This is a genomic window from Klebsiella planticola ATCC 33531 (assembly GCF_000735435.1).
In the GTDB taxonomy this organism is placed as follows: domain Bacteria; phylum Pseudomonadota; class Gammaproteobacteria; order Enterobacterales; family Enterobacteriaceae; genus Klebsiella; species Klebsiella planticola.
Window position 1 is genome coordinate 1 of the sequence record NZ_JMPP01000042.1, and the last position, 54163, is coordinate 54163.

A 54163-nucleotide genomic window follows, 5' to 3' on the forward strand; every position below is an offset into this window, starting at 1 on the left:
AAACCGGCAGCCCTCTGCCGGTTTTTTTACGTCCGCTAGCCAGCGGATATCTAACGTTTCACGTACCGCTGCTTCCGCCAGATGGCGCTCCACGATGGTTTCCATCTCGGCCAGATCGTCGGTTTCCGTGGCGCTCAACGTAACCTGCAACAGGTTATCCTGCACATCCAGCCGGACCTCACCGATGCTCAGTCGAAACTGCCCGCTGTGCTCATCGCTGACAACCGGCGTGCGATGTTGGAAATGGCTGCACAGGCGGCGCATAAATCGCGAAGCATTGGGCGTACTGATGCAGGCGATACTGGTGTGCACGCCCTCTGCCGGAGCCGGCGTGGTCAGCAGATGTTCAATGCGTTCGGCGGCGAGATGAATCGCCTGCGCCAGGCTAACGACCATACCGGCAGGCAGCGGTTCATATTTCAGCCGCAGGCTCAGCGCCCGCTTCAGGTGGTCCATTGCTTCTACCAGCACCGCCGGCGATTCCCGGTTAGCCTGCGGCGCGACCCGCGACTTGAGCATATCCATGACCGCCTGATTAGCCGTCAGCCATGCCCGGCCCTCTTCGGTAATGCTGTAGCGCTTGCGGCCGCCCTTTTCCAGATCGATAACCGCATAGTTGCGGTCATACAGCCAGGTCAGGGTCGGATAGATTACCCCCGGGCTGGGCTTATACAACCCGCCAAAACGTTCTTTAATGTCATGAATGAGTTCGTACCCATGGCTCGGCTGTTCAGACAGCATCGCCAGGAGCAGCACGCGTAGCTCACCGTAATCGAATACCCGCCCACGACGCCCGGACTGACCCGCATTCTGCGGGACAGCCGTCGCGTTGTCGTTACCGGCGGATTTTTTTCCGGAGCGTTGTGTTTGTTCCATCGTCGACTCCTTTATCATCCACTGCAACATAACTAAACTTTAAATATATCTTAAAGAGATGGCGCAGGCCTGAATTTTGTTCGCCAACGGAATAAGCGCGGGAAAGCGGAGAAACGATCGCGAAAAGTGGGTTAAAGGACGGCGATAAAATCACACTGTATGCGAATATTGCCGCTCAGTTTGGCATCGATGGCGTACCTGGCCGGACGCGATGCCGGATCAGGGAAATAGCGGATCCAGTGGCGGTTCACCGTTTCGCGTTCGTTTCTGTCCGCCATCAACAGCGTCAGTCGGGCAATGTTGTCCAGCGTCCCGCCGGCGTCCTCAATCAGCGTTTTGATATGGGCAAACATCAGCGCGCACTGGCCATCAAGATCGTCCGGTACCTGCCGGGTCTGCGGATCGCGGCCATAAATCACACCGGAAAAGACCATATTGCCAATCCGACAGGCGGCAGGCACGGGATTGGCGTGAACAAAGGCCTCGCTGTAAATACTTTTTCTGTTACTCATATTTGTCTCCAGTCAGGATCTACCGCCGGCAGACCCTGATACTCATAAAATGACAATATCGTCACGATTAATATTCACTGTCCGGCATCATCGCGCCGAATTTATAAACCAGGCGTAGACGTTCCGCATGATAATCACCGGTTACCGGTGACGGCGAGTCAATATAGTCAAATTCAAATTCAGCATGTAATCGCGGGGTCAGGTTATAACCCAATATCATAAATCCGGCATTAATATCCTTAGCGGCAATCGGATAATAAATCCCGCTGGAGTCTTTTAAATTCAGACGAGTATAGCCTAATACCGCCAGCGCGTTTTGATTATGATAAACATAGCGCAACGCCAGCGCGTCGCCGGGCTGATTGCTGGTGATCATCGATGCCAGCGGTTGCCCGGCCTCAATCGGCGTGGTGTCATAAATACCGAAATTATATGGCGCGAAATAGGCGCCATTTAAAAACGCCCCGTCCTTGCTGGGAACATGAGTGGCAATCACCGAGAAACTATGATTACGTGAGCGCACACCCACTCGCGCAGAATAAAGATCGGTGTCGATATTTTTATACGGCCAGGACTGATCCGATGTATCCCATTCATGCAAATACTGTGCGCCGAAAAATGGCGTCCAGTGTCCCACGCTTAGCCCATGTACCGGCAGTTCGCCGCCGACAAAAGCCATCTGCGCACGTTTATCAAAGTGATAATACCAGGACTCGGCCTGGGCATCGTACAGCTGGCCATAGCGCAGACCGAAGGTGGAGAAACCATCGCTGTCGACCGAGGGAATCGTCGTATCATCGACCTCGGGCGCCCCGGTATCTCCCTTACCAAAGGTATCAGAGCTGAAGGGTTTGAAACGATAGATTCGGTAGCCATACAGCTTTAACGGCTGCTTATCCAGCAAAGAGTAATCGCCGCCAAACCCCTCATATAAGGCAGGAATCATGGTACGACCTTCGCCGCCGTTGGCGAAAGGCGTATCGAGCGCAATTCGTCCCCCCTGCAAATTAAATCCATAGCCACGATAGCGCAGATAAGCCTTGCCTAGGACATTGATATTATCCGCCGGCAGATAAATTTCCGTCTTTTCACTGTTATCGGGATTGAGGCCTAAATTCCACGAAGCATAATCTGCGACACCAAAACTAAAACCATAAAGTTCCGGGCTGACGTATTGAATATCACCGCCAAAGGCGTGCGTTTGTTTATCCGCGACGGTACCGTTAAATTCTTTAAAAAAATGCATAGTTTTGACTTCGCCGTAAATATTCCCTTGCGAAAGCCAGTCGTTGAATGAATCAGAGTCGCCACCCGTGGATACCGTATTTGCGTAACAACTGCCGCACATCAACGCCAGCGGAAATAACGCCAGCGTTGAGACTCTGAATGAACAGTTTAATTCCATTGCCAGATAACCTCATTGTAGGAGACAGAGATATTTTTTTATTTACCGCCCGGAGCCTGTTCAGGCAGGCTCATAGAGAATGGCGCGTCAATGCGCCCACCCGCGCTACGCCCCAGGGTTCGCGACGGGTGATATCAACAGAAATTAAAACCAACTGATTTATTTGCGCGTTTGCGCCAATAAGGCCTTGCCGTAATCATTGCCATTCGGAATCCGCGTAATCGTGTGAATATGAAAACGCGCCGGCTGCTCATTGGTCAGCCACATGCCGCTATGGTGATCGAACTCCAGCATCACCACCGGACTTTGAATACGGTAATAAAAGACATCGTCATCGCCGCAGCCGCCAATCCAACACCACCAGGTTTCCTCAAGATGCTGTTCAATGCACGCCAGCCGGCGCTGTCGCGGAGCATCGGGCAAAAAATCGAGGAAGCAGGCAATCGTCGCCATTAACATCTTGCGCTGCGCCGGACTGAACTCCGCCACACAAATTCCCTCATAAGGAATCATGCGGTTATCCTGAAACGCCCCGCCCAGGTGGCGCTGATCGGCAAAGTTAAAGCGCTCTGGCGGCATGGCCGGATCTTCCATCTGCTGGAAAATCGTTGCTCGTTTTTGCTGACGCGGAGTCAACGCCTGCATTAACGCCAGACCGCAGCGCTCTTCGTCGCTAAACAACGTCGCGTCACTGTCATCGCCGCGATCGATAACGTTTGGCTCCACGCCCATAAACGTGGGGGCGATAGTCAACTGACGTCCGACGATAAAGCAGCAAAACGCGACATGATGGCCGTAGATACTCCACCCCCAGGGCCGATCCGCAGAAGGCTCGCCGAACAGCATAAAATGGAAGCTCCAGCGGTTCATGATGTTATTCAGGTCATACAGCTCACCAAGGAAATGGTTGGCATCCATCAGGCGCGACACTTTGCGAAATCCCTGCTCGCTGGTGCAGGCCCTCAGTAACCCGAGAAACGCGTCGCGCGTCGCCGGAGAGGTCGCTTCAAGGCGCACGCCGTAGTCATTGAACGGAATTTCCGGGTTATACCAGGCTCGCCACTGCGGCGCATCTATCGGCTGGCAGACGCGCTGGTGCTGCGACGGCTCCAGCGTCAGCAGCAGCGCCCTGGCGACGGCGACCGCCTCGTCGACGGCAAACCCTTCATCGGCTAACGCGAAAAGCCCATCGCGTACCCTGCCGTCAGTGGTGATCCCGCGAAACGTTTCATCCAGGCTGGCCTGCCACTGGGCCTGTAGGTCACGCGCCTTTTCCGTCGCCAGCATCCGGGCGCCATAGGTGGCGACATCCACGTTGCGCGCGGCCAGAATACGTGGCGCGTCGGCGGGCAGAAGATAATCACGAAAAGAGTTACTGCTCATCACGCCTCCCACGCTATAGCGTCGTCTTCTGCCACCACGCGATGTTCTATCGCCCCGAGGCCGTCGATGGTCAGATGCAGCAGATCGCCCGGTTGCAGGAAGCGCCCGGTCGGCGCGCCAATCCCGGACGGTGTTCCGGTAGCGAGCACGTCGCCCGGCTCCAGGGTCATCACCGATGAGAGGTACTCAATCTGTTGATATATGTTGTAAATCATATCGCCGGTAGAGGCGTGCTGACGTTGTTCACCGTTCACCGTTAGCGTCATCTGTAGCGCCAACGGGTCGGCAATTTCATCGCAGGTCGTCAGCCACGGTCCCAGCGGCCCGTGCGTATCGAATGATTTACCGAGCGTAAAGGTCGGCGATTTTTTCAGCCAGTCGCGCGCGGAGAGATCGTTGACGATCAGATAGCCGGCAATCACCGCGGGGGCATCGCCGGCACAGACGTGGCGACAGCGGCGACCGATAACCACACCGAGCTCGATTTCATAATCCATCTGCTCGCTGATGCGCGGCTTAACAACCGGATCAAAGGGCCCGCTGATGCAGGAAACCTGCTTGTTAAACCACATTTGCGATGACGGGATCGCGATCCCCGCCCGGCGTGCCTCCTCGGCATGCTGGCGATAGTTCATACCAATGCCGAGAAACTTCTGCGGGTCGTGAATCGGGGCCTCCAGGCGGACCTCCTCTAGCGCAATGGCCGGCCCGGCGACCCGCTCAAGTCGTTCGCGAAGCGCCGGCAGAGCGTTGAGCAACTGGCGCATGGAGTGGTCGATGCCGGTGATTTCTGATAAATCAATGACCGTAGAATCAACCACTTTGCCAAGCCGGGTACGTCCGTGGTGGGTGTAGCGCACGAGCTTCATAGCACTCCTTCTACGCCCCAAAGGGCGTCATTTGTGACAATATAATTTGCCAGCCCTGTGGGGAACGACGCAGAACCAGCGTGGAAAAACCGTGGCGAACCCTTTCGGCGCCATCGTGCAGTGAACGGACCACGTTGCGCGTTTCGCCGCTGATGAGGGCAATATCGCCCAGCAGACGAATGTCAGGCGTTGGCCGTTCGATAGCCACAAAGCCGCCCATTTTCACCACGTGTTCGAGAAACCCGGCTTTACCCTGTACCATTCCGGTGCTGTGAATATGAACAAGATCGTCGGCCAGGAGCGCCGCCAGACGCACGCTATCACCGGCCACCAGTGCCTGCTGACGCTGCGTCTCAAGCGTCAATAGCGCCAGGACATCCGCATTCATAGCAGCCCCTCATAGGAACCGCCGTCGAGCTGCAGGTTTTGTCCGGAAATATAGGAAGCCTGCTGGCTACAGAGAAAGGCGCAGGCCGCAGCGAACTCCTCCGGGCGGCCAAAGCGCCCGGCGGCGATTGTCGCCTCATTGCGTCGGCGCGCCTCTTGCAGACTGATACCCTCTTTATCCATCAGCCGCTGCAGCATAAATGCCTGGCGTGGCGTATCGATCCGCTCCGGAAGCAGATTGTTGATGGTCACATTGTCGGCCACCACCTCACGGCCAATTGCTTTGCTGATGGCCGTCAGCGCCGTCCGCGCCGAGGTGGATAGCCCCATCATGTAGTGCGGCGCTTTGACCATGGCCGAAGTGATATTGACGATCCGCCCGAAGCGCTGCTGCTGCATCGCCGGCAGCCAGGCGCGAATCAGCTGTACCGCTGGAATAAAATTGGCCGCCATCGCTCCCAGCAGCGCCTCCTCGTGCCAGTCGGCAAGTACGCCGGGCTGAGGCCCGGCGTTATTCGTCACCAGAATGTCGATTTTCGGCCAGGCTGCCAGGATCGCCGCGCGCCCCGCCGGCTGCGTCAGATCGGCAGTGACGGTCGTGACGGCAACCTGAGGAAAGCGCTGACGCAGCGCCGATGCCGCCTGCGCCAGCTTCTGTTCATAACGCCCGTTTAGCGTGACGTTCACGCCTTCTGCCGCCAGTGCCGTCGCACAGGCCAGACCGAGCCCTTGCGATGATGCGCAGACGAAAGCCTGTTTTCCGCCAATCCCCAGATCCATTCTCCGCTCCTGAATGTTAATTATTGGTAAAATAATGTACATATATTGATATATCTCAAATTACGATATGTCTAGATATCAACCAGAGGATTAGATGAAAGTCGGAGATGGCTCACGAAAGCGGCCGCTGTCGGCGGGAACCAGAAATCGACGTGCGGGCGCCGCCCTGTATCAGGTAGCGAGGGGGGAGATGGCCGGAGCACGCGCGCCCACAAGGCGCGACGCAGGATCAGCGGGACGAAAGTGCGCTAGCTAAGCTGCGCCAGCTGCTGTTGAATCTCATCGAGGAACAGCGGTAACGCGCTGGGCTGATAGTCGCGCGATAAATAGATGCCGTACACGCTGAGCGCTTTCGGCGTCCAGCCCGGCAACACCAGCTTCAACGCCCCACTGTTGAGCGCGCGCTGCGCTTCCAGTTCCGGCAGCATCGCGATACCGCATCCGGCTACCGCCGCTTCCAGCAGTAATGAGGAGATCCCGGCGCTGAGGTTGCCGGAGACCGCCACGGAGACGGCTTCGCCCTGCGGATCGCTGAACTGCCAGGTCGGCGTGGCGAAATGGCTGTAGTGCAGACAGTTATGTGCGCTGAGCTCCGCCGGCGTCTGCGGCTGGCCATGTAACTGTAGCCAGCGCGGCGATGCGCACAGCACCGAACGGCAGACCCCCAGCCGACGGGCAATCGCTCCTGGCTCCGGGTTATCGGTGATACGAATCGCCACGTCAATACGCTCGCCGATCAGGCTCACCGGATGGTTATTGATATCCAGTTCCAGACGCAGCTGGGGATAACGGGCGAGAAAATCGGGTAACAGCGGCGAAATCAGCTGCATGGCCGTAAAGTGAGCGCAGGCGACGCGTAGCGTGCCGCTGGGCACCGCCCGCTCGGTCTGCCCGGCAATTTCATCCGACAGTTGCGTCAGGCTGCGGGTTTTTTGCAGCACCTTCTCCCCGGCGGCGGTTAAGGTTAATTTACGCGTCGAACGGTGAATCAGGCGGGTACCCGCCCAGTGTTCCATCTGTTCCAGATAGCGACTGACCATCGGGCGCGACATCCCCAGCGCGCGGGCCGCTGCGCTCAGGCTCCCCAGTTCGCAGATCCGCATGTAGACCTGCGCGGCAATAATTCTGTCCATCTTTCACTTCCATCTGCACGTTTTATGAAACTCAGCATCTCTTTTTTCAGGAATTTTCGCAAATCAGGAAATCCGTAAAATAGCGTTATTGATCAGACACAGAGAAAACCACCATGAAATTATCCGCCCTTGCCGTTGCCACCGCACTGTTCAGCTCCGCTGCCTTTGCCGCACCTTTAACATTGCAGACCTATAACCCGCAGGATAAAGGTATCTTCGCCGTCAACTCGACGCTGGCCTCCGGTCCGCATGAGGCGGTGCTGTTTGACGCGCAATTTAGCGTTAAAGACGGCGAGAAGCTGGTGGAGATGATCCGTAAAAGCGGCAAAAAGCTGACCCGCATCGTCATCACCTCCGGCGACCCGGACTTTTACTTTGGCCTTGAGCCGCTGGTGAAGGCCTTCCCGCAGGCAAAAATCGTGGCGACCTCGGAGGTGGTTAAGCATATTGAGGCGACCAAATCGGCAAAACTGGCCTTCTGGGGCCCGCAGATGAAAGACGGCGCGCCAAAGCAGCTTTATACGCCGCAGGTCATTGAAGCTAACACCTTTACTATCGACGGCGAGAAAGTCCGCATCCTCCAGCCGCAGCACTACGCGGCATTCGTGTGGATCCCGGCGAATAAAGCGATCCTCGGCGGCACCGGCGTGGCCTGGGGCATGCACGTGTGGACCGCCGACACCCAGAGCGCGGAAAGTCGTCAGCAGTGGCGCACCACGCTCGACGATATGGCCGCCCTGCACCCGCAGCAGGTGATTCCGGGTCACTATCTCGGGACGCCGCCGGCCGGCGATCGCGCGATTACCTTCACCCGCGACTATCTGCAGCAGTTTGAGCAGGCGCTGAAAGCCCATAAAGATTCCGCCGGAGTGATTGCCGAAATGAAGCAGCGCTGGCCAAATCTGGCGGAAGAGAGTTCTCTCGAGCTCAGCGCGAAAGTGAATACCGGCGAGATGAAGTGGTAACAAGCGTCGCCTGCAACTGAACCGGGGCCTGACGATGTTCAGGCCCCGGGTTGAGGCACGGGGTTACTGAATTTTCACGTTTCGGGCGTTAATCACCTTAATACCGCGATCGTCGTCGTGAAAATGTCCTTCCGTGGGTTCCGTATTCCAGGTCTCCAGCAGCCGTTCTTCAGGCGCCAGCGCATAGCTAAAGTTTCGGATGCTCACATTGTCGATCGGCGCTTCCGGTAGCCCGACAATAAACGCGGCGCTGGAGAGCACGTTGGTCGCCAGCACATTCTCAATCAGGATATCGCGGATGTGCGGCGTCATTGCGCTCAGCGGCTGCGGCTGTTCGGAAAGCGTTACGTCGCGTTCATGCGCCAGCACGCCAGGGGCAAAATATTGACCGATCACAATCGGACACCAGCAGCCATCCATCGTCAAATCGCGCAAAGTGATGTTTTTAATCGTACCGCCCCGCCCACGCCGCGATTTCAGGCGAATCGCCCGCTGGGTGCCTTCGAAAACGCAATCGCTCACCGACACATTTTCAATGCCCCCTGCCGTTTCCGAACCAATGGCGATGCCGCCATGGCTGGCGAGGATACGACAGCGGCGCGCCGTGACGTTGCGGGTGGGTCTGTTGATGCGCAGGCCGTCCGCCCCCGAGCCGGATTTTAAGGTAATCGCATCGTCACCCACATCAAACAGACAATCCTCGATAGTAATATTCTCGGAAGAATCCAGATCGATGGCATCGGTATTGATGGCATCGGCCGGATTGAGGATTGTCACTCCGCTGATGACGATGTCACGGGAATAGACGGTATGCAGGGTCCAGAACGGTGAGTTCTGCAAGGTGATCCCCTGCAGGTGAATCGCCGAGCATTTCCAGAACTGAACCAGCGGCGGGCGCAGGAACTGGGTCTGAGGACGCCCGCCGCCGCCGGGGCGAGAACGATAATCCGGATTCAGCGCCGCCAGCTGCCGCTCCCAGCTTTCCCGCGGCGCCTGACGGTCCTCCTCTTCAATCTGACGGAACGTATCCCACCACCACTGGCCCGCCCCCTCAATCACCCCCGCCCCGCGAAGGGTAATGTTGCAGGCATCCGCGGCGTACAAAAGCGGGTGCAGCGCATAGCATTCAATCCCCTCCCAGCGTGTCCAGACCGGCGGGTAGAGCTGCGGGTCGGCAATAAAGCGGATCGTTGCCCCTTCTTCCAGGGTCAGCGTCATATGGCTGTACAGAGTCAACGGCCCCGTCAACCAGGTGCCCGGCGGAAAGATAATCTCTGCGCAATGTTCCTCGCTGGCCGTACGGGCAGCCTCGTTAATCAGGGTCTGCAGGTCGGTATTGTCGCTGGCAATATAGGTGGTCATTTTTTTACATCCCAAATTTCATCATAAGCGTAGCCGGTGAGATCCTCGACGATGGCCCGGGTTTTCGGGTCCACATCCTCTTTGGCGCCCCCCTGCTGCAGGCGGTCCATCTCGGCCTTAACGACCTTGTGGGTTTGCGGGTTCAAATTGAAGGTGCGAATCAGATACAGGGAGTAAATCAGGCAAATGAGCGGAATAAAAATAAATGCGATCATGATAGCGATTTGTGCCGCAGGTATTTGTACCGCCAGCGATTTATCAAATCCGCCGAAGGCAAGAATCCAGCCAATAATCGCCGAGCCAATCGCGCCGGTTAATTTTCTGGTAAAGGTCTGGCAGGCGGAAAAGGTTCCTGCCCGCAGTTTGGTGGAAACCAGAGTATCGACATCCGGCACCAGCGGAATTACGTTCCACACCGTATATTCCATCGTCTGGCGGCCAATCTGGAATAAGGCTGACAATATCAGAATGGTCACAAATGCCGCGCTATCGGAGAGCTGAATATGAAAGACATATAACCCCAGATAATAAATGAGGACGGCGATCATCAGTGAAAATGCCATTGACCACAGCCATTTCGGCCCAAATTTAAACATAAAAAAGGTGGCGATCGGCACCACGATCAATCCAATAATAGAGAGCGACGAAGCGGTCTGCGCCATCCCCTGCGACAGACCCAGGATAAATACGACGTAGAAGAAAAAGGCGGTATTGAAACAGTCCTTCGCGAAGTAGGAGACAAAATAGATAACACAGGTTCGGCGGCAGGCTTTTGTTCTCATCACATGAAGATATTCATTGATAGAGTAAATAATATTTTTCGGCCGCTGCTCTTTAGCGCTGTTCTCAAACGCGTCAACATATCCTGGGGAAAACTCCCAGGTTGTCAGCCACGTAATGATGGTACCGGCAAACAGCACAATGCCAAACACAATCCCGGAAATGGTATAGGCCTGGGGGCTATCGCTGCCCAGCATCACCAGCAGCAGCGCCGGCAAACCGGTGACGGCGAAGGTCCCGAAGGCGGAGACGAACATCCGCACGGAGCTCAGCTTCACCCGCTCGTGCGCTTTATCGGTCATTTCCGTGGCAAGCGTTTCATAGGCAATATTATTAAACGACTGGGCGGTATCAAGCAGGAACAGCACCACGAAATACCACAGCCAGGAACCGACATGGACCGTAAACAGCAGCGGGAAACAGATTAAGGTGAGCGTCGCGCCGATCAAAAATAAAATATGTCGCCGCCCTAATCTGCGCCCAATTGCCGTGCGGAAGAGTTGATCGGAAACGCCGCCAATCACGCCACAGACGATCATATCCAGTATTTTCAGCGCGAATAACATGGTACCCACCACCCCGGCATTTAACCCCGCCCAGGTGCTGAGGAATATCATCAGGTAAGAGCCGACCAACGTTCCCCATGCCGACCCGTTGAGATCGTTCATGGCATAACCTAAGGAACGCAGCAGCGTAATCGGTCTTTTTCTATATACGCGCAACTCCTCATAATTAATTTTTTTCAATTTATTGTCCTTTTTATTATATTCCCCATTAAATAGCGCCCGGCAAGCGCGCTCGATGCAACACTCATCAAGGTAATATTTATGCGCATTATCACAATTACGTAATTTCACTAACTGGTTGTGAAAATTAATAATTGTGCGGGAGATAACAAAAAGCCGGAGCGGAGAATGGTGATAAATTTCGTCGGGTTAAGGGCTGCCGCGGGCCTTATTTCTCGCTCGATAATGGCGGTCCCGGCATAATATTTTGCCGCATAAGGTTGCCATTGGCGGAAAAATAGACCACGATAGATAGCACGGTCGCGCTAGCGCGCCGTTCTTAGGGTTACATTTCGTCCGGCCACGCCGGGCTTGTCCTTGAAACAGAACTGGATTAAGGAGTAAGAATGAAATCGAACCACCAGGCACGTCATCTTCTCGGTCTGAACTATAAACTGTCGCAGCAGAAAAAAGTGGTGCTGGACGGCGATGTGGAAACGACAATTAACCACGCTCATGCCACCGGCCGTAAGCGCCGCGCGGGTTAATTTCTCAGCTGAATGATGATAAAAACACCGTCCTTTCGTCAGGATGGTGTTTTTTTAATACAATTTCCCCTCTTTGATAACATCTGCTCTATACTGCTCCCGCTGCATTCCCTGCCAGCCCGCACGCTTATCGCCGCGCACGGTCTGAAGTGAACATCAAGGAGTTAGTGCGATGCAATTCACCCATAAGAAAAACCGTTCCCTGTATATCCCCTACGCTGGCCCCGTTCTGCTCGAATTTCCCCTTCTCAACAAAGGTAGCGCCTTCAGCATGGAAGAGCGCAGCAGCTTTAACCTGCTCGGCCTGCTGCCAGAAGTTGTTGAAACAATTGAGGAACAAGCTGAACGTGCATGGATCCAGTACCAGGGGTTTAAAACTGAGATCGACAAACATATTTACCTGCGCAACATTCAGGACACCAACGAAACCCTCTTTTATCGCCTGATTGGCAACCATCTCGATGAGATGATGCCGGTCATCTATACGCCGACCGTTGGCGCCGCCTGCGAGCGCTTCTCTGAGATCTACCGTCGCTCGCGCGGGGTGTTTATCTCCTATCAGAACCGGCACAACCTCGACGATATCCTGCAAAACGTCCCGAATCACAACGTCAAAGTGATCGTCGTCACCGACGGGGAGCGTATTCTGGGTCTCGGCGACCAGGGCATCGGCGGTATGGGGATCCCGATCGGTAAGCTTTCGCTGTACACCACCTGCGGCGGTATCAGCCCGGCCTATACGCTGCCGATCGTGCTGGACGTCGGGACTAACAACCAGCAGCTGCTCGACGATCCGCTGTATATGGGCTGGCGCCATCCGCGTATTACCGACGATGAGTATTATCAGTTTGTCGATGATGTTATCCAGGCCATTAAGCACCGCTGGCCGGACGTTCTGCTGCAGTTCGAAGACTTCGCGCAGAAAAACGCCATGCCGCTGCTCAACCGCTATCGCAATGAGATTTGTTCATTCAATGATGATATCCAGGGCACCGCCTCGGTGACCGTAGGCACGCTGATTGCCGCCAGCCGCGGTGCGGGCAGCCAGCTGAGCGAGCAGAAAATCGTCTTCCTCGGCGCCGGCTCCGCCGGTTGCGGGATTGCCGAACAGATTATCGCCCAGATCCAACGCGAAGGATTAAGCGAAGAAGAAGCGCGCCAGCGCGTGTTCATGGTTGACCGTTTCGGCCTGCTGACCGACGCCATGCCGAACCTGCTGCCGTTCCAGAACAAACTGGTGCAGAAGCGTGAAAATCTCCAGCAGTGGGATACCACCAACGAAGTGCTCTCCCTGCTTGACGTTGTGCGAAATGTGAAACCGAATATCCTGATCGGTGTTTCCGGCCAGCCGGGTCTGTTCACCGAAGAGATTATTCGCGAGATGCATAAGCACTGCCCGCGTCCCATCGTAATGCCGCTGTCGAACCCGACCTCTCGCGTCGAAGCCACGCCGCAGAACATTCTCAGCTGGACCGACGGCGAAGCGCTGGTTGCCACCGGCAGCCCGTTCGCGCCGGTCACACTGAAAGGTAAGCAGTACGTCATTGCCCAGTGCAATAACTCCTATATCTTCCCCGGTATCGGCCTCGGCGTAATCGCCTCCGGCGCATCGCGAGTCACCGATGAGATGCTGATGGCGGCCAGTGAGACGCTGGCGAAGCACTCACCGTTGGTCAACAATGGCGAAGGCCCGGTTCTGCCGGAACTGAAAGATATCCAGACCGTATCGCGCGCGATCGCTTTCGCGGTCGGTAAAGTCGCTCAGGAACAAGGCGTGGCGGTGAAGACCTCCGCCGAGGCACTGTTGCAGGCGATTAGCGATAACTTTTGGCTGCCGGAGTATCGCAACTACCGCCGCACCTCGATCTGATTAACCGACATCGCAAACGGGCCTGACAACGGGCCCGTTTTTTTGCCGCCGCCCCACTATCTTTAGTCGCTAGCCAAATCGCCGCCCACCTCCTACACTGCTTTCACCTGTCAACTCACTCAATGAAAGGAGGACCCCATGCTGTTATGTGAAATATCTATATTTTCACTGACATTTGGTAATCGTCCCTGCTCAAGCGTTATCGGTATCGTGCTGCGATAACTTCAGCTTGAGCGAAGACACCCCAGACTAATTCCCTTCCCTCGGGCTTACCGGGTTATCGTCAGCGATGTTTGACGAGGCGTTTTTACGCCTGTAACTCTTGAGTAAGTTCACGATGAGTACATTATTTAGCGCGCAATCTCTGCATGTTGAAACGGCATTCGGGCCGCTTTTCACCGACCTCTCCTTTACCCTGAAAAAAGGCGATCGCATCGGCCTGATCGGCCATAACGGCTGCGGCAAAAGTACCCTGCTGCAGGTGCTGGACGGCACGCTGACGCCCGGTGCCGGCAGCGTGGCGCTGGCGCACCATTGCCTGATGGCGCGGGTTGAACAACACCTGCCGGATACCCTGCTACAACAATCGCTGATCGAGGTGGTTCTGGCGCGGCTTGCCGCCAGCGGGCGCGAACAACAGCGCTGGCAGGCAGAACGTCTGCTGGCGGAAATGGGGTTTACGACGGCGGAATTCACGCAGCGTGCGGCAACGCTAAGCGGCGGCCAACATACCCGACTGCTGCTGGCCAGAGCGTTAATTCAGCAGCCGGATCTCCTGCTGCTGGACGAACCCGGCAACCATCTCGATCTGCCGACCCTGCTGTGGCTGGAAAGCTTCTTGCAAACCTGGCAGGGGAGCTTCGTGCTGGTGTCACATGACCCCCTTTTACTGGATGCTGTAACTAATGCCAGTTGGATCCTGCGCGACAAAACCCTGCACGCCTTCTCCCTTCCCTGTAGCGCGGCGCGTCAGGCGCTGGCGGAACGGGACGAAAGCGATGCCCTGCGTCATAAAGCCGAGCAGCGAGAAATCGACCGCGTCACCACCAGCGCTAAACGGCTGGCGACCTGGGGACAGGTGTACGACAACGAAGATCTTTCGCGCAAAGCCAAACAGATGGAGAAACAGGTCGCACGCCTGAAGGAGAGTCAAACCGAGCTGACCGCCGGCACGCCGTGGCGGCTGGCGCTGAACGGTGACGCCCTACGGGCCGATCGTTTACTCGAAATTGAACAACTGCCGGTTCCCCCGGCTCCGGGATTACCAGCTCTGTTCACCGCCGGGCTGGCGCGTCTGCGCAGCGGCGACCGGGTGGCGATTATGGGGCGCAACGGCGGCGGGAAATCATCGTTGCTGCGCCTGCTGTGGCGGCAGATGCAGCAGGCGGCGCCGGATGTCGGACTGCGCCTGCATCCGCGATTACATCCGGGCTACTACGACCAGTCGCTGCGTCAACTGGCGGATAACGCCACGCTGCTGGAGGCGCTGGAGAGCTTCGAACCCGCCGCAGAGCGCCGTAAGCGGGCGCTGATTTCCGCCGGTTTCGGCTGGAGCCGTCACGGGCAAAAGGTCAGCACCCTCAGCGGGGGTGAACGTTCCCGACTGCTGTTTGTCGGGCTGTCGCTGGCGAGCTATAGCCTGCTTCTGCTGGATGAGCCCACCAACCATCTGGATATGGAAGGCAAAGAGGCGCTGGCTGCCTCGCTGCGCGAGTATTCCGGTGGTCTGCTGCTGGTCAGTCATGACCGTCAGCTGATAAGCCAGAGCTGCAACCGCTTCTGGCTGATTGATGATAACGGGCTGAGCGAGTGGCATACCGCCGATGAAGTCTACACCCGCCTGCGCAGCGGGGCGCCCCAGACCGGGAGGCGCGCCGAAGTTGATGCGACGTCCACCGCCGCCGATGACCATGACGCCCTGCTGGAACGGCTGATCGATCTGGAACAACGGCTGGCGGATGATATATCGCGTAAACCTAAGCACCAGAAACCCCACCTGCAGGCGCAGTGGCGCGAGGAGATCGCCGCCATTACTGCCAGACTGAGTTAGAGGAGACTGAATCCCCGCTAAGGTGGCGACACCTTAGCGGGGTGTCCGCGAGCAAGGACCGTGGTTATGTCGAAGCAGAATCCACCGGGTATCGGCTAAACTGCTGTTCGGTCATCATCATCCCCCACTGATCGCCCTGCCACTCTTTATGCAGCGTAAAGCCGAATGATTCATACAGCGCGCGCGCGGCGTGCAGCCCGCTGAAGGTCCACAGCTGGACGGCAGAAAAAGCGCGACGGTCGCAAAAAGCCATCGCCTCGGCCAGCAGGCGTCGGCCAACGCCGCTGCCCCGACAGCGGTCGTCGAGAATAAACCAGCGTAGATGCGCTTCGTTATTGCCCAGATCTTCACCATCGATGGCCACGGAGCCGACGATGTTGCCCTCCAGTACGGCCAGCCAGATGTGATTGCACTCGGCGTCAAGTCGGGCAGAAAACTCCGCCAGCCCGCTGGCGACCTTACCTTCGAAAAAGTGGCCGAACCCGTGGTGCCGGGCATAATATTCGCCGTGCATCTGCGCGATGCGGCCAATCATACCCGGCCGGTATCCGCTCACAATCGTCACGTTGTTTGCCGCGGCGGGCCTGGGGACATCGCGGCATTTCGCCAGCGCCTGCGCGTACGCGGTCAGCCCCAGCGCCACGTTTTGTTGTTGTCCGGCGTCGAGATGCGTGAGCGCATCAACGACCCGCATCGCCCCGTAATCGTTAATCCGGCTGACCGTCCCCCATCCCTGTTCCGTCAGTTCGAGTCGCTTAAAGCGGGCATCTTCGCCGTCGGGTTTTTCCTGCAGCTCGCCAGCGGCCAGCAGACGGGACAACATACGGCTGACGCTCGATTTCTCCAGACCCAGGATCTGAACCAGCTGTGCGGCGGTCATCGCCCCGTTGGCGGAAATTTCCAGCAGCGTATGCACGGCGGAGGGAGAATAGTCGGTGGCTGCCAGGGTGGAATTCATGAAGCCGAGTTCACGAACCATCAGGCGGGAAGCGCGGCGTATTTCATTGATCAGCGATTCGTTAATAAGCGATGGATGCGTCATGGCGATCGGTGCAGGTGAGTTAATAGTTGTACAATACAACCATTATTGCGTTCTCCCTGTCAATCCGCGCCGCCCTTCGGCCCGCTGGCCCGGATGATATTTCCTGCCGGCTAACCCGCTCTTTGCCAGGATTAAAAACGGCCGCAGCGGTTCATTACCCGGCTAAAAAAGCACAGGCGCCGTGCAGCGCCTGTTTTTATCTTATTGTGGATTTTTTGCTTTCCAGGCATCCCATGCCTGCTTGATCTCTTGTTTCGCCGCGTCGGCATCGTTAAAGCCGTTCAGCTCGACCTTTTTACGTCCATCAGGCAGCTGCTTATAGACGCGGAAAAAGGCCTGCAGCCGCTCCTGCTCAATATGAGGCAGGTCGCTGATATTCTTGATGTCATCATAGGTCGGGTCGATTTTGCTCGCCGGCACGGCAATAATCTTATCGTCCTTTTCCCCACCATCGATCATTTTCAGGACGCCGATCGCCCGCAGCTTAATCAGCGTCCCCGGCGCCATCGGTGCGCGGGTGTAGAACACCACATCCAGCGGATCGCCGTCTCCCGCCAGCGACTGGGTCAGCGAACCGTAGTTAGCCGGGTAGGCGACCGGCATCGACTGGAAACGATCGGCTATAATAAATCCCGTTTTGGCGTCAGTTTCATATTTGATGATACCGCCCGTCGGAATTTCCGTGACCGCGTAAAACTCTTGCGGATTGTTCTCCGGCTGCGGAAAGTCCAGTACGTTATGGGCCTGAGCGGCGGCAGACAGAAACAGCGATGCGGCGAGGACAGTTTTTACCAGATGCATTGTAGTATCACTCTGTTGTTATAAGAAATTTGCCTGTAACAGCCTGCCGGTTAGCAATGAACAGAATATGACGACCTCATTTCATAATTATTAACAGCCAAAATTCACATAAATGTTCGAATTTTGCGCCATTAGTGCTGCTTCAGACCACATATTTCACTAGCACCCTTGCATTCCTGACTATTAGGGTTAATCCTTAATGAGTATTATTTAAGAGTAAGCACCCCCTTTTTTCTTCAAAATTCAAGGAGTAAACATGAAGGCAGCCGTTGTTACCCACGATCATCAGGTTGATGTGACGGAAAAAACACTGCGTCCCCTGCAACATGGAGAGGCGTTGTTGAAAATGGAGTGCTGTGGCGTATGCCATACCGACCTGCACGTGAAAAACGGCGATTTTGGCGATAAAACCGGTGTAATTCTGGGCCATGAAGGCGTGGGCGTGGTACAGCAGGTCGGTCCGGGGGTCACCTCCCTGAAACCGGGCGACCGCGCCAGCGTGGCGTGGTTCTTCGAAGGCTGCGGGCACTGCGATTACTGTAACAGCGGCAACGAAACGCTCTGCCGTTCGGTAAAAAATGCCGGTTACAGCGTAGACGGCGGCATGGCTGAAGAGTGCATCGTCACCGCTAACTATGCGGTCAAAGTGCCGGACGGCCTCGACTCTGCCGCCGCCAGCAGCATCACCTGCGCGGGTGTGACCACCTATAAAGCGGTGAAAGTCTCCCATATTAAACCGGGTCAATGGATTGCCATCTACGGTCTTGGTGGTCTCGGCAACCTGGCGCTGCAGTATGCGAAAAACGTGTTCAATGCCAAAGTCATCGCCATCGACGTTAACGATGCGCAGCTGGCGCTGGCGGCCGAGATGGGCGCAGACCTGACCATTAACTCCCGCAACGAAGATGCAGCGAAAGTGATTCAGGAAAAAACCGGCGGTGCTCACGCAGCCGTCGTCACCGCGGTGGCCAAAGCGGCGTTTAACTCCGCCGTTGACGCCGTACGCGCCGGTGGCCGCGTGGTGGCCGTTGGCCTGCCTCCGGAAGCCATGAGCCTCGATATTCCGCGTCTGGTGCTGGATGGCATCGAAGTGGTGGGCTCCCTGGTCGGCACCCGTCAGGATCTGACCGAAGCCTTCCAGTTCGCGGCCGAAGGGAAAGTGGTTCCTAAAGTGACGCTGCGTCCGCTGGGCGATATCAACGCCATCTTTAAAGAGATGGAACAGGGGCAAATTCGCGGCCGTATGGTTATCGATTTCCGCCGCTAAGCCTCGCGCCTCTCCCGCTCCGGGAGAGGCCGTTTCATTACGCTGGCCGCCCGGCATGCTCCCGTTTCGCCAGCTATCTCCCGCATAGAATATTTCCCCGTCGCGGCAAATGCCTTTTCCGCAAATGCTTAGCGCAATTCGTTGGTTCCTTTGTTTATATCCGCGCCCGATGATGGCAACACAATAGATAACAAAGGAATTCACCATGCAAAGCCGTTTTCGTCTGCCCGCGTTGGCAGCCCTTTTTTTAACCGGCGCTTTTTCCGCCTGGGCCGCCGATACGCCGGTGAAAGGCGGGACATTAATCTATCTGGAGCAGCAGCCGCACACCAATCTCTATCCACCGGCCGGAGGGTTCTATCCCAACGGCGGCATTCTCAATCAAATAACCGATAAATTAACCTGGCAAAACCCGAAGACGCTGGCGGTTGAACCGTGGATTGCAGAGAGCTGGGTAACGAACGCCGACAAAACCGAATACACCTTTACGCTGCGTCCAGGCATCACCTTCTCCGACGGCACCCCGCTGGATGCCAACGCGGTGGCCAAAAATTTTGATACCTACGGTCTCGGCAATAAAGCCCATCGGCTGCCGGTCTCTGAAGTGATCAACAACTACGACCATAGCGAAGTCATCAATCCGCTGACGGTGAAGTTTTACTTCAAAAAACCGTCGCCCGGTTTTCTGCAGGGCACCGCTACCATTGGCTCCGGGCTGGTCTCTCTCAGCACCTTGCAGCGTAATTTCGACGAACTCGGCGACGCGCGCAATATTATCGGCTCCGGGCCCTTTGTCGTTAAAGATGAAAAGCCGGGTCGCGAGCTGACGCTGGTCGCCCGTAAGGATTACCAGTGGGGGCCGAAAAACCTGGCTCAACAGGGGCCGGCCAACCTCGACGGTATTACCTTTATCGTCACCCCGGAAGACAGCGTGCGTATCGGGGCGTTACTGGCGGGTCAGGCCGATTTTATCCGCCAGGTTCAGGCCTACGATGAAAAACAGGCGACCGACCAGGGATTCAGGATTTATGCCGCCCCTACTCGCGGCGTCAATGACAGCCTGAGTTTCCGCCCGGATAACCCGCTGGTGTCCGACCTGCGCGTCCGCCAGGCGCTGCTGCATGCCACCAACGCAAAACAGGTGGTGGATACGCTGTTCTCCGCCAATTACCCGCAGGCGACCTCGGCTATCGCCAGCACGGCGGCAGGTTACGTCAATCTGAGCGACAAGCTGACCTTCGATCAAGCCCAGGCCAGGCAGTTGCTCGATGAAGCCGGGTGGAAACCGGCCGCCGACGGGATCAGAGAGAAAGAGGGCCAGCGCCTGGCGCTGACGGTCTATGAATCGCTGCCGCAACCGCAAAACAAAGAGGTGCTCCAGCTGATTGCTCAGCAGTGGCGCCAGGTGGGGGCGGCGCTGAGCGTAAAAGCGGGCGATGCCGGTAGCCGGGTTATTGATAACCTCGATCCGCTGAAGACCCCGCTGACCGTTTCAGAAGTGGGGCGCGCCGACCCGGACGTGGTGAAAAGCATGTTCTTCCCGACCAACCGCGATGCCCTGCTGCAACAGGGCGGTTCCAGCGACAAAGTGCAGCACTTTCGCGACGATAAGCTTAACGATCTGCTGACTGCGATTTCCGCCGAAGTCGATCCGCAAAAACGCCTGCAGCTGACCGGCGATGCCCAGCGTTATTTGCTGGATAACGCCTACGTGATCCCGATCTTTGAAGAGCCGCAGGTCTTTGCCGGTGCGCCGTGGGTGAAGGGCGTGAGCTTTGAAGCCGTCGGTCGTCCATCGTTCTACGGCACCTGGCTGGAAAAGCACTAAGGAGCATGGGATGAGCCATAACCTTCTGCGACGTCTGGGCCAGAGTTTACTGGTGCTGTGGGCGGCCTTCACCCTCTCCTTCGTGCTGCTGCAGGTGCTGCCGGGGGACGCGGTGCTGATCAAGTTCCAGAACCCGGATCTGGGTCTCAGTCCGGCGCAAATCGCCGATATGCGTATCGCCTACGGCGCAGACAGCCCGATCTGGAAGCAGTATTTCCACACCTTAGCAGCGATGCTGCAGGGGGATTTTGGCTACTCGTTACAGGCAGGTATTGCGGTCAGTACGCTGCTGGCCAGCAACCTGCCGGATACCCTCAGCCTCGCGATCCCGGCGTTTATACTGGCTATCGCGCTGGCCTTTAGCCTGGCCTTCGCCTCGCGCCTGCCGGGGCTGCGCTGGCTGAGCAATACCTTACAGTCTTTACCGGTGCTGTTTATCTCGCTGCCGACGTTCTGGTTAGGCATTGCGCTGATTCAACTCTTCTCCTTCCAGCTGCGCTGGATCCCGGTGATCAACCCTGGCCCGCTCCAGGGGCTGATACTGCCGATCATCGCCGTCGCGGTGCCCATTTCCGCCCCGCTGGCGCAGATCCTGATGCGCAGCATGGACCAGGTGGCGGCCCTGCCGTTTGTCGCCGTTGCCCGTGCCAAAGGAATGAGTGAAACCGGCGTTCTGTGGCGACACGTCACCGGCAACGCCCTGCTACCGGCGTTGAATATCGCCGGGCTGCTGCTGGGAGAGCTGATCGCCGGCGCACTGATTACCGAAACCGTCTTCGGTCGCGGCGGTCTGGGTCAGTTGACCCAGCAGGCGGTCAACAATCAGGATATTGCCGTATTACAGGCGGTGGTGATGATCTCCGCCCTCGCATTTGTGTTGATTAACCTGCTGGTGGATCTGTTGATGCCGCTGTTCGATCCACGCCTGAAAACAGTGACCGGAGGCGTGGTATGAGTCTCGTTGATTACGCCACCGCCGCTCGCCGACGGGCGCCCGGTCGTCGACCGCTGCGTTTCCAGCCGGGGCTATGGCTCGCCTGGAGCATCATGATCATCGCGCTGTTGATGGCGCTCGCCCCGCAGCTGTTCAGCGGCTATAACCCGCTCGAAGGTACCGTCGGCGCACAGCGTCTGGCGCCGCAGGCCGGCCACTGGCTGGGAACCGACCAGCTGGGACGCGACCTGTGGACGCGGATCGTCTATGGCGCGGTCCACTCTCTTTCCGCCGCGCTGGCGGCCGTCGCTATCGGACTGTTGGTCGGCACCGCGCTCGGCACGCTGGCCGGCGCCGTTGCCGGACGCGTCGAGTCGCTGGTGATGCGCCTGGTTGATGTCCTGCTGGCCATCCCGTCGCTGCTGCTGTCATTAACGGTGATTATCCTGCTCGGTTTCGGCACCGTGAACGCCGCGGTGGCCGTGGGCGTCGCCGCCATTGCCAGCTTTGCCCGCCTGGCGCGAGCGGAAGTGGTCCGCGTGCGGCACAGCGACTACGTCGAAGCGGCCTTTGGCAGCGGCGGCACTTTCTTCGCCGTCTTCTGGCGACATATTTTACCTAACTCACTCACCGCCGTACTGGCCTTCGCCACGCTGCAGTTTGGCCAGGCGATTCTCGCCCTCTCTACCCTGAGTTTTCTCGGCTACGGTACGCCGCCGCCGGTGCCGGAATGGGGGCTGCTGATCGCCGAGGGACGTAACTATCTTTCAACCGCCTGGTGGCTGACCACCTTTCCCGGCGTGGCGGTCGTCGCGGTAGTGCTGGCGGCCAACCGCATCAGCCGTCAATTTAGCGGAGAGCGCTCATGAACGTATTACGGGTGGAAAACCTGCGCATCAGCTACCGCTCGCAGCACCGCTGGCAGGAAGTGGTACATAACGTCAGTTTCAGCCTGCAACGCGGCGAAATGCTGGCATTTGTCGGGGAGTCCGGATCCGGCAAAACCACCACCGCCCAGGCCATTATCGGCCTGCTGGCGAACAATGCCCGACGCGACAGCGGACGCGTGGAGATTAACGGCGAGGATATCAGCGGCTGGTCGGGGAAACGACTTGATAGTCTGCGCGGCACGCGTATCAGTCTGGTCCCGCAGGACCCGGGCAACTCCCTGAACCCGGTACAAACGATCGGCGCCCAGGTTGGCGAAATTCTGCGTCTGCACCAGAAAGCGCGCGCTGCCGTACGCAAGCAGCAGGTACTGGCCCTGCTGAGCAAAGTTGGCCTCAGCCACCCCGAACAGCGCTTTTATCAGTATCCGCATCAGCTCTCCGGCGGCATGAAGCAGCGGGTGTTAATTGCTATCGCCATTGCCCTGAAGCCGGACCTGATCATTGCCGACGAACCGACCAGCGCCCTCGATGTCACCGTACAAAAACGCATTCTCAACCTCCTCGATACCCTGCGCCGGGAGTCCGGAACGGCGGTACTGCTCGTCACCCACGATCTGGCGCTGGCGGCGCAGCGTGCCGACCGGCTGCTGGTTTTTCGCCACGGAGAAATTCAGGAACAGGGCATCACGGCGGATCTCATCCGCGCGCCGCAACACGCCTACACTCGTCAGCTGCTGAGCGATCTGCAGGGAACCCAGCCCACAATCGGAGCAGCGCCGCGCCACCATCCGGCGACGGCCGCTATCCGGGTCGCGGATATCAGTAAACGTTTTTCGCTGGGTGATGCCGGGCTGCAGGCGCTTGACGCCGTCAGCTTTGAGGTGAAACGCGGCACGACCCATGCGTTAGTTGGCGAATCAGGTTCGGGCAAAACCACGCTGGCGCGGATTCTGCTCGGATTTGAACAGGCCGATAGCGGCCATATCGCCATCGATGGTATCGATGCCGGTCATTTAAGTCGCGAGGCGCAGCGTCAGCTGCGGCGTAAAATTCAGTTCGTCTATCAGAACCCGTTCGCCTCGCTCGACCCGCGTCAGACCCTGTTTGAGATTATCGAAGAGCCGCTGAAAAATTTCGAACCGCTGAGTCCGCTCACCCGCCGTGCCCGCGTCGAGGCGGTTGCCGCCCGGGTCGCGCTGGCTCCGGAGCTGCTGACGCGGACCGCCCGCGAGCTTTCCGGCGGCCAGCGCCAGCGGGTCGCCATTGCCCGGGCGCTGGTGCTGGAGCCGACGATTCTGGTTCTTGACGAAGCCACTTCCGCGCTGGATGTCACGGTGCAGGCGCAGATTCTCGCCCTGCTTCAGCAGCTGCAGCAACAGCTGGGGCTGACCTATCTGTTTATCACCCACGACCTGGCGACGGTGCGCCGCATCGCGCAGAGCGTCACGGTACTGCGCGCCGGTCAGGTTGTGGAATACGGCGAGGTCAACCGCCTGTTTAACCAGCCGCAGCACGCCTATACCCGTGAACTCATCGCCGCCATTCCCCACCTGTCCACCCTGAGCAAGGAGATCGCATGACGCGTAAACGCCTGGGTTTTTTCACCCGCCTGCTGGACTCTGCCCCTGCGCAACAGCGCTACCGGCTGGCAACCGAACAGATTCGCCACGCCGAACGACTCGGTTTTGACAGCGCGTGGATTGCCCAGCATCACTTCCACGAGCATGAAGGCGGGTTGCCGTCACCGCTGGTCTTTCTCGCCCACGTGGCGGCACAGACCGAACGGATTCGCCTCGGTACCGCCATTATTACGCTGCCGATGGAGAACGCACTGCGGGTCGCCGAAGATGCGGCGGTGCTGGATCTCCTGGCCAACGGGCGTCTTGAAGTCGGCTTTGGCTCCGGCGGCACGCCAACCTCTTTTTTGCCGTTTGGCCTAACCAGCGAACAGCGGGGAGCCGCCTTTGCCGATAATCTGCATGTGATCCAGAGTGCCTGGCGCGGTGATTCACTGGCCCATCCTGACAACCATCTCTACCCGCCGGCGCCGCAGCTGGCTGAACGGATCTGGATAGCGACGTTTTCAATTGATGGTGCCGTTCGCGCCGGCCAGGCCGGTCACGGCCTGATGCTCTCCCGGACGCAGCCGCGCCCGCACGGTCAGCCGTATTTAGCGCTTGATGCCATCCAGAATCCGCTGATCGATGCCTACCTCGCGGCGCTGCCCGCCGGCACAGCGCCAAGGATCCTCGCTTCGCGCACCGCTTTTATTGCCGACAGCCAGGAGTACGCCCTGCAGGTCGCCGCCCCCGGATTACGCCAGCAGGCGGCGGCACATCGCGCCGCCGGGTATGACATAATCGGTGACACTGTCACCGATCATCTGCTGCAACTGGATGCCCACGTCGGTGATGTCGAACACGTGCAGGCCTCTCTGGCACGGGACAGCGTGCTGGCCCGCGTCACCGATATTTCGTTCCAGGTACACTCCGTTGAGCCCTCGCACCGTGACACGCTGCGTTCCCTTGAGCTGATCGCTCAGCATATCGCCCCGCAACTAAGGTAGGAGTCACCATGACACTGAGTCAGGATATTTTGGCAGAGCTGGCAGAGATTTCCCCGGATTCCCCGTTAGCCGAGGCCCGGGCCGTGCGCGACGCGGCGACCCGCCACGCACAGGGCAGCTATGAGGTGCTGTTCAGCCAGCAGGATGAGGATTTCCCCCCCGATGAACGTTTTGCCGTCGCCGCCAAAGTGGCGAAGCTGCATCAGGCCGATGCGCTGGCCGCCCACTATGCCGGTTTTGGCCTGGCCGACCCGACCTCCGCGCGGCTGACCCCGGCGCTGGCGTTTGCCCGTCTGTTAACCTTCAGCCCGGTAGAGGCCACCCCTTCGGCGCTGCAGGCGCTCACCCGCGCCGGCTGGACCCCGCGCGGGATAGTCACCCTCGCCCAGCTGATAGCCTTCGTCAGCTTCCAGAGCCGGTTACTCAACGGCCTGCGGTTATTGAACGGAAAACCCTTTGCCAGCGCCGATACGCCGGTGGCGGCCGGTTTCTGGCATACCACCCGGCAGACCGTAAGCGGTAAGCCGGCCCCAGGGCATTTCACCCGTGATGAACTGAACTGGGAGCCCTGGCTTGAAGCCAAAGCGCTGGACGCCTTCAACGACGATGAACGGGCGATTCTGGCAAAATTTGGCCATACGGATTCCCCCTATTTTCGGCTGCTGGCGCGCAATCAGCCGGTACTGGAGCAGCGTACGCTGACCGACAAAGGCATCTTCTACACCCCCGGCGGTCTGCCGCGCGCGGAACGAGAGCTGGCCGCTACGGTCGCCAGTAAGGTCAACGGCTGTATTTATTGCGCATCGGTGCATGCCCGCAAGGCGGCGCAGCTGGCAAAAGATGAGAGTGCGATAGAAACGCTGCTGGCGGTGACGCCGGGGGAAATCTTGAGCGACGGCCAGTCGCCGCGCTGGCGGGCGGAAATAGACTTTGCCGCCGCCCTGTCCGTCACGCCGCCTGCCCTGACCGCTGCGCATCTTGATCGCCTTGAAGAGCAGGGTCTGGACACCCTGGCCCAGCTCGATTTACTGCAATCGGCGGCCTTTTTTGCGTGGGCTAACCGCCTGATGTTGACCCTTGGCGAACCGTGGGAAACGGATTAATCCACCGCGCCCGCGGCGATGCGGTTCCGCTGGTCGCGGGCGTAAATCAACAGGGATGTCATCGCCAGGAAGGAGAGCAGCGCCGCCGGGAGCGCAATCGCATTCCAGCCAAAGCCGGAGGTAATCATCATCCCGCCGCAAAATGCACCGATCGCGCTGCCGAGGTTGAAGGCTATCTGCCCGCCAGCCGCCCCCAGCATCTCTCCGCCCCGGGCATTCTGGAGCAATAAGATTTGCAGCGGCGCCGCCAGCGCAAAGAGTCCGGCACAGCACAAAAACGCCAGCAGCAGCGATGCCGTTTTGTGCTCGCCAAAGAGAAAGATCAGCAGCATCACTACCACAATGGCGCCGTCGGTGGCGGCCGCAATGCGCAGCGGACTGTAGCGAGCGGAGATTTTTCCGCTCAGCAGATTACCGATAACCATCCCCAGCCCTACCAGCATCATGATGGCGATCATCGCGCTTTCGGAAAATCCGGAGACATGGATCATAAACGGTTTGATGTAGCTGAACCACGTAAATACCCCGGCGTTGCCAAACAGGGTCGCGGCAAAAATCAGCCACGGCGCAGGCGACGATAAGAAGTGAAACTGCTCCCGCAGCCGCGTCGTGGATCGATCAAAGACGGTCGGAACCCACCAGAGAATCGACATCAGCACCGCCACGTTGAAGATAGCAATCCCCAGAAAGGTATAGCGCCAGCTGAACTGATGGCCAAGCCAGGTCCCGGCGGGGACGCCGACCAGATTGGCCACCGTCATACCGGCAATCATCCCCGCCACCGCCGCGGTCACTTTACCCGGCGGCGCCACCTTCGACAAAATAATCGCCCCGACGCCGAAAAAGGCGCCATGCGGGAAGCCGGACACCAGTCGCCCGGTCGCCAGCATGAAATAGCTGGAAGAAAAGGTAAACAAGGTATTCCCGACAATACAGAGCGCCGCGAGGAACAGCATCACCGACTTTAATGAAAAGCGGCTGGAAAACAGTGCCATTACCGGCGCGCCAATCACCACCCCGAAGGCATACCAGGCGATCATGTTGCCGGCGACGGGAATGGAGACCCCGACATCGCGAGCAATTTCCGGCAGTACGCCCATAATGCCAAATTCCGCCATGCCCAGGCCAAACGTGCCCAGCGCGAGCGAAAAAATCGTCTTTTTCATTCAGTTAATCACGTATTTTGCATTTTCGGCCGGCATTATTGACCATTCAGGATCGGCAAACCAGACAAAAACGCCCGCTGACCCGTTTGTCCATAAAATAGCGCGATCCGTTTATGTGAGCCAGGGGCCGGGAGGGATGAATCAGAGAGGAAGAGCGCAGCGTCGGCGTGACGCAGAGGCAGTCAGCCGTATCGCAGCGCAATACGGCTGGAGAAGTGTTAGCGGCTGGCTTTCCCGATCATGCCGCCCGCCCCGGCGCCCAGCGCCGCGCCCTGCAGCACGCTGTTGCCGGTAACGGCTGCGGCACCCGCTCCGACTGCGGCGCCGATGGCCCCGCCGGTACGCGCGGCTTTGCCTTTGTCGCCGTGTTCAGTCATGGCGCCGATACCGCCACCGACGACCGCGCCTTGTACCGTGGAGCGCACGTTTTTTCCGCTTAACGCACCCACGGCGGCCCCCGCCACGGCGCCACCGGCCGTTTTATCCATCGCGCTGACGGAAAAGGTCAGTGCGCAGCCCAAAAAAATGGCCATACCGTTCGCAGTTTTCATCGGTCAATTCCTTTTTATTTCGCTCCCGCAGGTGTTAACGCCAGCTACACGGGCAATCCTCGGGAGCCAGACCTGGCGGTCTGATGGTAAAGAGTCCGCACACGGTATGCGCTCGCTGGCGCAATGAAAAGAGCAAACCTGTCCAAATCTGGACAAGTTTTTTTCCTCATGGCGCGTGACGCCTCGTCGACTTCGCCTGTTAACCCGCGGAATTGTCATAATGTCCGCCACTCTTGCCCGGGATGATTACACTTTACGGTACACAAGTTCCCTTTCCCTTCTCAGAACGGAGCGATAGCCATGGGAAACAACAAGCAGGTCAAGGGTGTAGCGGGTTCGAGCAAAATGAAGCCGCTTGGCGATAAAGAGTATGAAAAAGCGCTGCGCAAACTCCACGTCGAGCTGGTTAAATTGCAGCAGTGGGTAGTCAGTCAGGGACTGAAGGTGTGCATTGTGTTTGAAGGTCGCGATGGCGCCGGTAAAGGCGGCACCATCAAAGCGATCACCGAGCGGGTCAGTCCGCGCGTATTCCGGGTGATCGCCCTGCCGGCCCCGACCGACAAGGAGAAGACCCAGCTCTATTTTCAACGCTATATCCCGCATCTGCCGGCCGCTGGCGAAATCGTTATTTTCGACCGCAGCTGGTATAACCGGGCGGGCGTTGAACGGGTGATGGGATTTTGCAGCGCCGACGACGTGGAAAAATTCCTTGCGGGGGCGCCGCTGGTAGAGCGGTCGATGGTGGAGTCCGGCATCATCCTGCTCAAATACTGGCTCGAGGTGACGCCGGAAGAACAGGAGCGCCGGCTGCGCGACCGTATCGATGACGGGCGCAAAATCTGGAAACTGTCACCGATGGATATCAAGTCGTTTAACCGCTGGGATGAGTACACTCAGGCCAGGGATGCGATGTTTGCCGCCACCGACACCTCCTGGGCGCCGTGGTTTGTCGCCCGTTCGGAAGAGAAGAAGCGCGTGCGCCTGAATATCATTACTCATCTGCTGTCGCAGATCCCCTATAAGAGCGTCCATACCGAACCGGTAAAATTACCCAAACGTAAAATCGGCAAAGTGAAAACTGCCGATTACCCTTTCCGTTTTATTGCCGAGCGCTTCTGAGCGCGAACTGCGCCTTGCCCGCCTCGGGCCCTTCTGCCGGAGCGGGAAAGGTCCCCCCCTTTTCTGGGGAGCTCAAATCGACAAATCCGCCGTTTACCTCAAGTTAACCTCAGGTATTACGCTTAACGCATACCGTCAGGCCACAATAAGGACATGATATGCATGAGATTGACAGCGGTTTTACCCACGTTGCCTTTATGGTGCGGGATCTCGACAGGAGCATCGATTTTTATACCCGCTATACCGCCATGCAGGTGATTCACCAGCGCTCGCCGAATCTCCCCTCCGCTCGCCACGTAGCGTGGTTAAGCGATCGTACCCGCTTATTCGCCCTGGTGCTGGTGCAGGCCGATGAGCCGACCGATACCCCGCTGGGGCCGTTTGGTCATTTAGGTGTCGCCTGCGCGACAAAAGAGGAGATCGACGCCAAAACCGCGATGGCGCGGCGGGAAGGCGTGCTGAGAAAGGAGCCGGAGCAGTCTGGGGAGCCGGTGGGCTATTACGTTTTCTTCAGCGACCCGGATGGCAATACGCTGGAACTCTCATACGGCCAGCGCGTTGGGCTGGAAGTCCTGCGTAGCGAGAAGTGAAAACACATGGCGCGACCGGGTCGCGCCATGAAACGGTCAGGAACGGCGTGACGTGATGCCTTCCAGACTCTCTTTTTTCGCTTCCAGACGCTCAACCTCACGGTACCAGCGCGGGTGATGTTTGCTGGCCCAGCGACGGCTGACTTTGCCTTCGACCATCCCCTTAATCGACCCTTTCACCCAGAATGCCATATACATATGGATCAGGATGGCGTGAATCAAAATAATCGCCGAGGTGGCGTGAATCAGCAGGCTGTAGCGAATGACCTGGATCGGGAAGAAAGGGGCAAACCAGGGACGCCAGATGATCACCCCGGTCACCAGCAACACGAAAATCATGCTCATGATGGTCCAGAACATCATCTTCTGCCCGGCGTTATATTTGCCGACGCGGGCCACTTTATGTTCATTGCCCTTCAGCACTTCAACAATGCCCTTCAGCCACGGGATGTCCTGCTTGTCCGGAATGTTATGGTGGACAAAGCGTACAAACATAAACATCAGCGCAATGAAGATAGCCACGCCGAAGAACGGATGCAAAATGCGTCCCATCTGCGGCGTACCGAAGGTTTCCGTCAGCCACTGCAGCGTCGGGAAAAAGAACGAGATCCCGGAGAGCGCCACCAGAAAGAAGCAGATAACCACCGTCCAGTGACAGGCGCGGTCGATAAACTTCGTGCGCACAATCATTTTCGACTTATTCATCATGCTCCTCCTCGTCGTCATCCACTTCCTTGTTCGGCCCGATGCCGATGTAGTGATAAATCAAGCCGGCAAAGGTAGCGATAAAGCCGGCCGCTGACAGCGGCTTCAGCGCCCCCTTCCACAGATTAATACTGGTATCAATCTGCGGCTGTTTCGGCAGATTGTGGTACAGCTCCGGCTGGTCAGCATGGTGCAGGACGTACATCACATGGGTACCGCCCACTCCCTGCGGGTTGTACACCCCGGCCTGTAAATAGCCGCGCGCTTTCAGCTTGTTGACCCGCTCCTGCGCCACCTCCAGCATCTCTTTCTTGCTGCCAAAATGGATGGCGCCAGTCGGGCAGGTTTTCACGCACGCCGGTTCCTGGCCGACGCTAACGCGATCCACGCAGAGGGTACATTTATAGACCCGATTATCCTCTTTATTGAGACGCGGGACATTAAACGGACAGCCGGCAATGCAGTAGCCGCAGCCGATGCAGTTCTCCTGCTGAAAATCGACGATACCGTTGGCGTACTGAATAATCGCCCCGGCGGAGGGACAGGCTTTCAGACAGCCTGGCTCCTCGCAGTGCATACAGCCATCTTTACGGATCAGCCACTCCAGCTTGCCGTTCTGCTCGGTTTCGCTAAAGCGCATCACCGTCCAGGATTTGGCGCTCAGGTCCGCCGGGTTATCGTACACCCCGACACAGTGCCCCACCTCATCGCGGATATCGTTCCACTCGGAACAGGCCACCTGGCAGGCTTTGCAGCCCACGCAGGAGGAGACATCAATCAGCTTAGCCACTTCCGCCTTGTAGTCCCGCGCACGCGGCGCGGGGGTTATCGGGTTGGTTGCGGAGCGCTTAATAATGTCTTGTGTTTCCATCGCCATTGAATCGCTCCTTACGCTTTCTCGATGTTGACCAGAAACGCTTTATACTCCGGCGTTTGCGAGTTGGAATCGCCGACGTTTGGCGTCAGGGTATTGGCGATATAGCCTTTCTGCGCCACCCCTTCAAAGCCCCAGTGCAGCGGGATCCCGACGGTTTCCACCTGCTGGCCGTGAACGTTGAGAGTCCGCAGACGGCGAGTCACCACCGCCACCGCGCGAATAAAGCCGCGCTGGCTGCTCACCGTCACCCGATCGCCGTTGGTAATGCCTTTCGCCTGCGCCAGACCTTCGCTGATTTCCACAAACTGTTCCGGCTGGGCGATGGCGTTAAGCCGCGCATGCTTGGTCCAGGTGTGGAAATGCTCGGTCAGACGATAGGTGGTGCCGACGTAAGGGAACCGATCTTTTTTCCCTAAGCGCAGGGCGTCGTCTTCATACAGACGCACCACCGGACTGGAGATCACGTTCGGGTGCAGCGGGTTGGTACCCAGCGGCGTTTCCATGGGCTCGTAATGTTCCGGGAACGGCCCTTCCGCCAGCTTATCGAGCGCAAACAGACGCCCCAGCCCTTCAGGCTGCATGATAAACGGCCCGGTGTTGCTGCCCGGCGCGGCGGTATTGAAGTCAGGGATATCGTTCCCCGTCCACTTGCTGCCGTTCCACTGGATCAGCATCCGCTTCGGATCCCACGGCTTGCCGTTAATATCCGCCGATGCCCGGTTGTACAGCACGCGTCGGTTCAGCGGCCACGCCCAGGCCCAGCCCAGCGTATTGCCCAGTCCTGACGGATCGGCGTTATCGCGGTTGGCCATCTGGTTACCCTGCTCCGTCCAGCTACCGGCGTAGATCCAGCAGGACGACGCAGTGGTGCCGTCATCACGCAACAGTGCGAAACTGCTCAGCAGCTGGCCTTTTTTCGCCAGCAGGACGCCGTTGCTGTCATAGAGATCCGCCAGCGCATAGCCGTTGTTCTCTTTCGCCACCTCTTCCGACTCCGGATGATCCGGCTGCCTGTAGCTCCAGCTCATCTTCAGCAGCGGTTCGGCACCTTTCCCGCCTTCACGGCGATACATCTCGCGCAGACGGTGGTAAATCCCGGCCAGAATTTCACCGTCGTTACGCGCTTCGCCCGGCGCATCCTGGCCTTTCCAGTGCCACTGCAGCCAGCGCCCGGAGTTAGCAATCGACCCGTCCTCTTCAGCAAAGCAGGTGGAGGGCAAACGGAACACTTCGGTCTGAATCGCCGCCGGGTCAACATCGTTCGACTCGCCGTGGTTTTGCCAGAAGGTCGAGGTTTCAGTCACCAGCGGGTCGATAACCACCATGTACTTCAGCTTGCTCAGGCTGCGGATCACCTTGTTTTTGTCCGGGAACGAGGCCACCGGGTTGAAGCCCTGGCAGATATAGCCCGTGACCTGTCCTTTATCCATCATGTTGAAATACTTGATGACGTCGTAAGACTGATCCCATTTCGGCAGCCAGTTAAAGCCCCAGTCGTTCTCTTTCTGCGCCGCATCGCCGTAAAACGCTTTCATCAGGCTGACCGCAAACTTCGGATAGTTGCTCCAGTAATTCACCTGATCCGCTCGCGTGGCTTTTGGCGTATTCGCCGCCAGCCAGCTGTGCAGATCGGTCTGTTTTTCAGACGGCAGCGTCAGATAGCCCGGCAGGCTGGTCGACAGCAGACCGAGGTCGGTTAAGCCCTGAATATTGGAGTGGCCGCGCAGGGCGTTGACGCCGCCGCCGGCCATCCCCATATTGCCAAGCAGTAGCTGGATCATCGCCATGGTGCGGATGTTCTGCGCGCCGACGGTATGCTGCGTCCAGCCCAATGCGTACAGGAAAGTGGTGGTCCGGTCCGCGGCGCTGGTGGAGGCCAGCACTTCGCACACTTTGAGGAAATCGGCTTTTGGCGTTCCGCAGATGTTCTCCACCACTTCCGGCGTATAGCGGGAGACGTGCTGCTTCAGCAGGTTCCATACGCAGCGCGGATGTTGTAGGGTCTCATCGCGCAGAGCGTAGCCGTTTTCGTCGAACTGATAGTTCCACGATGTTTTATCGTACTGCCGTTTTTCAGCGTCATAGCCGCTGAACAGGCCATCTTCGAAGGCAAAATCGTCGCGCACCAGCAGGTTGGCGTTAGTGTAGTGTTTAACGTACTCCGCGTTGATTTTGTTGTTTTCAATCAGGTACCGCAGCACGCCCGACAGGAAGGTAATGTCGGTACCGGAACGAATCGGCGCATAGATATCGGCGACCGAAGCCGTACGCGTAAAGCGCGGGTCAACGACGATAAGCAGAGCATCGTTGTTGTTTTTCGCCTCCATCGCCCAGCGGAATCCCACCGGATGGGCCTCAGCGGCATTGCCGCCCATCACCACCACCACGTTAGCGTTTTTGATATCAACCCAGTGGTTGGTCATCGCACCGCGACCAAATGTTGGAGCAAGACTTGCTACCGTTGGTCCGTGTCAGACGCGCGCCTGGTTATCCACTGCCAGCATGCCGAGCGAACGCACGAACTTCTGCGTCAGCATGCCGGTTTCATTACTTGCCGCCGAGGCGCACAGCATCCCGGTTGAAAGCCAGCGGTTAACCACGGTGCCCTGCTCGTTTTTCTCAATAAAGTTGGCATCACGGTCGGCTTTCATCAGTCTGGCGATACGGGTGAAGGCATCGTCCCAGGAGATGCGCTGCCATTTGTCAGAGCCCGGCGCGCGGTATTGCGGATAACGCAGACGATTCTCGCTGTGAACATAATCCAGCAGCCCCGCCCCTTTCGGGCATAACGCGCCCCGGCTGACCGGGTGATCGGGATCCCCTTCAATATGATAAATGGCTTCTTTCGCGTTCTTCGCGCCGTCGCCCAGGCTATACATTAATAGCCCGCAGCCCACGGAACAGTATGTGCAGGTGTTGCGGATCTCTTTGGCGCGCAATAATTTGTAATTACGCGCCTGAGCCAGCGCCATTTTGGGTGCGAAACCCAGTGCAGCAGCTGTTGTTCCGGCCATACCGCCTGCGCAGATTTTAAAAAACTTTCTGCGGCTGACGTCCATTGATTTTCTCCATGCAGGATGCGTGTTCATCGCGGGGGAAACTAACAGCAATGCCCCTTATTTTTTTGCGTCAAATCAATGTCGAAAACCATCGCCCCCTTAATAGTCAAGGTCAGCGGATTTCATTACTCCCTTTGTATTAAGCGCGAAGGAAAACAGGGGCCAGAAGGAATGAAAAAGTGTTATAAATCGTCTCTTGATGAATATCGGTGTCAGGTTTGACATGGAAAAGAAAAAAGCAACGTTGACCGGTCTGGCTGCCATTGTGCTGTGGAGCACGATGGTCGGATTAATTCGTGGCGTCAGTGAAGGGTTAGGTCCGGTCGGCGGCGCGGCAATGATCTATACGCTGAGTGGCTTATTACTGCTGGCCACCGTCGGGTTTCCCCGGCTGCGGCAAATGCCGCGCGCCTATCTGCTGGCCGGCAGTCTGCTGTTCGTCAGCTATGAAATTTGTCTGGCGCTGTCGCTGGGCTTTGCCGGGAGTCGCCAGCAGGCGATTGAAGTCGGGATGGTCAATTATCTGTGGCCCAGCCTGACGATTCTCTTTGCCATTCTCTTTAATGGTCAGAAAACCAGCTGGCTGGTCATTCCCGGCTTATTTCTCGCGCTGCTTGGCGTCACCTGGGTATTAGGCGGTGAGCATGGCCTGAATATCGATGAAATTACCCGCAACGTCGTCTCCAGCCCGCTGAGCTATATTCTGGCCTTTGTCGGCGCATTTATCTGGGCGACCTATTGCACGGTCACCGCAAAATATGCGCGCGGCAAAAACGGCATCACCCTGTTTGTTTTATTAACCGCTCTGACCCTGTGGCTGAAGTTTATGCTCAGCGATCAACCGCCGATGATTTTCAGCTGGCCGGTGGTCATTAAGCTGGTGATGTGCGCGGTGGCGCTGGGGTTTGGCTATGCGGCCTGGAACGTGGGGATTCTCCACGGTAACGTCAGCCTGCTGGCGGCCGCCTCTTACTTTACCCCGGTGCTCTCTTCGGCGCTGGCGGCGGTGTTGCTCAGCGCGGTCCTCTCCTGGCCATTCTGGCAGGGCGCCGGCATGGTTTGCGCCGGCTCCCTGCTCTGCTGGTATGCCACCCGACGTTAGCCGAGGTCGCCACCGGCCACCGGCAGCGTAACGCCGGTGATATAGCTTGCTTCATCGCTGGCGAGAAACAGGATCGCGTTCGCCTGTTCCGCCAGCGTGCCGTAGCGATGCATCAGGCTGCTCTCCACGGTTTGCGCGACCACCTGCTGATACCACGCCTGCTCCTGCGCCGTGGGCGTTTCATGATTCCGTGGGGTTAAGCGCGCCGGCGCCTCGGTTCCGCCCGGCGCCACGGCGTTGATGCGAATCCCGCTGCCGCTGTACTCCATGGCAATCGAACGGGTCAGCGCGTTGACCCCGCCCTTCGCCGCCGAGTAGGGCACCCGGTTAATCCCCGCAGTGGCGACGGACGAGACGTTAACGATGCTGCCCTTGCCCTGTTTGAGCATCCACGGTAGCGCCGCGCGGCAGCCCCATAGCGTCGGAAACAGCGAACGACGAATCTCTTTTTCAATCTGATCCGGCTGATATTCGGCAAACGGGCGCGCCCAGATCGTCCCACCGATGTTATTAATCACCACGTCCAGTCGGCCAAAATGGGCGACCCCGGCGGCAAAAGCCTGCTCGGTGCTCTCCCACTGTTCGAGGTCCGCCTCCAGCGCCAGCACCTCGCTGCCCCCCTCGGCCAGCGTCGCCGCCAGCTCATGGACATAGCGCGAACGGTCGATCAGCAGCAAACGGGCGCCTTCGCGGGCGGCTTGTTCTGCCGTCTGACGGCCAATACCCTGGGCGGCGCCGGTAATGGCCACCACTTGATGTTGAAAACGCATCGCTCCTCCTTATGCCGCCGCACTCTGGCTGGCGAGAAATTTTTCGTACCAGAAACCTGCCGGGTTAATTCCCCGCTCGCGAAGCGCGCCGGAGACCGCGTTGACCATCGGCGGTGGGCCGCACAGATAGATGTCGACATCGCCATTGTTAAGCATCACCTCATTAAGATGCCCGGTGACAAACCCGCGCTGCGGGCAGGCGCTCTGTTCATCGGCGACCACCGGCAGCCAGCGATAGTCGGAAAGCTGGCCGACAAACGCATCCAGCGCCTCGGTTTTCACTAGATCGCCATCGCGGGTGACGCCGTAGAGCAGCGTGATCGGCCGGGTGCTGCCCTGCCGGGCAAGGGTGTGCAGCATCGACAGCAGCGGCGCCAGCCCGGTTCCGCCCGCCAGCATCAGCAGCGGGCGTTCCCCGTTGCGCAGGTAGAAGCTGCCCATCGGGCCGCTGAGGGTGAGACGATCGCCCGGCGCCGCCTGGCGTGTCAGCCATTGGCTCATTACCCCGCCGGGCACGTTGCGGATCAGAAACCGGCCTTCGCGCTCGCCCGGAAGCGAGCTGAAAGAGTAAGCGCGCACCTGCGGCGTGCCCGGGACCTGAATGTTGATGTATTGTCCTGGCAGAAAAGCCAGCGGCTCATCCAGCTGGAGCACCAGCTCAATGGCGCTCTCCGACAGGTGATTCACCTGCATCACCGCCGCACCGGTGCTGGCCAGCGCGGTTTTGCACTGCGCCGCAGCAACCGGGACGTCAATCACGCAATCGCTGGTCGGGATCATCTGACAGGTCAGCACCTGACGGGCATCGGCCTCTTCTTCGCTCAACGCCTCCTCCAGATACTCTTCCCCCATGCCATAGTCGCCGCTGGCGCAATGGCATTTGCAGGTCCCGCAGACGCCGTCCGAGCAATCCATCGGCAGGTTGACCTTCTGTCGGTAGGCGGCGTCCAGCACTTTTTCTCCCGCATTGCACTGGATAAAACGGGTAATACCATCCTCAAAATTGAGTGCGATAGTAAACATATCCACCTCTTAAATATGGTAAACGTCGATCACCTGACGGATATAATCGTTATTCAGGCGCACCGTTTTACGCAGGATCTGCGGCTTGCCGTCGCAGGCCGTCAAGGTGACGCAAGTCGAGCCAAACCACGCATCGGTGTGCTGATAACGGTGGTTGTAAGTCACCCAGTTGTAGCGCACCTCCACCCCCTGCTCATTTTCGCCAAGCAGCTCAACGTTGCTAATCATGTGGGTGGTGCGCGGCTCCGGCGTACTGGCGCCAGAACGTTCCGTTTTGATGCGGTAGACGCGGTCTTCCAGTCCCTCGCGGTTGGGGTAATAGATCAGCGATATTTCGCGCTGCGGATCGCGGGTCAGCTTGTCGTCATCGCCCCATGCCGGCATCCAGAACACCACTTTGGGGCTGTAGCACGTCAGCCACTCATCCCACTGGCGGTCGTCCAGCAGGCGGGCTTCGTAATAGAGAAACTGGCGAACCTGCTCAAGCGTCAGCATCACACCACCTCCACGCGTTGGGTTATGGACTGTTCATAGCGCAGCTGCTCTTTTTCCAGCGCGGCCAGCATGACCTTTTGCCAGTGATGGTGATGGGCGATGTACAGCGCTTCATCCTCCGATTTCACCCCGCTAAGCAGCGGCGTAAATCCGCCATGCCGCGCGTGCTCATCCGGACCATCAACCCAATGCAGCGCGCCGCGACTGAGATCGCTCCACGCCAGGTTCTCGCCGAGATAGCCGCGCTGACAGGCGCTGAACTCTTCCAGATCGTCCGGCGTTCCCATGCCGCTGACGTTAAAGAAATCCTCGTACTGACGAATGCGCAGCGCGCGGGCCTGGTCCGGCTCACCTTTCGGGGCAAAGCACCAGATAGTGACTTCGGTTTTATCTACTGCGAGCGGGCGAATGACGCGGATCTGCGTGGAAAACTGGTCCATCAAATAGACGTTGGGATAGAGACAAAGATTGCGCGTTTCATTGACCATCTGGTCGGCGCGCAGCTCGCCAAACTCGGCCTGTAAGCGGGTCTGATGGGCGAAAACCGGGCGCACTTCCGGGTTCAGCGCCCGGGTCCACAGCAGCATATGGCCGTTTTCGAAACCGTAACCGCCGCCGAGACTTTTCGACCAACCGTTGGCATCGACGGAATGCGTCCCTTCGGCTTCGTAGTTGCGGCGCGACATCGTGGAAGCGTAGTTCCAGTGCACCACGCTGACGTGATAGCCGTCGGCGCCGTTTTCCGCGCCCAGCTTCCAGTTGCCCTCGTAGACATAGCTGGAGGAGCCTTTCAACACTTCCAGCCCTTCCGGCGCCTGATCGACCATCAGATCGATAATCTTGCAGGTTTCGCCGAGATAGGTTTCCAGCGGCTGCACGTCCTCATTGAGGCTGCCGAATAAGAAGCCGCGATAAGAGGCAAAGCGCGGCAGTTTTTTCAGGTCGTGCGACCCTTCATGTTTAAAGGTCTCCGGATATCCGCCGGTACTTTCATCTTTGGCTTTCAGTAATTTACCGTTGTTACCGAAGGTCCAGCCGTGGAACGGACAGGTAAACGAGTTTTTATTGCCGGTTTTACGCCGGCAGAGCATGGCGCCGCGATGGGCGCAGCTGTTAATTAACGCGTGCAAGGCATGTTTTTTATCGCGGGTGATAATAACCGGCTGACGCCCCAGGGTTAGGGTGAAATAATCGCCGGGCTCAGGAATCTGACTTTCATGGGCGAGGAATACCCAGTTCCCTTCAAATATATGCTTAATCTCAAATTCAAATAACTGAGCATCGGTAAAAATCGAACGATGGCAGCGGTAAATATGTTTTTGCCGATCAACAATTAATGCATTGCTGATTTTATCTTTTAATAGCGAGAGTGTTTTTTGCATGAGCTTAGCCCTCCTGCAGAATTCAGGAATTAATGAAATCAGAGAGAATAATCAATTCGGCAATATCCCCGGCCGCGCGTGGCAGGCCGGGTAACAGCATGGCTCACCGCCCCGGGCGCACCGGCCCGGGAGGTGCGCCGATCATGACTCTTGCGCGCGCAGGCGGGAAATACGCTGTTCTTCTTCGGCGTTCAGGGCCGTGCACAAAGTAAAGTCGAAGCGAACTTCGGTGTGTTCGCCGTCAAGCTTACGCTGCTGAATCAGTTCCCGATCGGTGATTTTAACCGGGTCGGCAATCAGGCCATCGCGGGTCGCGAAGGCAAAGTCATCCCACAGATACTTATCGCCGTTAAGGTTAATCTGGCTGGTTAAGTGCTTGTGGCCCGGCGCGGAGACAAAGAAGTGAATATGTGCCGGACGATTGCCGTGACGACCCAACTGGTTAAGCAGCTTTTGGGTCGGGCCATCCGGCGGGCAGCCGTAGCCAGAAGGCATGATGCTACGCACGCTGTAGCGGCCATCTGCGCCGGTGCGGATGCGGCGTCGCAGGTTATAGTCGCTCTGACTCCGATCGAAGAACGAGTAGTTCCCCAGGGTGTTGGCATGCCAGATATCAACAATCGCATTGGCAACCGGACGGCCCTGGGTATCGCAAACCTGGCCGTGCAGCCACATCACCTCGCCGGCGTCACGACCGTCATCCATCCGCGCATACCCCTCTGCAAGCGGCGCATTGGCGACATACAGCGGCCCTTCAATGGTGCGCGGCGTGCCGGTTTCGCGATGCTGCGCGGCATCGATCGCATCCTGACGCAGATCGAGGAAGTGTTCCAGCCCGAGACCTGCTGCCAGCAGCGCCGCTTCCTGACGCCCGCCCAGTTCATGCAGATAGTTCACCGCATGCCAGAACTCTTCCTCGGTAATATTATAATCGTCGATCAGGGTGCACATATTTTCCAGTAAACGATGCACAATGGCTTTAAAGCGTTCATTACCGCCGGGAACATTTAACCCGGCACTTTCACGTAATAATTTCTGCACGGCTTCTTGTTGTACGAAAGAATTTTTCATTGTGATTCTCACTTATTGCTTGCAGGTGGCTTGTAGGGTTAACGCCGGAATATCCGGCGCGAGGTTTCTTATTATTTTTAGCTATCGTCTTCACGAATCGAGGAGGGATGACGACACAAGGCCTCGACGCGGATTTCCATAAACGGGTATAACGGCAGAGCCATTAATATCTGGTGCAACTGGTCGGCATCACGCACATCAAAAATACTGACATTGGCGTACAATCCGGCGACGCGCCAGATATGTCGCCAGGTGCCTTCACGCTGTAATTGCTGCGAATAGGCTTTTTCTCGTTGTTTAATATCCTCAAGCTCGTCGGCGGGATATCCCAGCGGGATCTTGACGGTCATATCCACTTTAAACAGCATATTTTTCTCCTGTCATGTCCTACGCTTTACGGGCATAGAACTGCAATTTATCTTCATCGAGTTCGACACCTAAACCCGGGGTCTGCGGCAGGACCACGCTGCCGTTAGCGAACGTTAGCGGTACGCTGACGATGTCATCTTTGAGCAGCAGCGGGCCAAACATTTCGCTGCCCCATTGCAGCGGCAGCGTCGACCAGGCGTGCAGCGATGCGACGGTGCCCACGGTCCCTTCCAGCATGGTGCCGCCATACAATCCGATGCCGGCCGCCTGCGCGACGTGCGCCAGGGCTAAAACGCTGGCCGGACCGCCCGCTTTGGCAATTTTCAAGGCAAAGGCGCCGCTGAAGCCTTGCTGCGCCAGGCGATAGCCATCGAAGTACGTCGCCACCGCTTCATCCGCCAGAATCGCGGTTTCAATGTGATGGCTGAGGCGAACCAGCGCCGCGTTGTCCTGCGCGCTGACCGGTTGTTCAATTAAGTCGATGCCCATCGCCGCCAGTTCACGACATCCTTTAGCCGCCGCGGTGGCGTCCCAGGCCTGGTTGACATCGACACGAATGCTCGCCCGATCGCCCAGCGCTTCGACAATCGCCCGGGTGTGGCGTAAATCGCTAGCCAGTTCGCTGGCGCCAATTTTCAACTTAAATGCCTGATGGCGACCTTCGGCCAGCAGCCTTTCCCCTTCGGCGATGTCCTTGTGGGTATCCCCGCTCGCCAGAGTCCACAGCACCGGCAGCGAGGTCTGCAGCGCGCCGCCAAGCAGCGCCGAAACCGGTAGCCCCAGCGCCTTGCCCTGCGCATCCAACAGCGCGGTTTCAATCGCGGATTTGGCGAAGGTGTTACCTTTGATGGCGCTGTTGATACGCTGCGTCAGCGCATTGAGGTTATCGGCGGGCTGCCCTTTGAGCAGCGGCGTCAGGTAATGGTTAATGGCGCTGGAGATAGCTTCCGGACTCTCGACGCCATAGCTCAGCCCGCCGATGGTGGTCGCCTCGCCGATACCGCAAATACCGTCAGAGCGCGTAATGCGGACAATCACCAGCGTCTGGCAGCCCATGGTTGTCATTGAGAGTTTGTGCGGGCGGATGGTCGGGACGTCAACCAGCCAGCTTTCAATGCGTTCTACGGTCGCGGTCATGTTTTCTTCCTGATCGTTAAATTCATAACTTTTTGTGACGCCAACCATAACGAGGGGTGACGATGACTTTGACAATAGGGGGGAGCCGGTGAAATGGTCAACGGCGATAATCGAAATGTTGTGCGATTATCGACGCGCTTGTTAAAATGAGGTTAATAGTGTGATCCGGGTGGTAAAACAGGCACATTCCGTCGCCGCCCTTTTTCCCCACGGTATAGTGGTATCCCGTGAGCTTTTGTTTTCGAATGGAGAGGAATTCAATGAGCGCGACACCACCAACCCCCCTCAGCGCCAGGCAGGCCGAACACGACCCGAACTTCATGCTGTCGCTGGCGCGCGGGCTGGAGGTTCTCAACGCCTTTACTCCCCAGCGCCAGCGGCTGACTATCTCGCAGCTCAGCCAGAAAACGCAGATTTCTCGCGCCGCCGTCCGCCGCTGCCTGTATACCCTGGCCGCGCTCGGCATGGTGCACAGCCCTGACGGACGCTGCTATGAACTGCTGCCGCGAGTGTTGGCCGTCGGCCACGCCTACCTGGCCGGGACGCCGCTGGCGAAAGTGGCCCAGACCGCGCTGGATAACCTCGGTAAGAGCCTCGGCGAGTCCTGCTCCGCCGCCACCCTCGATGGCGATAACGTGCTCTATATCGCCAGAGCCGCAGTCAACAATCTGCTGAGCGTCGACATCGGTCGCGGCAGCCGTCTCCCCGCATGGGCGACCTCAATGGGCCGCGTACTGCTTAGCGCCCTGCCGGAAGATCAGCTTGACGTGACATTGTCACGCGCAAATTTAATTCGCTATACCCCGCATACGCTGTGTGATCTAGCGGGATTGCGGGAGGAAATAGCCAGAGTACGTATGCAGGGATATGCCATCGCCGATCGGCAAATTGAGGTGGGATTATGTTCGCTGGCGGTACCGCTGCTGTCACGCAGCGGCCAGGTGGTAGCGGCGCTCAACATCGGCGTGCCCGCCAGCGCCATGAGCGCCGTCGCGCTGAGAGAGAAAGCGCTGGCCCCGCTGCGACGGGCGGCCATGGAGCTTTCTCTCCAGCTGTAGGGCTAGTTCATTTTCGGCGCCTGCGCCAGACTGCGCCAGATCCCGGCGGCCAGCAACAGTAGCAGCACCCCGGCGGTGGCCAGCACGATACTGTGGGCGCTGATAAATGCGGTTTTCGCCGCTGCAATCAGCGAATGCGCCGGAACAGCAGGCAGCGATTGCGCCAGGGCGATCGCTTCGCTGATGGACGACGAGGCCTGCGCTGCGACCTGACCGTCCATCCCGCCAGGCAGCACAATCGATGAGCTGTAGCTGCGGGTCAGAATCAGGCCGAACAGCGCGATCCCCAGACCGGCCCCCAGCTCGTAGGCCATCGTTTCAATGGCGCCGGCCGCCGCCGCTTTCTCTTTCGGCGCTGCCGCCATAATGGCGGCGCCGGAAGCCAACAACGCGCTGGCGACGCTGAAGCCTAAAAGAGTCATCAATCCCCACGCCAGCCACTGCTGGGAGCTGAAGTCAGTCATCGACAGGCCGAGGAAACTGAGCGCGCTCAGCAGCATACCGCCAGTTGCGACCTGCCGCAGGCCCAGGCGGGAAACCATCACCCCGGCAACAGGTCCGCTAAATCCGCTCGCCAGCATCAGTGGCAGCATAAACAGCCCGGCTTCAAACGGCGTTTTGCCATGGACGAACTGTAGCTCCTGCGCCATCAGTAGCTCAAAGCCCACCAGGGTGATCAGTGCGGTCATCGCCATCATCACGCCGCTTAAGATAATGCGATGCGTAAACAGGCGCATATCGACCATCGGGGTCGCGGCGGAAAGCTGCTGACGAACAAAGCGCACCAGCAGCGCCAGGCCCACCAGCGCGATCAATCCGGTCATCCATAATGCCATCTGCCCTTTTAGCGCCGATTTTGCGCTGAACACCAGCATCAGGATCGCCACAATAAGCATCAATGCCTGGGTCAGATTAAGCGGTTGTTCGCGGCGCGCCGGCTGGCGCGGTACCATCCGGGCGCTGAAGGCGATAACCGCCAGCACGATGGGCACGTTGATCAGGAACACCGATCCCCAGTAAAAATGTTCCAGCAGGATGCCGCCTACCAACGGGCCGAAAGCGGCGCCGCCAGAGCCAATCGCCGCCCACAGACCAAGCGCCATGTTGCGGTGCCGCGCCTGCGAAAAAGTGTTACGGATGCCGGCAAGCGTCGCCGGGACGATCATCGCCGCACCAATGGCCAGCAGCGCGCGGGAGGCGATCAGCGCCAGCGCAGTGGGTGAAAATGCCGCCGCCAGCGACGAAACGCCGAAAATAGCGCTGCCGAGCAGCAACAACCGTTTAAAGCCAATTTTATCGCCGAGCGCCCCCATCGGCAGCACCATGCCGGCCATGACTAATGAATAAATATCAATGATCCACAGCAGCTCGTTGCTGCTGGTCCCCAACGACATACTAAGCGTTGGCGCGGCGACATGCAGCACCGTGGCATCAATCGCCACCGGTAAATACACCAACAAAATCGCCACCAGCGTTAACCATTGCCGAGACATACTTTTTTTCCTCAACTTTACAAATTGGACACGTGTCCAGGATTGCGATCCTGCCGGATTGTTGAACAACTGTCCAACTTTTTGTTACTATCGAGGAAAACCACGGCTCAGCGGGGAAATATGCACTACTTAAATCGGGAAGCTCGTCGGGAGGTGATCATGCTGGCGGCGATGCGCGTCGCGCTGCAGGGTGGCTTAGGTGCCATGACCGTCCGGCAAATCGCCGCCGAAGCCGGAGTCTCTACCGGGCAACTGCATCACCATTTCACCTCTATCGGCGAACTTAAGGCCCAGGCCTTCGTTCGGTTAATTCGTGAGATGCTGGATATCCAGCTGGTAGCGGAAGACGCCAGCTGGCGCGAGCGTCTGTTTTCCATGCTCGGCAGCGAAGATGGCCGCCTGGATCCCTATATCCGTCTGTGGCGCGAGGGGCAACTGCTCTGCGGGAGCGATAGCGACATCAAAGAGGCCTACCTGCTCACCATGTCGATGTGGCACGAAGAGACGGTCAATATTATTCGTCTCGGTAGCGCAAGCGGTGAATTTCATCCCGCTGACAGCGCGGAGAATATCGCCTGGCGTTTAATTGCCTTGGTCTGCGGACTGGATGGGATTTATGCGCTGGGAATGGAAGCGATCGACGACAGCGCATTTACACGCTATATAAATCATTATATATCGTTAGAGCTGCTATGCCCGCCAACCATTTAGCCCCCAGACCTTCAGTTGTCCCGGGACGGCATGGTCTGTCGGCCCGACAGAACCTGTCGCCGCTGCCAGCAGGGGCACATTTTGAATCACATTTCATTTACATTTAGTAACAAATAATAAACTCCTATTCCGTGCACGCTTTCCTGAAGCGTTTTTTTTTATCTATTCTTCAAACACTACAATAATTAATTCGGCCAGCCTTGATCGCCTCTTCTGCTTAATTTGCGGTGTTGTCATCTTTAAATTTTCTTTGGTTACTGGGCACGCGAGGGCACTATGTCAAGAGAAAGTGAGAAAGATAATCATTACCTTTTAAAAGGATGGCGCCCGGAAAATCCGGCATTCTGGGAAAATAAAGGCAAAGCCATTGCGCGAAGAAATCTTATTATTTCAGTGAGTTGTTTACTTCTCGCCTTCTGCGTATGGATGTTATTCAGCGCGGTTGCGGTTAATCTCAATAAAGTCGGCTTTAATTTCACCACTGACCAGCTTTTTTTATTAACCGCGCTTCCTTCGCTGTCCGGGGCAATATTACGCGTACCCTATTCTTTTATGGTTCCTATATTTGGCGGACGCTACTGGACGGTGATCAGTACCGTTATTTTAGTGGTGCCCTGTCTGTGGCTTGGGATCGCGGTGCAAAACCCGGCAACCCCATTCTGGATATTTATTCTTATCGCTCTGCTGTGTGGGTTTGCCGGGGCTAACTTTGCCTCCAGCATGGGCAACATCAGCTTTTTCTACCCGAAAGCGAAGCAAGGCAGCGCCCTCGGCGTGAACGGCGGCCTGGGCAACCTCGGCGTCAGCGTGATGCAGCTGCTCTCGCCGGTAGTGATCTTCGTGCCGATCTTCACTTTTGTTGGCGTTCGCGGCGTCGACCAAGCGGACGGCGCGACTCTGTGGCTCGGCAACTCGCCGCTAATCTGGGTGCCGCTGCTGCTCGCCGCTACCGTGGCGGCGTGGTTCGGGATGAACGATATCGCCGGCGCCAAAACCTCCATTCGCGATCAGCTCCCGGTGTTGAAACGCCCGCATATGTGGCTGCTGAGCCTGCTTTATCTCGCCACCTTCGGCTCGTTCATCGGTTTTTCCGCCGGCTTCGCGATGCTGGCCAAAACGCAGTTTCCGGAGGTGAATATCCTGAAGCTGGCCTTCTTTGGCCCGTTTATCGGCGCCCTGGCGCGATCCTTCGGCGGCATCATTTCCGACCGTCTGGGCGGCGTCAACGTCACCCTGGTGAACTTCATTCTGATGGCGCTGTTTACCGGCCTGCTGTTCCTCACCCTGCCCGGCTCCGGTTCCGGGAGTTTCCTCGCATTTTACGTGGTGTTTATGGGGCTGTTCCTCACCGCGGGTCTTGGCAGCGGCTCCACGTTCCAGATGATCGCCGTGATCTTTCGCCAGATAACCCTCGATAGCGTCAAGAAACGCGGCGGCAGCGATGAACAGGCCCAGCACGAAGCGGTCACCGATACCGCCGCCGCGCTCGGGTTTATCTCCGCCATTGGCGCCGTCGGGGGGTTCTTCATCCCAAAAGCCTTTGGCACCTCGTTAGCCATGACCGGCTCCCCGGTCGGCGCCATGAAGGTTTTCTTTGTCTTTTATGTCGTTTGCGTACTGGTGACCTGGCTGGTCTATGGTCGTCGTAAACCGGCAAAAAAATAACGGCATATTTGTCGGATGGCGGCTGACGCCTTTATCCGGCCTACGGGATCGTGCGGTCTTGCGGGCCGGATAAGGTGCAAACGCGTCGCTTCCGGTAAGGGCTTGATGCCGGACATTATCGGAGCAGGAGAAACGTCATGAGTAAACTACTGGATCGCTTTCGCTACTTTAAGCAGAAACGCGAGACCTTTGCCAACGGCCACGGTCAGGTCCTGGATACCAATCGTGACTGGGAAGATAGCTACCGTCAGCGCTGGCAGTTCGACAAAATCGTCCGTTCCACGCACGGAGTAAACTGTACGGGCTCATGCAGCTGGAAAATTTACGTCAAAAACGGTCTGGTCACCTGGGAAACCCAGCAGACGGACTATCCGCGCACCCGCCCGGATCTGCCCAACCACGAACCGCGCGGCTGCCCGCGCGGCGCCAGCTACTCCTGGTATCTCTACAGCGCTAATCGACTCAAATACCCGCTGGCGCGTAAACGGCTGATTGAGCTATGGCGCGCGGCGCTGGACCGCCATCCCGACCCGGTCGATGCCTGGAACAGCATCATGGAAGATCCGCAGCAGTGCCTCAGCTACAAGCAGATGCGCGGCAAAGGCGGGTTTATTCGCTCGACCTGGAAAGAGCTGAACCAGCTGATTGCCGCCGCCAACGTCTGGACCATCAAGCATTATGGCCCGGACCGCATTGTCGGCTTCTCGCCGATCCCGGCGATGTCGATGGTCTCTTATGCCGCCGGCACCCGCTACCTGTCGCTGATCGGCGGTACCTGCCTGAGCTTCTACGACTGGTATTGCGACCTCCCCCCCGCCTCGCCGATGACCTGGGGCGAACAGACCGACGTGCCGGAATCCGCCGACTGGTATAACTCCAGCTACATTATCGCCTGGGGCTCTAACGTTCCGCAGACCCGAACGCCTGACGCCCACTTTTTTACCGAGGTGCGCTATAAAGGCACCAAAACCATTGCCATTACGCCGGACTATTCGGAAGTGGCGAAACTGTGCGATCAGTGGCTGGCGCCGAAACAGGGTACCGACAGCGCGCTGGCCATGGCGATGGGCCATGTCATCTTAAAACGCTTCCACCTCGATAATCCGAGCGATTATTTCCTCAACTACTGCCGCCACTACACCGACATGCCGATGCTGGTGTTGCTCGACGATCGCGACGACGGTACCACCGTCCCCGGACGAATGGTGCGCGCTTCGGACCTGCTGGACGGACTGGGCGAGAGCAACAATCCGCAGTGGAAAACGGTGGCCTTCAGCACCGCCGGTGAACTGGTCGCCCCCAATGGATCTATCGGTTTTCGCTGGGGCGAAAAAGGGAAATGGAACCTCGAACAGCGGGCCGCCGGGCAAGAGACCGAACTCACTCTTTCGTTGCTGGATCTCAAAGATGAGGTCGCCGCCGTAGGCTTCCCCTATTTTGGCGGCAATGAAAACCCGCATTTTCGTAGCGTGCCGCAGCAGCCGGTGCTGATTCATCGGCTGCCGGCCAAACGTCTGACCCTGGCCAGCGGCAAGAGCAGACTGGTGGTTAGCGTCTATGATCTGGTGCTGGCTAACTACGGCCTTGACCGGGGGCTCGACGATGAGAACGCCGCCGGTGATTTCAGCGAAGTGAAAGCCTACACCCCGGCCTGGGCGGAACAGATTACCGGCGTTCCCCGTCACCACATCGAGCAAATCGCCTGGGAGTTCGCCGATACCGCGCATAAAACCCACGGCCGCTCGATGATTATCCTCGGCGCCGGCGTCAACCACTGGTACCACATGGATATGAACTACCGGGGGATGATCAATATGCTGGTGTTCTGCGGCTGCGTCGGACAAAGCGGCGGCGGCTGGTCGCACTATGTCGGCCAGGAAAAACTGCGTCCGCAGACCGGTTGGCTGCCGCTGGCGTTTGCCACCGACTGGAGCCGCCCGCCGCGCCAGATGAACAGCACCTCTTATTTCTACAACCACTCCAGCCAGTGGCGCTATGAAAAGCTGACCGCCCAGGAGCTCCTCTCGCCGCTGGCGGACGCCAGTCGATATACCGGACACCTGATTGATTTCAACGTGCGCGCCGAGCGCATGGGCTGGCTGCCTTCCGCCCCGCAGCTCAGCGTCAATCCGCTGACCATTAAGCGGCAGGCCGATGCCGCCGGCCTCACACCCGCCGACTACACCGCGCAGGCGCTGAAATCCGGCGCCATCCGCTTTGCCTGCGAGCAACCGGATAACGGTAAAAACCACCCGCGGAATATGTTTATCTGGCGCTCCAACCTGCTGGGTTCCTCCGGCAAGGGGCATGAGTACATGCTCAAATATCTGCTGGGTACCGACAGCGGCATCCAGGGCGATGAACTGGGGGCGACGGACGAGGTTAAACCGGAAGAGGTCGAGTGGCAGACCGCGGCGATTGAAGGCAAGCTCGATCTGCTGGTGACCCTCGATTTCCGCATGTCGAGCACCTGCCTGTTTTCAGATATCGTTCTGCCGACCGCCACCTGGTATGAAAAAGACGATATGAACACCTCGGATATGCATCCGTTTATCCACCCGCTTTCCGCCGCCGTCGACCCGGCCTGGGAAGCCAAAAGCGACTGGGAAATCTATAAAGAGATCGCCAACGTCTTTTCAACGGTCTGCGTCGGCCACCTCGACGCGGAGACCGATGTGGTACTTCTGCCTTTGCAGCATGACTCTGCGGGTGAGCTGTCCCAGCCCTTCGATGTGGTTGACTGGCATAAGGGCGAGTGCGATCTGATTCCGGGGAAAACGGCCCCCACCATCGCGGTCGTCGAGCGCGATTACCCTGCCACCTACGAGCGCTTCACTTCCCTGGGCCCGCTGCTGGATAAGCTGGGCAACGGCAGTAAAGGCATCAGCTGGAAAACGCAGGATGAGGTCGATTTCCTCGGCAAACTCAATTACGTCAAGCCCGACGGCCCGGCAAAAGGCCGCCCGCGCATCGACAGCGCCATCGACGCCACGGAAGTGATCCTCAGCCTGGCGCCGGAAACCAACGGCCAGGTGGCGGTCAAGGCCTGGCAGGCGCTGGGAGAGTTTACCGGGCGCGATCACACCCATCTGGCCATCAACAAAGAAGATGAGAAGATTCGCTTTCGCGATATTCAGGCCCAGCCGCGTAAAATCATCTCCAGCCCGACCTGGTCCGGCCTGGAAAGCGAACATGTCTCCTACAATGCCGGCTACACCAATGTCCATGAACTGATCCCCTGGCGCACGCTCTCCGGCCGCCAGCAGCTGTATCAGGATCATCCGTGGATGCGCGCCTTCGGCGAAAGCCTGGTGGTCTACCGACCGCCGATTGATACTCGTAGCGTCAGCCATATGCATGAGATTCCGCCCAACGGCTTCCCGGAAAAGGCGCTCAATTTCCTCACCCCGCACCAGAAATGGGGGATTCACTCCACCTACAGCGAAAACCTGCTGATGCTGACCCTGTCGCGCGGCGGGCCGATCGTCTGGATCAGTGAAACCGACGCCAGAGAGCTGGGCATCGAAGACAATGACTGGATTGAGGCTTTTAACGCCAACGGTGCGCTCACCGCCCGGGCGGTGGTGAGCCAGCGCGTACCGCCCGGCATGACCATGATGTACCACGCGCAGGAGCGCATCATGAACATTCCCGGATCTGAAGTCACCGGCCGTCGCGGCGGCATTCATAACTCGGTGACCCGCATTTGCCCGAAACCCACCCATATGATTGGCGGCTATGCGCAGCTGGCCTACGGCTTTAACTATTACGGTACCGTCGGCTCCAACCGCGATGAGTTCATCATGATTCGTAAAATGAGCAACATTAACTGGCTGGATGACGAAGGTCGCGATCAGGTACAGGAGGCGAAAAAATGAAAATCCGCTCACAAGTTGGCATGGTGCTCAATCTCGACAAATGCATCGGCTGCCATACCTGCTCGGTCACCTGCAAGAACGTCTGGACCGGACGCGAAGGGATGGAATACGCCTGGTTTAACAATGTCGAAACCAAACCCGGTATCGGCTACCCGAAAAACTGGGAAGACCAGGAGGAGTGGCAAGGCGGCTGGATCCGCGGGATCACCGGTAAGCTGACGCCGCGCCTCGGCAACCGCGTTGGCGTATTGTCAAAAATCTTCGCCAACCCGCAGTTGCCGGGCATCGACGACTATTACGAACCCTTCACCTACGACTACCAGCATCTGCATACCGCGCCGGAGAGCCAGCATCTGCCTACCGCCCGCCCCCGTTCGCTGATCAGCGGTAAGCGGATGGACAAAATCAGCTGGGGCCCCAACTGGGAAGAGCTGCTCGGCGGCGAGTTTGAAAAGCGCGCCCGTGACCGCAACTTCGAAGCCATGCAGAAAGAGATGTACGGCCAGTTTGAAAATACCTTCATGATGTATCTGCCGCGCCTGTGCGAACACTGCCTTAACCCGAGCTGCGTCGCGACCTGCCCGAGCGGCGCTATCTATAAGCGCGAAGAGGATGGCATCGTACTGATCGATCAGGATAAATGCCGCGGCTGGCGCATGTGCATCAGCGGCTGTCCGTATAAAAAAATCTACTTCAACTGGAAAAGCGGCAAATCGGAGAAGTGCATTTTCTGCTATCCACGGATTGAATCCGGCCAGCCGACGGTCTGTTCGGAAACCTGCGTCGGACGCATTCGCTACCTCGGCGTGCTGCTGTATGACGCCGATCGGATTGAAGAAGCGGCCAGCACCGAACATGAAACCGACCTCTATGAGCGCCAGTGCGATGTGTTCCTCGATCCCCACGACCCGGCGGTGATTGAAGAGGCGTTGAAGCAAGGCATCCCGCATAACGTCATCGAGGCGGCGCAGAAATCGCCGGTCTATAAACTGGCGATGGACTGGAAGCTGGCGCTACCGCTGCACCCGGAGTATCGCACCCTGCCGATGGTCTGGTACGTCCCGCCGCTGTCGCCGATTCAGTCGGTCGCCGATGCGGGCGGCCTGCCGAATAATGGCAGCATCCTGCCCGCCGTCGAAAGCCTGCGCATTCCGGTCCAGTATCTGGCCAATCTGCTGAGCGCCGGCGATACCGGGCCGGTGCTGCGCGCGCTGAAACGGATGATGGCGATGCGCCACTACAAACGCTCACAAACCGTCGAAGGGGTGACCGACACCCGGGCTATCGAAGAGGTGGGCTTAAGCGTGGAGCAGGTCGAGGAGATGTACCGCTACCTGGCCATCGCTAACTATGAAGATCGCTTCGTGATCCCCACCAGCCATCGGGAAATGGCCGAAGATGCCTTCCCGGAACGCAACGGCTGCGGATTTACCTTCGGTGATGGTTGCCACGGGTCGGATAGCAAATTCAACCTGTTCAACAGCCAGCGCATCGATGCGATCAACATCGGGGAGAAAGAGTAATGCGGATCCTCAAAATCATCGGTCTGCTGCTGGAGTATCCGGATAGCCTGCTATGGGACAACCGTGAAGAGGCGCTGGAGTTGGTCCGTGCCGATGCGCCGGCGCTGCTGCCGTTTGTTGCATCGCTGCTGGCCGCCCCGCTGCTCGACCGCCAGGCCGAATGGTGCGAAGTGTTTGACCGCGGACGGGCCACCTCGCTGCTGCTGTTTGAACATGTTCACGCCGAATCCCGCGACCGCGGCCAGGCAATGGTCGAGCTCATGAATCAGTATGAGCAGGCCGGGCTGCACATCGACTGCCGGGAGCTGCCTGACCATTTACCGCTCTATCTGGAGTACCTCAGTAGCCTGCCGGCAGATGACGCCAGAGAAGGCCTGCACAACGTTGCCCCGATTCTGGCGCTGCTTGGCGGGCGCGTCAAACAGCGCCAGTGCCAATACTATCAGCTGTTTGACGCCCTGCTGGCGCTGGCCGGCAGCACGCTCAGCAGTGACAGTGTCACCAGACAGGTGGCGGGTGAACAGCGCGATGATACCCGCCAGGCGCTGGATGCGGTGTGGGAGGAAGAGCAGGTGAAGTTTATCGAAGATAACGCCACCGCCTGCGACAGCTCTCCGATGCAACATTATCAACGACGCTTTAGCCAGGACGTCGCGCCGCAGTACGTCGACGTCGGTGCCGGAGGCCCGAAATGATACAGTACCTGAACGTCTTTTTTTACGATATCTACCCCTATCTGTGCGGGACCGTGTTTCTCATCGGCAGTTGGCTACGCTACGACTACGGGCAGTATACGTGGCGCGCCTCCTCCAGCCAGATGCTCGACAAACGCGGCATGGTGCTGTGGTCGAATCTGTTCCATATCGGCATCCTGGGCATTTTTTTCGGCCACCTCTTCGGGATGCTGACCCCGCACTGGGTTTACTCCTGGTTCCTGCCGATGTCGCAAAAGCAGCTGATGGCGATGATTCTCGGCGGGATCTGCGGCGTACTGACGCTGGTGGGCGGCGCCGGGCTGCTGATTCGTCGGCTGACCAACCCGCGTATTCGCGCCAACTCATCGACGGCGGATATTTTGATTCTGAGCATTCTGCTGATTCAGTGCGCGCTGGGTCTGACGACGATCCCCTTCTCCGCTCAACATCCTGACGGCAGCGAAATGCTCAAGCTGGTGGACTGGGCCCAGGCGGTGGTCACCTTCCACGGCGGCGCCTCGGCGCATCTGGATGGCGTGGCGTTTATCTACCGCGTGCATCTGGTGCTGGGGATGACCATCTTCCTGATCTTCCCGTTCACTCGCCTGGTGCACGTCTGGAGCGCGCCGATAGAGTATCTGACCCGCCGCTACCAGCTGGTGAGATCCCGACGCTGAATGTTTTACCACTCGCTCTGTCAGCCCTTATAAGCTAACCAATCAGCCTCCGCGCCAGGAGGCTGATGCGTTTAAAACAGGCGGAAAAGAGTAACCCTGTAGTCGCTTCCCGCAATGACTTATACTGTTCCCGCGCGCGATCTCTTCTCTTGAAAAGCGCTGACTCAACCGGATGATACGGATGTGAGGGAATCATGGGTAAATACGTCATTTTTATCAGCAGCCGCGGCGGGAAAGCCGTACCAAAAGAGGCAGTGACATCCTCTTTGATTAAAGAGATGAAACGACAGGGGTTCAGAAAGCATCACGTTGCGGTAGAAGCTGAAAACGAAAAAGATGCCGTTAACGCGTTAAATAAATTTAATGACGATTATCTGACGGAGGTAAAGGAGTACACCGCAAGCGTTATATTTATGTGCCTGTGTGCAATTCTGATGTTCATCATTTATCTTTTTGCAAACAGATAGCAAATTTACGCCGCCAGGCGCCAAAAACAGCTTAACAGACCGGGTTCAGCGCTCAGCGGAATTATCCGTCGGCGGTATATGCAGCGCAAAACAGGCGGTAATGGTATGCAGCAGCAGTTTCGCCGGCCCGGTAAGCCGATGTTCATCGCCATATAACCCCACCCCGATGTCACCCGCCGCGGGCAATTTTGCGCAATCAACGACCTGCAGCGAAGCAGGCATGCCAATCGTGGTGCGTAGCGCCACCCCCAGTCCTGCGGATGCGGCGGCCCAGATACCGTTCAGGCTGCGGCTGGTAAAGGCAATCCGCCAGGGTATTCCGGCGTTGTCTAACGCCGCGGTGGCGGCGGTGCGCATGACGCACGGCGCTTCAAAAGCCAGCAGCGGCAGCGGCTGGTTTCTGTCGAGGTAACGGGCAGGATCGAACTCCGCCGCCGCGATCCACTGCAGCGGCAGTCTCCCCAGCAGATGATCAAAAACCGGTTGATCGCGCCCTTCCCAGCT

At 58.0% G+C, this 54163-nt stretch carries 47 protein-coding genes and 1 pseudogene; 22 read left to right on the forward strand and 26 right to left on the reverse strand.

Annotated elements, in window-relative coordinates:
- The 8 genes from GRPL_RS26290 to GRPL_RS08340 all read right to left on the reverse strand — a co-directional run.
- Window positions 1–876 (reverse strand): DUF2218 domain-containing protein (locus GRPL_RS26290; protein WP_072010686.1); only part of this gene is annotated, 876 nt, incomplete at its 3' end.
- A 131-nt stretch (window positions 877–1007) separates the two neighbouring features.
- The gene (locus GRPL_RS08370; protein WP_032687782.1) at window positions 1008–1388 is read right to left on the reverse strand and encodes a RidA family protein; all 381 of its coding nucleotides are present in this window, start codon (window positions 1386–1388) and stop codon (window positions 1008–1010) included.
- 67 nt (window positions 1389–1455) lie between these two features.
- Window positions 1456–2634 (reverse strand): hypothetical protein, encoded by a 1179-nt coding sequence (locus GRPL_RS08365; protein WP_228134581.1) that lies wholly within the window; start codon window positions 2632–2634, stop codon window positions 1456–1458.
- Between the two features lie 318 nt (window positions 2635–2952).
- Window positions 2953–4176: a DUF3500 domain-containing protein gene (locus tag GRPL_RS08360; protein WP_032687784.1), complete on the reverse strand. Its 1224-nt coding sequence runs from the start codon at window positions 4174–4176 to the stop codon at window positions 2953–2955.
- Window positions 4176–5045 (reverse strand): fumarylacetoacetate hydrolase family protein, encoded by an 870-nt coding sequence (locus tag GRPL_RS08355; RefSeq protein WP_032699899.1) that lies wholly within the window; start codon window positions 5043–5045, stop codon window positions 4176–4178. Before GRPL_RS08355 ends, GRPL_RS08360 begins: the two co-directional genes overlap by 1 nt.
- Before the next feature lie 10 nt (window positions 5046–5055).
- Complete coding sequence (locus GRPL_RS08350; RefSeq protein ID WP_032699901.1) at window positions 5056–5433, reverse strand: nuclear transport factor 2 family protein; 378 nt, start codon at window positions 5431–5433, stop codon at window positions 5056–5058.
- On the reverse strand, window positions 5430–6212 hold the full coding sequence (locus GRPL_RS08345; RefSeq protein WP_032687788.1) for an SDR family oxidoreductase: 783 nt from the start codon (window positions 6210–6212) through the stop codon (window positions 5430–5432). The genes GRPL_RS08350 and GRPL_RS08345 overlap by 4 nt, the downstream gene beginning before the upstream one ends.
- Window positions 6213–6460: 248 nt before the next feature.
- Window positions 6461–7345 carry a LysR family transcriptional regulator gene (locus GRPL_RS08340; protein ID WP_032699903.1) on the reverse strand — a complete coding sequence of 295 codons (885 nt, stop codon included), beginning with the start codon at window positions 7343–7345 and terminating at the stop codon, window positions 6461–6463.
- 113 nt (window positions 7346–7458) lie between these two features.
- On the opposite strand from GRPL_RS08340, the gene GRPL_RS08335 reads away from it, so the two are divergent.
- A complete protein-coding gene (locus GRPL_RS08335) occupies window positions 7459–8310 on the forward strand; it encodes a Vmh family MBL fold metallo-hydrolase (RefSeq protein WP_032687790.1) in 852 nt (283 codons plus the stop codon).
- A gap of 63 nt (window positions 8311–8373) precedes the next feature.
- Here GRPL_RS08335 and GRPL_RS08330 read toward each other — a convergent pair whose 3' ends face one another.
- Both GRPL_RS08330 and GRPL_RS08325 read right to left on the reverse strand, forming a co-directional pair.
- On the reverse strand, window positions 8374–9672 hold the full coding sequence (locus tag GRPL_RS08330; protein ID WP_032699904.1) for a glycoside hydrolase family 28 protein: 1299 nt from the start codon (window positions 9670–9672) through the stop codon (window positions 8374–8376).
- The gene (locus GRPL_RS08325) at window positions 9669–11120 is read right to left on the reverse strand and encodes an MFS transporter (protein WP_080718637.1); all 1452 of its coding nucleotides are present in this window, start codon (window positions 11118–11120) and stop codon (window positions 9669–9671) included. Before GRPL_RS08325 ends, GRPL_RS08330 begins: the two co-directional genes overlap by 4 nt.
- Window positions 11121–11584: 464 nt before the next feature.
- On the opposite strand from GRPL_RS08325, the gene sra reads away from it, so the two are divergent.
- From sra to GRPL_RS08310, 3 genes are all read left to right on the forward strand, one after another.
- Window positions 11585–11725: a stationary-phase-induced ribosome-associated protein gene (sra, locus tag GRPL_RS08320; RefSeq protein ID WP_004861775.1), complete on the forward strand. Its 141-nt coding sequence runs from the start codon at window positions 11585–11587 to the stop codon at window positions 11723–11725.
- A gap of 172 nt (window positions 11726–11897) precedes the next feature.
- On the forward strand, window positions 11898–13595 hold the full coding sequence (locus tag GRPL_RS08315) for an NAD-dependent malic enzyme (RefSeq protein ID WP_004861771.1): 1698 nt from the start codon (window positions 11898–11900) through the stop codon (window positions 13593–13595).
- A gap of 337 nt (window positions 13596–13932) precedes the next feature.
- Entirely contained in the window at window positions 13933–15645 is a 1713-nt protein-coding gene (locus tag GRPL_RS08310) for an ABC-F family ATP-binding cassette domain-containing protein (RefSeq protein WP_032699906.1), read from the forward strand.
- 64 nt (window positions 15646–15709) lie between these two features.
- Here the strand turns inward: GRPL_RS08310 and GRPL_RS08305 are convergent, their stop codons facing one another.
- Window positions 15710–16687: a bifunctional helix-turn-helix transcriptional regulator/GNAT family N-acetyltransferase gene (locus GRPL_RS08305; protein ID WP_032696240.1), complete on the reverse strand. Its 978-nt coding sequence runs from the start codon at window positions 16685–16687 to the stop codon at window positions 15710–15712.
- A 201-nt stretch (window positions 16688–16888) separates the two neighbouring features.
- A complete protein-coding gene (locus tag GRPL_RS08300) occupies window positions 16889–17488 on the reverse strand; it encodes an inorganic diphosphatase (RefSeq protein ID WP_032696241.1) in 600 nt (199 codons plus the stop codon).
- A 256-nt stretch (window positions 17489–17744) separates the two neighbouring features.
- On the opposite strand from GRPL_RS08300, the gene adhP reads away from it, so the two are divergent.
- From adhP to GRPL_RS08265, 7 genes are all read left to right on the forward strand, one after another.
- Window positions 17745–18755, forward strand: a complete 1011-nt coding sequence (adhP, locus tag GRPL_RS08295; RefSeq protein WP_004861757.1) for an alcohol dehydrogenase AdhP — start codon at window positions 17745–17747, stop codon at window positions 18753–18755.
- Window positions 18756–18960: 205 nt separating this feature from the next.
- On the forward strand, window positions 18961–20583 hold the full coding sequence (locus GRPL_RS08290) for a TIGR04028 family ABC transporter substrate-binding protein (RefSeq protein ID WP_032687796.1): 1623 nt from the start codon (window positions 18961–18963) through the stop codon (window positions 20581–20583).
- A gap of 10 nt (window positions 20584–20593) precedes the next feature.
- On the forward strand, window positions 20594–21538 hold the full coding sequence (locus GRPL_RS08285; protein WP_032696243.1) for an ABC transporter permease: 945 nt from the start codon (window positions 20594–20596) through the stop codon (window positions 21536–21538).
- On the forward strand, window positions 21535–22386 hold the full coding sequence (locus GRPL_RS08280) for an ABC transporter permease (RefSeq protein WP_032699907.1): 852 nt from the start codon (window positions 21535–21537) through the stop codon (window positions 22384–22386). Before GRPL_RS08285 ends, GRPL_RS08280 begins: the two co-directional genes overlap by 4 nt.
- The gene (locus GRPL_RS08275; RefSeq protein ID WP_032699909.1) at window positions 22383–23987 is read left to right on the forward strand and encodes a dipeptide ABC transporter ATP-binding protein; all 1605 of its coding nucleotides are present in this window, start codon (window positions 22383–22385) and stop codon (window positions 23985–23987) included. The genes GRPL_RS08280 and GRPL_RS08275 overlap by 4 nt, the downstream gene beginning before the upstream one ends.
- Window positions 23984–24973: a putative FMN-dependent luciferase-like monooxygenase gene (locus GRPL_RS08270; RefSeq protein ID WP_032699911.1), complete on the forward strand. Its 990-nt coding sequence runs from the start codon at window positions 23984–23986 to the stop codon at window positions 24971–24973. Before GRPL_RS08275 ends, GRPL_RS08270 begins: the two co-directional genes overlap by 4 nt.
- An 8-nt stretch (window positions 24974–24981) precedes the next feature.
- Window positions 24982–26076 carry an alkylhydroperoxidase domain protein gene (locus GRPL_RS08265; protein WP_032699912.1) on the forward strand — a complete coding sequence of 365 codons (1095 nt, stop codon included), beginning with the start codon at window positions 24982–24984 and terminating at the stop codon, window positions 26074–26076.
- Here the strand turns inward: GRPL_RS08265 and araJ are convergent.
- Both araJ and GRPL_RS08255 read right to left on the reverse strand, forming a co-directional pair.
- A complete protein-coding gene (gene araJ / locus GRPL_RS08260) occupies window positions 26073–27242 on the reverse strand; it encodes an MFS transporter AraJ (protein WP_032696247.1) in 1170 nt (389 codons plus the stop codon). The genes GRPL_RS08265 and araJ overlap by 4 nt on opposite strands.
- A 218-nt stretch (window positions 27243–27460) precedes the next feature.
- Window positions 27461–27793 (reverse strand): YMGG-like glycine zipper-containing protein, encoded by a 333-nt coding sequence (locus tag GRPL_RS08255; protein WP_032699913.1) that lies wholly within the window; start codon window positions 27791–27793, stop codon window positions 27461–27463.
- A gap of 300 nt (window positions 27794–28093) precedes the next feature.
- Here GRPL_RS08255 and ppk2 point away from each other — a divergent pair, with 300 nt between their 5' ends.
- Both ppk2 and GRPL_RS08245 read left to right on the forward strand, forming a co-directional pair.
- A complete protein-coding gene (ppk2, locus tag GRPL_RS08250; protein ID WP_032699914.1) occupies window positions 28094–28912 on the forward strand; it encodes a polyphosphate kinase 2 in 819 nt (272 codons plus the stop codon).
- A 158-nt stretch (window positions 28913–29070) separates the two neighbouring features.
- Window positions 29071–29502 carry a VOC family protein gene (locus GRPL_RS08245; RefSeq protein WP_032687806.1) on the forward strand — a complete coding sequence of 144 codons (432 nt, stop codon included), beginning with the start codon at window positions 29071–29073 and terminating at the stop codon, window positions 29500–29502.
- A 36-nt stretch (window positions 29503–29538) separates the two neighbouring features.
- Here GRPL_RS08245 and fdnI read toward each other — a convergent pair whose 3' ends face one another.
- Genes fdnI through fdnG form a run of 3 tightly spaced genes read right to left on the reverse strand, consistent with a single transcriptional unit; the run spans window position 29539 to window position 34143 of the window.
- Window positions 29539–30207, reverse strand: coding sequence for a formate dehydrogenase-N subunit gamma (gene fdnI, locus GRPL_RS08240; RefSeq protein ID WP_032699915.1), 669 nt, complete (start codon window positions 30205–30207; stop codon window positions 29539–29541).
- Window positions 30200–31084, reverse strand: a complete 885-nt coding sequence (gene fdxH, locus GRPL_RS08235) for a formate dehydrogenase subunit beta (protein ID WP_032687809.1) — start codon at window positions 31082–31084, stop codon at window positions 30200–30202. Before fdxH ends, fdnI begins: the two co-directional genes overlap by 8 nt.
- 11 nt (window positions 31085–31095) lie before the next feature.
- Window positions 31096–34143, reverse strand: coding sequence for a formate dehydrogenase-N subunit alpha (gene fdnG, locus GRPL_RS08230; RefSeq protein ID WP_150341163.1), 3048 nt, complete (start codon window positions 34141–34143; stop codon window positions 31096–31098).
- Window positions 34144–34366: 223 nt separating this feature from the next.
- Here fdnG and yddG point away from each other — a divergent pair, with 223 nt between their 5' ends.
- Window positions 34367–35245 (forward strand): aromatic amino acid DMT transporter YddG, encoded by an 879-nt coding sequence (gene yddG / locus GRPL_RS08220; RefSeq protein WP_032699929.1) that lies wholly within the window; start codon window positions 34367–34369, stop codon window positions 35243–35245.
- On the opposite strand, the gene benD is transcribed toward yddG, so the two are convergent.
- From benD to GRPL_RS08185, 7 genes are all read right to left on the reverse strand, one after another.
- Complete coding sequence (benD, locus tag GRPL_RS08215; protein WP_032687814.1) at window positions 35242–36015, reverse strand: benzoate diol dehydrogenase BenD; 774 nt, start codon at window positions 36013–36015, stop codon at window positions 35242–35244. The two genes, yddG and benD, sit on opposite strands and share 4 nt — an antisense overlap.
- A 9-nt stretch (window positions 36016–36024) precedes the next feature.
- Complete coding sequence (gene benC, locus GRPL_RS08210) at window positions 36025–37038, reverse strand: benzoate 1,2-dioxygenase electron transfer component BenC (protein ID WP_032699917.1); 1014 nt, start codon at window positions 37036–37038, stop codon at window positions 36025–36027.
- 9 nt (window positions 37039–37047) lie between these two features.
- On the reverse strand, window positions 37048–37533 hold the full coding sequence (gene benB / locus GRPL_RS08205) for a benzoate 1,2-dioxygenase small subunit (RefSeq protein WP_032687817.1): 486 nt from the start codon (window positions 37531–37533) through the stop codon (window positions 37048–37050).
- Complete coding sequence (locus tag GRPL_RS08200; protein WP_032699918.1) at window positions 37533–38915, reverse strand: Rieske 2Fe-2S domain-containing protein; 1383 nt, start codon at window positions 38913–38915, stop codon at window positions 37533–37535. The genes benB and GRPL_RS08200 overlap by 1 nt, the downstream gene beginning before the upstream one ends.
- 141 nt (window positions 38916–39056) lie before the next feature.
- Complete coding sequence (gene catA, locus GRPL_RS08195) at window positions 39057–39986, reverse strand: catechol 1,2-dioxygenase (RefSeq protein ID WP_032696249.1); 930 nt, start codon at window positions 39984–39986, stop codon at window positions 39057–39059.
- A gap of 77 nt (window positions 39987–40063) precedes the next feature.
- A complete protein-coding gene (gene catC / locus GRPL_RS08190; protein ID WP_032687819.1) occupies window positions 40064–40354 on the reverse strand; it encodes a muconolactone Delta-isomerase in 291 nt (96 codons plus the stop codon).
- 19 nt (window positions 40355–40373) lie between these two features.
- A complete protein-coding gene (locus GRPL_RS08185) occupies window positions 40374–41540 on the reverse strand; it encodes a muconate cycloisomerase family protein (protein WP_369804349.1) in 1167 nt (388 codons plus the stop codon).
- A 112-nt stretch (window positions 41541–41652) separates the two neighbouring features.
- On the opposite strand from GRPL_RS08185, the pseudogene GRPL_RS08180 reads away from it, so the two are divergent.
- Window positions 41653–42550, forward strand: a pseudogene (locus GRPL_RS08180) (IclR family transcriptional regulator domain-containing protein).
- Between the two features lie 2 nt (window positions 42551–42552).
- Here GRPL_RS08180 and GRPL_RS08175 read toward each other — a convergent pair.
- The gene (locus GRPL_RS08175; protein ID WP_032699920.1) at window positions 42553–44043 is read right to left on the reverse strand and encodes an MFS transporter; all 1491 of its coding nucleotides are present in this window, start codon (window positions 44041–44043) and stop codon (window positions 42553–42555) included.
- 120 nt (window positions 44044–44163) lie between these two features.
- On the opposite strand from GRPL_RS08175, the gene GRPL_RS08170 reads away from it, so the two are divergent.
- The 7 genes from GRPL_RS08170 (at window position 44164) to GRPL_RS08140 (ending at window position 53659) form a co-directional block, all read left to right on the forward strand.
- Window positions 44164–44754, forward strand: coding sequence for a TetR family transcriptional regulator (locus GRPL_RS08170; protein WP_032696252.1), 591 nt, complete (start codon window positions 44164–44166; stop codon window positions 44752–44754).
- A 276-nt stretch (window positions 44755–45030) separates the two neighbouring features.
- Window positions 45031–46419: a NarK family nitrate/nitrite MFS transporter gene (locus tag GRPL_RS08165; RefSeq protein ID WP_032687826.1), complete on the forward strand. Its 1389-nt coding sequence runs from the start codon at window positions 45031–45033 to the stop codon at window positions 46417–46419.
- A 137-nt stretch (window positions 46420–46556) separates the two neighbouring features.
- The gene (locus GRPL_RS08160) at window positions 46557–50297 is read left to right on the forward strand and encodes a nitrate reductase subunit alpha (RefSeq protein WP_032699921.1); all 3741 of its coding nucleotides are present in this window, start codon (window positions 46557–46559) and stop codon (window positions 50295–50297) included.
- Window positions 50294–51820, forward strand: a complete 1527-nt coding sequence (gene narH / locus GRPL_RS08155) for a nitrate reductase subunit beta (RefSeq protein WP_032696255.1) — start codon at window positions 50294–50296, stop codon at window positions 51818–51820. The genes GRPL_RS08160 and narH overlap by 4 nt, the downstream gene beginning before the upstream one ends.
- On the forward strand, window positions 51820–52515 hold the full coding sequence (gene narW / locus GRPL_RS08150) for a nitrate reductase molybdenum cofactor assembly chaperone (RefSeq protein WP_032687838.1): 696 nt from the start codon (window positions 51820–51822) through the stop codon (window positions 52513–52515). Before narH ends, narW begins: the two co-directional genes overlap by 1 nt.
- Window positions 52512–53192, forward strand: a complete 681-nt coding sequence (gene narI, locus GRPL_RS08145) for a respiratory nitrate reductase subunit gamma (protein ID WP_032699923.1) — start codon at window positions 52512–52514, stop codon at window positions 53190–53192. Before narW ends, narI begins: the two co-directional genes overlap by 4 nt.
- Window positions 53193–53386: 194 nt before the next feature.
- Entirely contained in the window at window positions 53387–53659 is a 273-nt protein-coding gene (locus GRPL_RS08140; RefSeq protein WP_032699925.1) for a hypothetical protein, read from the forward strand.
- A gap of 45 nt (window positions 53660–53704) precedes the next feature.
- Here the strand turns inward: GRPL_RS08140 and GRPL_RS08135 are convergent.
- Window positions 53705–54163, reverse strand: a 459-nt coding sequence (locus GRPL_RS08135) for a LysR substrate-binding domain-containing protein (protein ID WP_032699926.1), incomplete at its 5' end; no start/stop codon positions are given.

Bases quoted from the DNA above. Each gene is read 5' to 3' on its own strand.
- GRPL_RS08370 (WP_032687782.1), bottom strand. From the start codon at position 1,388: ATGAGTAACAGAAAAAGTATTTACAGCGAGGCCTTTGTTCACGCCAAT.
- GRPL_RS08365 (WP_228134581.1), bottom strand. From the start codon at position 2,634: ATGCATTTTTTTAAAGAATTTAACGGTACCGTCGCGGATAAACAAACG.
- GRPL_RS08360 (WP_032687784.1), bottom strand. From the start codon at position 4,176: ATGAGCAGTAACTCTTTTCGTGATTATCTTCTGCCCGCCGACGCGCCA.
- GRPL_RS08355 (WP_032699899.1), bottom strand. From the start codon at position 5,045: ATGAAGCTCGTGCGCTACACCCACCACGGACGTACCCGGCTTGGCAAA.
- GRPL_RS08350 (WP_032699901.1), bottom strand. From the start codon at position 5,433: ATGAATGCGGATGTCCTGGCGCTATTGACGCTTGAGACGCAGCGTCAG.
- GRPL_RS08345 (WP_032687788.1), bottom strand. From the start codon at position 6,212: ATGGATCTGGGGATTGGCGGAAAACAGGCTTTCGTCTGCGCATCATCG.
- GRPL_RS08340 (WP_032699903.1), bottom strand. From the start codon at position 7,345: ATGGACAGAATTATTGCCGCGCAGGTCTACATGCGGATCTGCGAACTG.
- GRPL_RS08335 (WP_032687790.1), top strand. From the start codon at position 7,459: ATGAAATTATCCGCCCTTGCCGTTGCCACCGCACTGTTCAGCTCCGCT.
- GRPL_RS08330 (WP_032699904.1), bottom strand. From the start codon at position 9,672: ATGACCACCTATATTGCCAGCGACAATACCGACCTGCAGACCCTGATT.
- GRPL_RS08325 (WP_080718637.1), bottom strand. From the start codon at position 11,120: ATGAACGATCTCAACGGGTCGGCATGGGGAACGTTGGTCGGCTCTTAC.
- sra (WP_004861775.1), top strand. From the start codon at position 11,585: ATGAAATCGAACCACCAGGCACGTCATCTTCTCGGTCTGAACTATAAA.
- GRPL_RS08315 (WP_004861771.1), top strand. From the start codon at position 11,898: ATGCAATTCACCCATAAGAAAAACCGTTCCCTGTATATCCCCTACGCT.
- GRPL_RS08310 (WP_032699906.1), top strand. From the start codon at position 13,933: ATGAGTACATTATTTAGCGCGCAATCTCTGCATGTTGAAACGGCATTC.
- GRPL_RS08305 (WP_032696240.1), bottom strand. From the start codon at position 16,687: ATGACGCATCCATCGCTTATTAACGAATCGCTGATCAATGAAATACGC.
- GRPL_RS08300 (WP_032696241.1), bottom strand. From the start codon at position 17,488: ATGCATCTGGTAAAAACTGTCCTCGCCGCATCGCTGTTTCTGTCTGCC.
- adhP (WP_004861757.1), top strand. From the start codon at position 17,745: ATGAAGGCAGCCGTTGTTACCCACGATCATCAGGTTGATGTGACGGAA.
- GRPL_RS08290 (WP_032687796.1), top strand. From the start codon at position 18,961: ATGCAAAGCCGTTTTCGTCTGCCCGCGTTGGCAGCCCTTTTTTTAACC.
- GRPL_RS08285 (WP_032696243.1), top strand. From the start codon at position 20,594: ATGAGCCATAACCTTCTGCGACGTCTGGGCCAGAGTTTACTGGTGCTG.
- GRPL_RS08280 (WP_032699907.1), top strand. From the start codon at position 21,535: ATGAGTCTCGTTGATTACGCCACCGCCGCTCGCCGACGGGCGCCCGGT.
- GRPL_RS08275 (WP_032699909.1), top strand. From the start codon at position 22,383: ATGAACGTATTACGGGTGGAAAACCTGCGCATCAGCTACCGCTCGCAG.
- GRPL_RS08270 (WP_032699911.1), top strand. From the start codon at position 23,984: ATGACGCGTAAACGCCTGGGTTTTTTCACCCGCCTGCTGGACTCTGCC.
- GRPL_RS08265 (WP_032699912.1), top strand. From the start codon at position 24,982: ATGACACTGAGTCAGGATATTTTGGCAGAGCTGGCAGAGATTTCCCCG.
- araJ (WP_032696247.1), bottom strand. From the start codon at position 27,242: ATGAAAAAGACGATTTTTTCGCTCGCGCTGGGCACGTTTGGCCTGGGC.
- GRPL_RS08255 (WP_032699913.1), bottom strand. From the start codon at position 27,793: ATGAAAACTGCGAACGGTATGGCCATTTTTTTGGGCTGCGCACTGACC.
- ppk2 (WP_032699914.1), top strand. From the start codon at position 28,094: ATGGGAAACAACAAGCAGGTCAAGGGTGTAGCGGGTTCGAGCAAAATG.
- GRPL_RS08245 (WP_032687806.1), top strand. From the start codon at position 29,071: ATGCATGAGATTGACAGCGGTTTTACCCACGTTGCCTTTATGGTGCGG.
- fdnI (WP_032699915.1), bottom strand. From the start codon at position 30,207: ATGAATAAGTCGAAAATGATTGTGCGCACGAAGTTTATCGACCGCGCC.
- fdxH (WP_032687809.1), bottom strand. From the start codon at position 31,084: ATGGCGATGGAAACACAAGACATTATTAAGCGCTCCGCAACCAACCCG.
- yddG (WP_032699929.1), top strand. From the start codon at position 34,367: ATGGAAAAGAAAAAAGCAACGTTGACCGGTCTGGCTGCCATTGTGCTG.
- benD (WP_032687814.1), bottom strand. From the start codon at position 36,015: ATGCGTTTTCAACATCAAGTGGTGGCCATTACCGGCGCCGCCCAGGGT.
- benC (WP_032699917.1), bottom strand. From the start codon at position 37,038: ATGTTTACTATCGCACTCAATTTTGAGGATGGTATTACCCGTTTTATC.
- benB (WP_032687817.1), bottom strand. From the start codon at position 37,533: ATGCTGACGCTTGAGCAGGTTCGCCAGTTTCTCTATTACGAAGCCCGC.
- GRPL_RS08200 (WP_032699918.1), bottom strand. From the start codon at position 38,915: ATGCAAAAAACACTCTCGCTATTAAAAGATAAAATCAGCAATGCATTA.
- catA (WP_032696249.1), bottom strand. From the start codon at position 39,986: ATGAAAAATTCTTTCGTACAACAAGAAGCCGTGCAGAAATTATTACGT.
- catC (WP_032687819.1), bottom strand. From the start codon at position 40,354: ATGCTGTTTAAAGTGGATATGACCGTCAAGATCCCGCTGGGATATCCC.
- GRPL_RS08185 (WP_369804349.1), bottom strand. From the start codon at position 41,540: ATGGTTGGCGTCACAAAAAGTTATGAATTTAACGATCAGGAAGAAAAC.
- GRPL_RS08175 (WP_032699920.1), bottom strand. From the start codon at position 44,043: ATGTCTCGGCAATGGTTAACGCTGGTGGCGATTTTGTTGGTGTATTTA.
- GRPL_RS08170 (WP_032696252.1), top strand. From the start codon at position 44,164: ATGCACTACTTAAATCGGGAAGCTCGTCGGGAGGTGATCATGCTGGCG.
- GRPL_RS08165 (WP_032687826.1), top strand. From the start codon at position 45,031: ATGTCAAGAGAAAGTGAGAAAGATAATCATTACCTTTTAAAAGGATGG.
- GRPL_RS08160 (WP_032699921.1), top strand. From the start codon at position 46,557: ATGAGTAAACTACTGGATCGCTTTCGCTACTTTAAGCAGAAACGCGAG.
- narH (WP_032696255.1), top strand. From the start codon at position 50,294: ATGAAAATCCGCTCACAAGTTGGCATGGTGCTCAATCTCGACAAATGC.
- narW (WP_032687838.1), top strand. From the start codon at position 51,820: ATGCGGATCCTCAAAATCATCGGTCTGCTGCTGGAGTATCCGGATAGC.
- narI (WP_032699923.1), top strand. From the start codon at position 52,512: ATGATACAGTACCTGAACGTCTTTTTTTACGATATCTACCCCTATCTG.
- GRPL_RS08140 (WP_032699925.1), top strand. From the start codon at position 53,387: ATGGGTAAATACGTCATTTTTATCAGCAGCCGCGGCGGGAAAGCCGTA.